Below are 45,638 nucleotides of genomic sequence, written 5' to 3' on the forward strand. Positions count from 1 at the left end.
TTCTTTTTCAACCACTTCCCACATCCATTTCAAATCAAGTAAGTCACCACCTTTGAAGAAGCGTCCATAATGAATGAATTCAGATCGAAGAGAATGATCTAGATAGATTTGTAGGGTGCGACCTTGTTGAGCTGCGAGGTAATTAGCGACATTGGTAGAACCAGATGAAACACCAACACAAAGATTAAATGGATTAAATTGTTGCAGTAAAAATGCATCTAAGACACCGCTGGTAAATGCGCCGCGCATTCCACCACCTTCAACGACCAGTGCTTGACGATTTTGGTGAAGCATTCAATATCTCGAATAGGATGATAGATCCCTGTTTAACACGGATTTATCATCTTCGACAAGAATACTTTAGTGATTGTGTTGCTGATGCTCGCTATGTTGAGCTTCGCCATTTGCTGGAGATTGTGACATTTCAGCTGCTGCCGCTGCTTTTTTTTGATTCATTGGCATATAGTCAGGCTCATTATTTATGGCTAAATAAAAAATCACCATAAAGATAAAGCTTAAAATGCAAGTGATGATCAGTGCTTTCCAACCCCACGGCGAGGTTTCAGGACATAATTTCTCAGACATAAGACAAATTTCCAAACGACAAAAAGTAAAGCAGAATTGGTATATTTATAGCACAATTTGTGATGGATTCGACGTAATTCGGTTTTATATCAATAAATACAAAAAAGCTCATATCAGTTAAAGAAACTGATATGAGCGTAAAGTGAAGAGAGTGAAAAAATTATTGAATAATTTCTTTCTTCTGCGCTTTGTCTTTTAACAATTGTGGTGGATTGAAACGTTCACCATATTTAGCAGCCAATTCTTCTGAACGTTGTAGTGATTTTTCAATCCCATTTTGATTTAGGAATTGAATTGCACCACCAGTCCATGGAGCAAAACCGATTCCAAAAATTGAACCGACATTGGCATCAATTACTGATTCTAGAACACCTTCTTCATAGCAGCGTAAAGTATCCAGCGCTTGAACAAACAAGAAACGATCAATCATATCTTGTTCAGAAACATCGTTGTCTTTTGACCAGCGGCTGAGCCCATCCCACAAATGTTTTTTGCCATTTTCAGGATATTCATAGAAGCCTGCACCCGCTGCCTTACCTTTACGATTCAGCTCGTGAATCATGGTGTGAACCACTTCATCTACAGGAGTTTTTGGTAATTCCTTACCCTCAGCCTGTAGGGCTTTACGGGTTTCACTCGCAACATGTTCAGTCAGAGTTAAAGACACTTCATCCTGAATCGCAAGTGGGCCGACTGGCATACCTGCCTTGAGCGCCGCCATTTCAATTTTGGCTGGATGAACACCTTCAGCAAGTAGGCGCATACCTTCCTGAATGAATGTACCAAAGACACGGCTGGTAAAGAAACCACGGCTATCATTCACCACAATTGGCGTTTTAGCAATTTGTTGTACAAAGTCATAAGCCTTCGCCAATGTTTCAGCAGAAGTTTCTTTGCCTTTGATGATTTCGACCAATTGCATTTTATCTACAGGGCTAAAGAAGTGTAAGCCAATAAAGTTTTTGGTATCTTTACTTGCTGTGGCTAGACCTGTGATTGGCAGGGTAGACGTATTCGATGCAAAGATTCCACCTTCAGCTAAATACTGTTCAGCTTCTTGAGTCACCTTAGCTTTGAGTTCTTGATTTTCAAATACTGCTTCAATAATTAAATCACAGCCTTGTAAATCAGCTGCATCAGCGGTTGCAGTAATCAGTGCTAACACTTGATCGCGTTTTTCCGCTGACATACGACCCTGTGAAACACGTTTATCAAGTAGCTTTTGCGAGTAAGCTTTGCCTTTCTCTGCATTTTCAACAGATACGTCTTTGAGTACGACAGGAATGCCTTTGATTGCGGTTGAGTAGGCAATCCCTGCACCCATCATGCCTGCACCTAAAACACCGACTTTCTTCGCTTGCCATTTAGCAATTTCAGTAGGACGACTCGCACCTGATTTAATTGCATTTAGACCATGCCAAAACGTACCGATCATGTTCTTGGAAATCTGACCTACTGTCAGTTGTGTAAAGTAACGTGACTCGATACGTAAAGCGGTATCCACATCGACTTGCGCACCTTCAACCGCAGCCGCCATGATTGCTTCAGGGGCAGGGTAGCAGCCTTTGGTTTTGTCACGTAGCATTGCAGGAGCAATCGCAAGCACTTGTGCAACCGCAGGAGTGCTTGGACTGCCACCCGGGATTTTGTAGCCTTTCACATCAAATGGTTGCTGTGCTGCTTTTGTAGAAGGTGGATTAGCTTTGACCCAAGCAATGGCTTTGTCTAACAGCTCTTGTTCATTCTCGGCGGTGTCATGTACCAAGCCGAGAGATTTTGCTTTATCGACACCAAATTGCTTACCTTCCATGAGAAAAGGAAATGCATTTTGTAAGCCGAGCAGACGCACCATACGGACGATACCACCACCACCTGGAAGTAAACCTAAAGTCACTTCAGGTAAACCAAATTTAGTTTTTGGATCATTGATCGCAATACGATAATGACAACCTAAAGCGATTTCCCAGCCACCGCCAAGCGCAGTACCGTTTAAAGCTGCAACAACAGGCACACCTAAAGTTTCGATTGTACGTAAGTCACCTTTGAGTTTTTCAATCATCTTGAAAAATTCAGTGGCATGTTCAGGTTGTACCTGAATCAGCTCATCTAAGTCACCACCAGCAAAGAAGGTTTTCTTAGCTGAACGGAAAATAATACCTTTCAGATCAGTTTCAGCTTTCAGTTTTTGACTGACTTCATCTAAAGCATCACGGAACTCTGCATTCATGGTATTTGCAGATTGACCCGATGAATCAAGGGTAAGAATTACAATATTGTCAGCGTTTTTTTCGTATTTAATAGCGCTCATGTTGTTCTCCTTACACCAACTCGATAATGGTAGCGATACCCATACCACCACCGACACATAATGTTGCTAGACCACGTTTTTTACCTTGACGCTCTAATTCATCTAACAAAGTTCCTAGAATCATGGCACCAGTTGCCCCTAATGGATGTCCCATCGCAATCGCACCACCATTGACGTTGACTTTCTCAGCAGGAACTTTCAGTTCTGTAATAAAACGCATTACCACAGCTGCAAAAGCTTCATTCACTTCAAATAAATCAATATCGTTGATGCTCAAGCCTGCTTTTTCTAATGCTTTACGTGCAGCAGGGGCAGGACCAGTCAACATAATGGTTGGATCTGTACCGACTAATGCAGTTGCAAGCACCTTGGCACGAGGTTTTAAACCTTGCTCTTTGACTGCTTTTTCAGAAGCCAATAACACCACCGCAGCACCATCGACGATACCTGATGAGTTACCTGCATGATGGACGTGATTGATTTTTTGTGCTTCAGGATACTTCTGTAATGCAACTGCATCGAAGCCCATTTGTCCCATCATTTCAAAGCTAGCATTCAGTTTTGCTAAACCTTCAACGGTGGTTGTCCCTTTGATAAATTCGTCTTTTTCTAAGATTGTTACACCTGCATGATCTTTCACAGGCACTACGGATTTATCGAAATAACCATTTGCTTGAGCCGCAGCGGCCTTTTGTTGTGAACCCACTGCAAAAGCATCTACATCTGCACGGCTATAACCATCTAAAGTTGCGATTAAGTCTGCACCCACACCTTGTGGTACAAAAGATGATTTTAAATTGGTTTCAGGATCAAGTGCCCATGGTCCACCATCTGAACCCATCGGGATACGTGACATTGATTCTACGCCACCCGCAACCACAACATCTTCCCAGCCTGAACGAACTTTTTGTGCTGCCAAGTTCACCGCTTCTAAACCAGAAGCACAGAAACGGTTGATTTGTACGCCAGCGACATCATCATTCCAACCTGCAGCAATCGCAGCAGTTTTGGCAATATCCCCACCTTGATCACCAATCGGTGTCACACAACCGAGAACGATATCATCGACTTTAGATGTGTCGAGTTGATGGCGTTGTTGTAATTCATTCAATAATGTTGTGAGTAAAGTAATTGGTTTTACTTCATGTAATGAGCCGTCTTTTTTTCCTTTTCCGCGTGGTGTGCGAATGGCATCAATAATATAGGCCTCGCTCATAGGTGTTCCTTGTATTGCCTTAAATTAAAATCATTGTGCTTCGAGTGTACTCAATTTAAGTGTCAGTGCAATGATGATAAACATTGGTAAGTTTGATGTTTTTCGCCAATTCAGTTCACTATTGAATAGTTGAAATATTTAGTAAAATGCATGTCCATAATTCAACATAATTTGCTTGATGAAATTTATTAATATTATTGGTACTACGGGTTCTGGCAAATCTACGCTGGCTCGAAAGTTGGCGGAAAAATTAAAAATACAATATATCGAACTGGATGATTTGCTATGGCTAGATGATTGGCAAGAATCTTCAAATGATGCATTTTTTTGCAAACTTAAACTGAGTATGGATGCAGCATCAACGGGATGGGTGATCGATAATCTTTATTCACGCAGTATTGATATGATTTGGTCTGACGTGGATACGGTCATTTGGCTAGATTATTCTTTTTCTGTTAACTTTTATCGTCTTACTAAACGGACTTTGTGGCGTATTTTAAGTCGTGAGCGATTATGGAAAAACTCGAATAATAGAGAGAACTTGAAAATGGTATTCTCCCAAAAATCGATTTTTTTATGGATGTTTCAGAAATATCCACAAAATAAGAAAAGGTATTTAGCGATGATGAATAACCCTAAATACCAGCACATACGATTTATTCACCTAACTTCGCCTCGGAAGACAGCTGCTTTCTTAAAACAAATAAGTGGTGATTGATAATTAGCATTAAAATCAGGGTATTGGCTATATTTTTTCAAGATAATGTTTTGGCTTTACGGCTGTAATACTTGTAATTAGATTACTTATCAATGAGTTTTTGCAAAAAACCTCTTTAAAAAAGCAGATGAAAATCTGAGATTAAACTATTGATTAGATAAATTTAGATGAAAGAATTGACTATATTCAGATTCATTATATTGAGCAAAGGCTTCACCCTCTACGAAACCAAATTTCTTGTATAGACTAATTGCTGCATCAAAGTGGGAGTCTTTTCCTGTTTCTAAACTCACTTTTTCATAGTTGTTATGTTTAGCAATTTTTAAAAGATAATCGAGTAAGTGTGTCGCTACACCTTGACGTAGATGTTGGGGATGAGTCCGCATCGATTTAAGTTCAGCATGATAGTGGTTAAGCTCTTGAATCGCACCACAACCAAGAAGCTGATCATCACGCCAAAGTGTATAAAATCGAATGGAGTCTTTTTGTAGGCTGCTGAAATCGAGTGCAAAACTATGCTCAATAGGTGTGTTCTGATGCATGCCGTGCAAATGAATGCGTATGAGGTCTTGAACTTGAGGGTCTGAAAAATCGCCTTTTTTGATTATCATTATTTATCGTGATTGTTGAGGAATATAGTGGATTAATACCATATTTTTCAACAAATGTTCAACTTTTTAGGGTTGAACACTTTGTCTGATTTAAGTTAATTGTGATGTCCATGCAACTGGCGATATAAACCTGGGGTAACGCCTGTCCATTTCTTGAAGGCACGGTGAAAAGTGCTGGTTTCACTAAAGCCAACCTGTTGAGCAACATCTTCAAGGGTAAGGTTTGGTGTTAATAATAAATGAATTGCAGCATCACGACGTAAGGCATCTTTGACCCCTTGATAACTTTTACCTTCTGCTGCCAAACGACGACGCAATGTTTGAGGTGATAAATACAACATTGATGCAACATCATTGAGGGTTGGCATTTCTTCACCAATTTGGCTCTTCAATACATCTCGGATACGTGAAGTGAGTGAGTTGGTATTCTTGAATTTTACCAGTAATTGTGCAGGTGCCGCTTTCAAAAACTCTTCTAAGGTTTTGTCATCTTGGCGTATTGGTAAATCTAGATAATCAGCAGCAAATGTGATTTCCGTACGTTGTGCATCGAATTGCATCACAGGCGCAAAGAACAGCGCATCATATTCATCGGCGTGGTTAGGGCGTTCATAGCCAAAATGAACACGTTCCAGTGGCAGGCGGCGTTCGATTAACCATGATGCAAGTCCATGCCAAATCATCAGCATGCTTTCAGTAATAAAATGATCAGGGTCAAGCGCTTTAGGAATGTGAGGCACTAAACGTGCTTCATGCTTGTCACGTTCCAAGCTTACCGACCATTCATCTCCAAACAATTTATAGAACTGGGAGGAGAGTTCCAGTGCCTGTCCAAGTGTTTTCGAATGTATGATTAATTGGCACATAATGGCAAATGTACCTAAACGACGAGGCTGTACATCAAAACCTACGTGTTCATCTTGAGTGACCATCCATAACATTTTGACAAAACGAGTATATTGCTCAGGGGAGATTCGCGCTTTGGGTTGACGCAGCAGTTCTGCCTCAATTCCAACATGTGAAAGTAATGTTTCAACGTCCATGCCAAGGCGTTTAACACCTGTTAAAGCCGCATTCACGAAGTGGATGCTGATCGTATCACGGCTCATATTGAATCCTTCAGTTTCTTTACTATTCACGATAATTGACCTAAATAACCGTCTAAAATATCTAATTGAGCAATTGACAAGAAAAAATTGTTGCTCACTAAGTACATGTTAAATTGCCGAAACTATCAAGGTAAATGGCTGAACATGACATTGTTTTTGTGTTTATCTGAACCTAGTATAAAAGAAAATTTGAACAATATGAGTAAAAATTATTATGCCAACTGCTTTAAAGGGATTGAAAGTTCTAGATTTTTCTACTTTGTTGCCTGGTCCATTCGCAAGTATGTATCTTGCAGACATGGGTGCAGAAGTTATCCATATAGAATCTCCGAGTCGTCCAGATTTGGTTCGAATCATGCCACCTTATGCCAATGGTCAAGCCACTGCGCATAGTTATCTTAATCGAAATAAACAGTCCATTACGCTTGATCTAAAAGATGCTGCAAATATTGAGTTAATTAAAAATAAAATTTCAGAGTTTGACATCCTGCTTGAACAATTTCGACCAGACGTGATGCGTCGATTAGGGTTGGATTATGAAACACTTGCTGAGATCAATCCTCGATTAATCTATTGTTCTATTACAGGTTACGGTCAAACAGGTACATATAAAGACCGTGCAGGGCATGACATTAACTATCTAGCTTTAGCTGGTATTTCGGGTCATAGTGGTCGCCAAGATAGCGGACCACCTCCATTAGGTGTACAGATTGCGGATGTCGCAGGTGGTTCTTTGCATGCGGTTATTGGGATTTTAGCTGCTGTTGTTGAGCGTCAGCGTAGTGGTATGGGGCAATACATAGATATTTCTATGACGGACTGTGTGGCTAGTTTAAATAGTATGGCTGCTTCTGCAAGTTTGGCAGGGCAAACACCGCAAGCACCAGAACAAGGGATGTTAAATGGTGCGAGTTTTTATGATTATTATGAAACCAAAGATGGGCGTTATTTCTCAGTCGGAAGTTTAGAGCCACAATTTATGGCGGGTTTGGCAGCGGCTTTAGAATTGCCATTACTTCTTGCCAAAGGCACATCATTTGATCCTGAAGACCGCCAAGCGGTGAAACAAGCATTACAAGAAAAGTTTAAAAGCCAAGATTTTGTAGTATGGCAGCAACTTTTTAAAACCTTAGATATTTGTGTGGAACCTGTCTTGAGTCTTGATGAAGCATTGGTTTCTCCAATTGCTGAACAACGTGGTTGGGTCGTGGATGTACCATTATCTGAAAATAGTGAACAAACCGAAGCGCAACTGGCATGTCCAATTAAGTTCTCACGTTCACAAATTAAATATGCCTTTATTGGTCAGGGTCTAGGTGAGGGTAAGTGGTAGGTAATATGTGAGATTCATCACTGTATTGTTAAGATGTTGTATAGATCTACTTCGATCTCAATAAAATTCTAGGTTGACAAGATACTGAGGCGCAGTGATGTTCGTTGCAGCAACCCAAGATAATTATCTTTGTGCATTCAATGTTTCAAATGGCGATAAGTTATCGGAAGCACGTTTACCTGCGGGTAGACAGGCGACTCGAATGACCTATGAAATCAATGGCAAGCAATATGTGGTGATTATGGCGGGTGGGCATGGTTCATTTGGAACGAAAAAAGTGATTATTTAGTCGCTTACACATTGCCAGATAAGAACTAATTTCATTTAGAAAATGATTGTAAAAGCTTAGATTTGTCTGAGCTTTTTCTATTTGCGGCAATTAGATAGGCTTATCAATAAAATCGTTATTAAATATGCAAAAAAAGCATTTTGTTGATGAATAAAAGCTCGCTATGCTAGTCACCTTTATAATGAATGACTAGCCATACGCCATGTATTTATATACGGATTTCGATCAACAACTGATTAACCAACGTGTTGCTCAGTTTCGCGATCAAACAGAACGCTATTTAGCAGGAAAATTAACAGAAGACGAATATCGTCCATTACGTTTGCAAAATGGTCTGTACGTGCAACGTTATGCACCTATGCTCCGTATCGCTGTGCCGTATGGCTTGATGAATACTAAACAACTCAGAAAAATTGCTGAAATTGCGACTGAATATGATCGTGGTTATGCCCACGTTTCAACTCGTCAAAATATTCAGTTGAACTGGCCTGCTTTAGAAAATGTACCTGATATTCTTGCTGAGCTAGCAACAGTACAAATGCATGCAGTACAAACCTCAGGTAACTGTATTCGTAATACCACGACTGATCAGTTTGCAGGTGTGGTTGCTGGTGAGATTGCAGACCCACGTCCGACGTGTGAATTGATTCGTCAGTGGAGTACTTTCCATCCTGAATTTGCGTTCTTGCCACGTAAGTTCAAGATTGCAGTTTCTGCTTTAGAAGAAACAGATCGTGCTGCAACGGCGTTCCACGATATCGGTGTATATATCGTGCGTAATGAAGCGGGCGAAATGGGCTATAAAATCATGGTTGGTGGTGGCTTGGGCCGTACCCCAATCATTGGTAGCGTAATCCGTGAGTTCTTACCACGTGAAGATTTGATTGCTTATTTAGAAGCGACCTTACGTGTCTATAACTTGCATGGTCGTCGTGATAACAAATACAAAGCACGTATTAAGATTTTGGTGAAAGCATTAACACCACAGGTATTTGCCGAAAAAGTTGAAGCCGAATTTGAACACACACGTGAAGCATTGAAGATTCAACCTGAAATCTTGAAAAAATTGGATGAAGAATTCACTCCGTTTGATTATCAAGAGTTAGACGATCAAGATTTCACAGCATTGTTTGCTGAATATCCTAAATTCAAACAATGGTTCAACGTGAATACCAATGCACATAAAGTCAAAGGCTATCGTATTGTGACGATTTCTTTGAAACGTGCAGGGGTTGCTCCTGGTGATATCACCACGGAAGAAATGAACTTAATTGCAGACCTAGCGGATAAGTACACTTTTGGTGAATTCCGTACCACACATGAACAAAATATTTCACTTGTGGATGTACCACAAAAAGATTTATTTGAATTATGGCAAACCTTAGAACAGAACAATATGGCACGTGCACATATCGGTTTTATTACCGATATTATTTGCTGTCCGGGCGGTGATTTCTGTTCATTGGCAAATGCGAAATCAATTCCAATTTCAGAAGCGATTAGCCGTCGTTTTGATGATTTAGATACGATCTATAATCTTGGTGAACTTGATTTAAATATCTCAGGCTGTATGAATGCTTGTGGTCATCACCATGTGGGTAACATTGGTATCCTTGGTGTAGATAAAAAAGGTGCAGAATTTTATCAAATCACGCTAGGCGGTAACGCGAATCATGATGCGTCTATCGGTGATATCTTAGGACCATCTTTTGCTGCTGATGCAGTACCTGATGTCATTGAAGAAATCCTAAATACTTACCTTGATCTACGTACTGAAGGTGAGCGTTTCATTGATACGTATCGCCGTGTTGGCATCCAACCATTTAAGGAGCGTGCTTATGCTTAATACATCGCTACAAGTGCTGTTCAAAGATGGCACGATTGCTGATAATACTTATCAAGTGATTGCTGAAGATGGCGTAATTCCACAAGGTGATGTGGTTGTAACAACTGCTCAGTTAGATCAGTTGGCAAATGTACAAGCTAAAAAAGCGTTATACATTACTGTTAATGATTCACCTGAAACTCATCAATTTCCATTAAATGAATTAGATGCGATCTTCATTGAGTTCGCAGGTTTCAATGATGGACGTGGTTATTCATTTGCAGCATTATTACGCCGTCAAGGTTATCAAGGCGAGTTACGTGCTGTCGGTGATATCTTTAAAGATGTTTTAAACTATTTAAAACGTTCTGGCTTTGATAGCTTTGTGGTTAAAGAAGGTAAGGATATTCATGAAGCCGCTGCTGGACTTCAAGATTTCACCAATCCGTATCAAGCTTCAACTGCTGTGCCACAAGCGAGTTACCAAACAGGTGCTTAAGCTCATTTAAGTAAAAAAGCTGAACTCAGGTTCAGCTTTTTTATTGCGTATTATTTAAAATTTATAGATTGAAGAATAACAATGCTGACCTTTATTGCAAAAATAAATCCTGGGGTGATTTGGCTGCTTTTCGCCATCGCAACTGATGTACTCTCAACTTTTTATTCTGCCAAAGCAAATGGATTAGTGAATAAACTCGATCAAGGAATCGCCTTGGTTTTATATCTTGTTTCTTTCACTTGTGCTGCGATTGCATTGAAGTATATGCAAGCTGGGATTTTATATGTGCTTTGGTCTGGGCTAGGTGTTATTGCGACAGCCGCTTTAGCAAAAGTTTTTTTAGGGCAGCATATTGATTTAGCAGGGTGGGTTGGGATTGGATTTATCACTATCGGATTAATGATTATTGCTCAGTATTCTAATATTGATGTTTAGGGGTACTATCAGAAAAGACTATTTTGATAGTACCTGATATGCTGCTTATATATCTTCAAGCTGACAATTGACCATCCACTTGATTCCGAACTGATCTGTGAAAGCACCATACAGTGCGCCCCAAAAGGTTTTTTCTAATTGCATTTCAATATGGCCACGTACAGAAAGCTGGTTGAATAAACGTCGTGCCTCCATTTCATCGTGTTCAATATTGATTGAAATATAATGATTGTTGCCTTGAGTGAAAATACTATTCGGAGAGCAGAACTGATCATTAACATCTGAACCCATGAGTACGGTATATTCATTAATAGGTAAGGAAACATGCAGAATTAAGCATTTATCTGCTTCTGATAACATAACCCCTTCTGTAGGTGGCATATCACCATAGCGACTGATCATTGCGAATTCACCGCCAAAAATAGATTGGTAAAAAATAAATGCTTGTTCAGCTTGTCCTTGAAAATTTAGGTAATGGTTGAGCTGCATGAGGGAACTCCTTGTTGTTTTTTTATACAGCCCATAACTTATCGGGATTTTAATAATTGGTGCATTATTTTTTGTAATTATGAAAATAAAAAATCCTGCACTTGGCAGGATTTTTAGTTAATCGAATTAATGATTAGATCAATTCAATTGCAACTGCTGTTGCTTCACCACCACCAATACAAAGCGCCGCAACACCTTTTTTACCACCAGTGCGTTTAAGTGCATGAATTAATGTAAGAATGATACGTGAACCCGTAGAACCAACTGGATGACCAAGTGCACAAGCACCGCCATTAATATTGACTTTTTCTGTATCTAATTTGAAGTCATCAATTGGGCACATTGTAACCATTGCAAAAGCTTCATTGATTTCCCAAAGATCAACATCTTGTGCATCCCAACCAGCTTTTTTCAAAACTTTTTCAATCGCCCCTACAGGAGCAATCGTAAATTCAGAAGGATGTTGAGAGTTTGATGCGGTTGCAATAATTTTTGCTAAAGGTTGTAAACCACGTTGAGTAGCGACTTCACTAGAGGTTAACACTAAAGCAGAAGCACCATCAGAAATTGAACTCGCATTTGCCGCAGTAATTGTACCGTCTTTTGCAAATGCAGGTTTCAAACTTGGGATTTTGTCAATTTTTGCATTTAATGGTTGTTCATCTTGATCAACAACAACATCACCTTTACGGCTAGATACAGTGACTGGAACGATTTCATCTTTGAAATAACCTTCAGTAATTGCTTTCTGTGCACGTTGTAGAGAACGTATAGCGAAATCATCCATTTGTTCACGTGTATAGCTACGTTTATTTGCCATATCTTGTGCAAATGATCCCATTAAGCGGCCAGTTTCTGCATCTTCTAAACCATCAAGGAACATATGATCCTTAATTTCACCATGACCCATGCGATAACCTGCACGTGCCTTAGGTAAAACATAAGGAGCATTGGTCATTGACTCCATACCACCCGCAACCACGATTTCAGCACTACCAGCTTTGATCATATCTGCAGCTTGCATCACAGCTTTCATGCCAGAACCACAAAGTTTGTTAATGGTTACTGCACCAGTAGAATCTGGCAAACCTGCTTTTCGCATAGCTTGACGAGCTGGACCTTGTTTTAAACCTGCTGGTAACACACAGCCCATGATTACTTCTTCTACATCAGTAGGCTGTAATCCCGAACGAGCAATTGCTTCTTTAATGGTGATTGCACCTAATTCGGGTGCAGTTGCGCTTGATAATGCGCCTTGGAAGCCGCCCATTGCTGTACGAGCGCCATTGACAATTACGATGTCAGTCATTGTGTGTCTCCAGACTTATAATTTGCAGAGAATGTTCAAAACCTATGCAGTATATTAAAAAAAGCATGCGAATAAAGTATTTTACGTCGTTTAGGCTAGACTGAAGAGTTTTTAACACGTGGTAATTTCTTTACTACGTATGTGCCCCATATTGCTGAGAATTAATTGAGTATGATGATTAGAATCATTCATACAATAAAAGAAACTTCCATTTGAGCCTCTTGGTAGCCCTGTATCACCTTGGAAAGTAAGTGAATTTATTCTTAATGTACCCCTCCAATCTAATTTCCCATATTTATAATTAAATGCTGCGGAATACAATAAAGGATCATTTGAATCACGTTGCCGGTTAGCATTTAAATCAAGGAATCCGATTAGTCCACTGTTCCAATCTGAATCGCAGCTAGTTAAGTCTTTACTTGCGCATAAAGTCACATTTTTATGATGAATCTGTGCGTCAGATTTGGATTTTTGTATGTAAATTGTGAGTGTTCTTTTCATATGATTTACTTCATTTGAAATCAATAATTGATTCAAATAAGGTAAACTGAGGTATGCTAGAATCGCACAAATAGCAAGTGTGACCATTAATTCACTCAGAGTGAATCCTCTAACTGTTAACATTTTTTACCTTTTGATAGTTTTGTAATTTTTTTATTAACAAAGTGTTAAGTAATTACTGTATTTATTAAATTAAGTTTAGTATTAGAAAACTAACCATTACTTCATCAAGCAAATACTGCTAAAATTGAAGAAAGCGAACAATAAGCTATTCGAGCTTTAAAGTTGAATTGAAAATTTACTGAACTACAACGGAAATTGTAAGAAATTTTGTCAATAATTTGCGAGGTTAAAGTTATCAAGCACTTGGAAAATTAATCAAGTGTTTGTATGATTCAAAGTGAAGTGAATAGCTTAAAAATAATACTGTAAACATTTTATGTTCGCAGGGCCAAAACTTATAGGCTAAGCTTGAACAACAAACAATTGTTATCTCTGGAGGATATCCATGAAATTGAGTCGTATTGCACTTGCTATGCTTGTTGCTGCTCCTTTAGCTGCTGCTAATGCGGGTGTAACAGTAACTCCATTAATGCTTGGTTACACATTCCAAGACACTAAACATAATAACGGTGATAAGCATTTAACAGATGGTCCTGAGCTTCAGGATGATTTATTTGTTGGTGCAGCACTTGGTGTTGAATTAACACCTTGGTTAGGTTTTGAGGCTGAATATAATCAAGTTAAGGGTGATGTGGACACAGTTAGTCCTAATGCTGAGTACAAACAACAGCAAATCAATGGTAACTTCTATGTTACTTCTGATTTAATCACTAAAAACTATGACAGCAAAATTAAGCCATATGTATTATTAGGTGCTGGTCATTATAAATATACTTTTGATGATGTTAACCGCGGTGTTCGTGGTGACAAAGAAGAAGGTACTTTAGGTAATGCTGGTTTCGGTGCTTTCTGGCGCTTAAATGATGCTTTATCTCTTCGTACAGAAGCTCGTGGTACTTATAATATCGATGAAGACTTCTGGAACTACACAGCTCTTGCTGGTTTAAACGTAGTTCTTGGCGGTCACTTGAAGCCAGCTGCTCCAGTAGTAGAAGTTGCTCCAGTTGAACCAGTACCAGTTCAACCACAACCACAGCCACAGCCACAAGAATTGACTGAAGACCTTAACATGGAACTTCGTGTATTCTTTGATACCAACAAGTCTGACATCAAGCCACAATACAAGTCTGAAATCGCGAAAGTAGCTGAGAAATTAGCTGAATACCCGAATGCGACTGCACGTATTGAAGGTCACACTGATAACACTGGTCCACGTAAGTTAAACGAACGTTTATCTTTAGCTCGTGCTAACTCTGTTAAATCAGCGCTTGTTAACGAATATAACGTTAACGAATCTCGCTTGACGACTCAAGGCTTTGCTTGGGATCAACCGATTGCTGACAACAAGACTAAAGAAGGTCGTGCCATGAACCGTCGCGTATTCGCTGCGATCACTGGTAGCCGTACTGTTCTTGCACAGCCAGGTCAACAAGCTCAATAATTTGAGTTTTTGAACTGAATAAAAAAGCGACTCTGATGGGTCGCTTTTTTATATGGGTTTGCATACAAGTGATTTGAATATATAAACATTTTAATTACTCCTACAAAATAATTTGACTGATGTGTTTGATTAATATTTTCTAGAATTTACCAAACTTCTTTTCTGAGCTGTTGTTTGGTGTTTTGTCTTTCTCGACGGTGCTGAGCTCTAGGTTTTTCTGTTTCATGGATCCCTCCTTTTTGTAGTAAAGGGGAGAGCGCAACAGGATTACGAACTTTGATTTTAGGCATTGCTTTAAGTTTCATCTATTTAACCTTTTATACATAGAACTTGTTTAAGGGTGTGCACGATTTCGATTAAATCTGATTGGTTTGCCATGACTTGATCGATATCTTTATATGCACTTGGTATTTCGTCAATTACACCACTGTCTTTACGACATTCAATACCTTGGGTCTGTTGAATCAAATCCTCTTGACCAAAAAGTAATTTGGCTTTACTACGGCTTATTTTTCGTCCTGTGCCATGTGAACATGAGCAAAATGAATCAGGATTCGCTTTGCCTTTCACAATATAAGAGCGAGCCCCCATAGAACCAGGAATGATGCCTAATTCATCTTGGCCCGCTCGAATTGCCCCCTTACGTGTGATTAAGAGATGCTCACCAAAATGAGTTTCTTGACTGACGTAATTATGGTGGCAATTAATCGCTTCTTTGGTCATTTGAAAAGGTGGTAGCAGTGGGCGGATTGCCTCTAAAATCAGACGCATCATTTCACGTCGGTTTTCAAATGCATATTCTTGTGCCCATTCCACGGCTTCAACATAGTCATTAAAACTATTTGAGCCTTCTGCAAAATAACTCAAGTCCTTATCTGGGACATGTCCAAATCGATGTTGAGCTTCTTTCTTTGCTAGCTCGATAAAATAAGTTCCAATCACATTACCTAAACCACGGCTACCCGAATGGAGCATGACCCAAACGTCCTGATTTTCATCTAAACAGAGTTCGATAAAGTGATTGCCACCGCCTAAGGTACCGAGTTGTTTTTGCCATGTCGCATCAAACTTTCTGAGCATCCGAACTAAGCCAGGGTGCTTTTTAATGATCGGCTGCAAGCGTTTTTCCAGTGGAATAATGCTTGAGGCTTTCGCCTTAATTTGTTTGTGTAATTCAAAGCCTACAGGGACTTTACGTTCAATTGCATGGCGTAAAGGTGCGAGATTATCTGGCAACTGTGATGCTTTGAGATTGAGTCGGATAGCATTCATGCCACAACCGATGTCGACACCGACAGCAGCAGGAATAATTGCATGTTTGGTTGGAATGACGCTGCCAACAGTTGCGCCTTTACCGACATGCACATCAGGCATCACTGCAATATGTGAATACACAAATTGCAGTTGTGCCATTTTCTGTAGTTGTTCAATGCTTTCGCTATCAATATCATTGGTGAATATTTTTACTGGAACACCATATTCAGCATCAGCATTAAGTATTTTTTGTATGCTCATTTTGTTTGCTCGGTTATTTTAATATTGTGTCCGAATAGGCATAAAAAAACCTAGCGAATGCTAGGTTAAGTAGAGCATTCGGACAAGTGATGATTGGATTTGTACACTTGTCCGTGAGTCGACAGTGCCAAATCTTAGAGTGTTGTTCCTTGTAGTGCTGGCATGATGTCGTACTCCTATATAATAGTGCAGCTGAAAATATGAGCTAATGATTTTACTGATATTTAGTTAAGGGTCAAGTGAATTTTTGGCTTTTTATTCGCCTTCTTTCACGTTCATATCTTTATATGCAATCAATTTGGTTTTGTGCTTCAATTTATAGCCCAACCAGATCGCCAAAAATAATGGGATACTGATATAGGTTGAAACTAAGCCTAACCAATCAATTTTACCACCTAGCACAGCTTGATAGTTTTGTCCTAAAATAATGATTGAACACAGAATAAAGGCAAACCATGGTGCAAATGGGAAAAACTTGGCACGGTAAGCCAAATCTTCTAATTTATAACCTTGAGCAATATAACCTTTACGGAAACGATAATGTGAAATTGCAATTCCTAACCAAACGATAAAACCACACATCCCAGACATATTTAACAACCAGTTAAATACCTGTTTTTCGCCGATAAATGTGGTCAAGAAGCACAGAGCAGCAACGGCAGTGGTTGCATAAAGTGCATTCATGGGTACGCCACGACCATCAAGTTTTGAGAACCATTTTGGCGCTCGTCCTTCTTTTGCCATATCGAACAGCATACGTGTAGATGAGTACATCCCAGAGTTACCTGCAGATAAAATCGCACTGAGAATAACCGCATTCATCAAGCTTGCAGCAAAGGCAAAGCCTGCTTTTTCGTACAATAAGGTAAATGGTGAGAGTGCAATATCTTCACTTTGTGCGGCTTTTAATAGGAGTGGGTCATCATAGCTTACCAATGTACCAATGATAAAAATACATAAGATATAAAACAGTAAAATACGCCAGAAGATTTGTTTAATCGCCAAAGGAATCGTTTTCTTTGGATCTTTCGATTCACCTGCGGCAACACCAACCATTTCAGTTCCTTGGAAGGAGAATCCAGCGATCATGGCAACACCAATCAGGGCTTGTAAGCCACCAACAAACGGTGCATCTTTATAATGCCAGTGTTGAAAGGTTGATACATTCGGTGTCATCATAATTTTAGCAATCATCCAGATACCGATGACAATAAACACAATGATTGCAAGCACTTTAATCAAAGAAAATAAGAATTCGCTTTCACCAAAGCCTTTTACCGTCAATGCATTAATCGCAAAAATAATGGTAAGGAAGATTGCACTCCAATAAAACCCAGGAATATCTGGGAACCAGAATTTCATGATGAACTGAACTGCGACCAATTCAAAAGCAACGGTAATTGCCCAGTTATACCAATAGTTCCAGCCTAAGGCGAAACCAAAACCATCTTCGACATAACGACTGCCATAGGTGAAGAATGCACCTGAAGTTGGATTGTGCGTGGCTAATTCACCGAGACTCGTCATCAAGAAATAAATCATGATCCCGATGAGAGCATAGGCCAATAACGCACCACCGGGACCGGCTGTTGCGATTGTTGAACCTGAAGCAAGGAATAAGCCTGTACCAATTGATCCGCCAATGGCAATCATATTCAGGTGGCGTGCTCCGAGCTGACGCTGAAGGTGTTGAGGAGCAGATGTATCGCTCATAAAAATTCCTTAAACTGTTTATTTCGCACAGGCATATAACACTTTGAATCCCTGTTGATCTGCCTTCACAAGACATTGACCAAAGCTCTGCTCTATCAGAGGTGGATAATTTAGAAAACGATTCGCCACGATCCATAGTTCACCTGAATTTTTCAGATGCTTTTTCGCCAATTGGCAGAGCTCTTCACTTGCATCGTAATTGGTATGAATGCCTTGATGAAAAGGTGGATTACTTACGATGGCATCTAGATCTTTAGGCGCATCAACAAAACTTGTGACAGGCTGTAGATGTAGCTGTGCTAAGTTCAGATCATTTTTTTGAAAAGTGAACTCAGTAGACCGTAATGCAAATGCATCAACATCAAGTGCAAAAATGTGCTGGTTTGGATTTATCTTGGCTAAATAAGCACTAATAATTCCAGCACCGCAACCAAAGTCGGCAATCTTACCTGATTTTACTTGGCTCAGGTAAGGGAGTAATACGGCTGTTCCAACATCTAAATGGTCTTGACTAAATACACCCGGCAAAGCACAGATTTCGAGCTGTTCTTGATTGACTTGCACAATATAGTTTTTTAACCAATGGTCAAGTGGTTTGTGTATTTCTCTCTTTTCAATTTTCATGTGCCAAAATTGACAGTGGCGTGCACTATCAATTTTAAAGGCTTTACCATATTGCAGGAGTTGTTTTGCAGCACGTTCAACACCGCCTTTTTTTTCACCCACTAGAAATACGCTTTGACCGAGTGTTAACTCGCTAACCACGACATGAAGAATATAATTCAATAACTCTTTAGATTTTGGAACGAAAATAACAACCTGATCAAAACTTGCTTGTGGAAATTCAACTGAGAAATATGAATTTATACCAGTGCTTTGAAAACCTTGATGATCAGCATAATTCCAAGTCCAGACAGACGCTTGTACTTGGTGAGGTAAATTTTTGGCGAGTTGATCATTGGGCGCATTAATCAGTAAGATTTGCCCATTTAAATAATCTTGTTGTCGTATAACGACTTCACTACGTGGATCCATTTTGATCTCTCATCAAAAACAAAGCCCAGTGGTGAAACTGGACAATTACGATGGTTAAAAGACTATTTTTGAGTTTCAGGTAAAACAATATTTAAAATCAACGCTGCAATACCACCCGTTGCAACACCTGAGCTGAAAATGTTTTTGAATAATTCAGGAAGATGTTCAAGGATTTGTGGAACTTGTGCTACACCTAAACCTAATGCAAGAGAAATCGCAATAATCAGTAAAGCGCGGCGGTCAAGATGAATACTTGAAAGAATGTTAATTCCAGATGCAGCCACCGCACCGAACATCACCATTACCGCACCACCTAGCACTGCTTGGGGAACAGCTTGAATCACGGCAGCTACAGCAGGGAAGAGACCTAAAATGATCAATAAGATTGCAATCCAGATCCCGACATAGCGACTTGCCACACCAGTGAGTTGAATCACGCCATTGTTTTGTGCAAACACTGAACTTGGGAAGGTGTTGAAGATACCTGCTAAAAATGAGTTGGCACCATTCACAAGTACACCACCTTTAATGCGTTGCATCCAAATGGGGCCGTCTACAGGTTGGTTTGAGATTTTGCTTGTCGCTGTCACATCGCCAATGGCTTCAAGTGAAGTAACGAGATAGATGAATGCCATTGGAATGAACAAGCTCCAAGAGAAGCTTAGACCAAAATGCATAGGGGTAGGAATCTGAATTAATGGTGCATCTTGCAATACTGAAAAGTTTAAATGACCCATAAAGCCAGCAAGTACATAACCGATGACTAAAGCGATCAAAATTGCTGAACTTTTCACCCAAATAATTTGAACACGATTCAATAAAATAATGACCGCCAGTACTGTACAGGACATGATCAGATTATCTGTATTGGCAAAAGTATGATCTTGCATGGCCATATAACCGCCTCCCATGCTAATCAGACCTTCTTTAATCAGTGTCAAACCAATTAAGAGAACAACGATACCTGTAACTAAAGGGGTAATTAATTGTTTTACCCAAGGTAGAATCCGAGACACGCCCATTTCAATAAATGAACCTGCAATTACCACACCGAAAATAGCAGCCATCATTTGCTCAACAGGCGTACCTGCAGCAACCATGGCGCTACCAATACCAATAATTGGGCCAATAAAGTTAAAACTTGTCCCTTGAACAATCAATAGTCCTGCACCGAAAGGACCGACCTTTTTACACTGTAAAAAGGTTGCAATTCCTGAGATGATCAGAGACATTGAAAGGATCATATTGGTGTCTTCACGAGATACACCAAGTGCTAAGCAAATTAATAATCCTGGAGTGACAATCGGGACTAAAATTGCTAAAAGATGTTGTAAAGCCGCTAAAAATGCGATGAACGGTTTTGGACGATCATTGAGTCCGTAGACGAGATCAAGTGGCTGTTCGGGTTGAGAATTTGACATGGGAGTATAAGAAAAGCGATAAGCAATAGTGGAATATTCTAATAGAGTTAGCCTACTTTACCAACGATTCTGAAACAGTTCGTCCGAAAAAAAGTTTCATGTCAACAAACTGTCACTACTAAAGTTTAGGATTTTTCTATATAATCTGCCCTCAAATTTTAAGCGTATCGAATTCTATGTCTGATATTAAGAATCTCCGCAATATTGCAATTATTGCGCACGTCGACCACGGTAAAACCACGCTTGTCGATAAATTACTTCAACAATCTGGTGCTTTAGGTGACCGTGCAGGCGAGATTGAGCGTGTCATGGACTCGAATGCGCTTGAAAGTGAACGTGGTATTACTATTCTTGCAAAAAATACGTCAATTACGTGGTTAGATCAACGTACGGACACAACTTACCGTATCAATATCGTAGACACCCCAGGACATGCGGACTTCGGCGGTGAAGTTGAACGTGTAATGTCGATGGTTGACTGTGTATTGCTTCTTGTTGACTCTCAAGAAGGTCCAATGCCACAAACTCGCTTTGTAACGCAAAAAGCGTTCGCGCGTGGTTTGAAGCCAATCGTAATTATCAACAAAGTTGATAAGCCAAGTGCACGTTGTGACTGGGTAATCGATCAAGTATTTGACTTGTTTGATAACTTGGGTGCAACTGATGAGCAGTTAGATTTCCCAATCGTTTACGCTTCTGGTTTACGTGGTGTAGCTGGTCCTTCTCCTGAGGAATTAGCGGAAGATATGACACCATTGTTCCAAACTATCGTTGATATCGTTGAACCACCAGCAGTTGATGTTGATGGTCCATTCCAAATGCAGATTTCTTCACTCGACTATAACAGCTTCGTTGGTGTTATCGGTGTTGGTCGTATTCAGCGTGGTGGTGTAAAAACGAATACTCCTGTGACTGTGATTGACAAAGAAGGCAATACACGTAACGGTCGTATCTTAAAAATCATGGGTTACCACGGTTTAGAGCGTATTGATGTTGAAGAAGCATCAGCAGGTGATATCGTTTGTATCACTGGTATTGATGCACTCAATATTTCTGACACCATTTGTGATCCTAAAAATGTAGAAGCTTTGCCACCATTGTCTGTAGATGAACCTACGGTTTCGATGACATTCCAAGTCAACAACTCACCGTTTGCTGGTAAAGAAGGTAAATTTGTAACTTCACGTAATATTCGTGAACGTCTTGATCGTGAATTGATTCACAACGTCGCATTACGCGTTGAAGATACTGACAGTCCAGACCGTTTTAAAGTTTCTGGTCGTGGTGAACTTCACCTTTCAGTATTGATTGAAAATATGCGCCGTGAAGGCTTTGAAATGGGCGTATCACGTCCACAAGTGATCATGAAAGAAGTCGATGGCGAAAGACAAGAGCCATACGAAAACGTAACGTTTGATGTTGAAGAGCAACATCAAGGTTCAGTAATGGAACAAATGGGTCACCGTAAAGGCGAAATGACCAATATGGAAGTTGACGGAAAAGGTCGTATCCGTATTGAAGCAACTGTACCTTCACGTGGTTTAATTGGATTCCGTTCTGAGTTCTTAACCATGACTTCTGGTACAGGGATCATGACATCAAGCTTCTCGCACTACGGTCCTGTTAAGCAAGGTACTGTTGCGAAGCGTCAAAACGGTGTATTGATTTCTATGGTTCAAGGTACTTGCTTGGGCTATGCATTATTCAGCTTACAAGACCGTGGTCGTTTATTCGCTAAACCTCAGTTAGAAGTTTATGAAGGTATGATCGTGGGTATTAACTCACGTTCGGACGATATGGTTGTTAACCCAACTAAAGCAAAACAATTAACCAACGTTCGTGCGTCTGGTACGGATGATGCTTTAACTTTAACGCCTGCAATTGAATATACGCTTGAACAAGCACTTGAATTCATTGAAGATGATGAGTTAGTTGAAGTAACACCAAAATCGATCCGTATTCGTAAACGTTACTTAACTGAAAACGAACGTAAGCGTAACCGTGATAAATAATTTTTCTTCACTGAAAAATGACAAAACCGCTAAATTTATTTAGCGGTTTTTTATTGCATAAATTTTAGGGTAGGAACATGCTTAAACATATATTTTTATTAAAATAAAAAAATGTTGTTAAAGTGTGAAATAGCTTTCTTTTTTTGATAAAAATATTAAATTATGAGCATTATGTGGATAGCCGCACCTGTGTAATAAACAATGCAAAATGGGTTGCGATTAAGTTCAATTCTGGAGAGTTATACATGAGTATTATTCAAGAATTTAAAGAATTTGCCATCAAAGGCAATATGATGGATCTTGCCATTGGTGTCATCATTGGTGGTGCATTTGGTAAAATTATTGATTCATTGGTGAAAGATATCATCATGCCACTTATTTCGGTTATTACTGGTGGGGGTGTTGATTTTACACAGAAGTTTATTGTGCTCGGAGACAATCCAAATAATTTACAGTCTTTAGATCAATTAACGAAAGCAGGTGTCAATGTTTTAACCTATGGTAATTTCTTAACCATCTTTATTAATTTCATTATTTTGGCATGGGTTGTGTTTCTTATGGTGAAAGTAATGAATCGTATGCGTAAACAAAAAGAAGCAGCGCCAGCAGCACCAGCGCCTACACCTGAAGATATTCAATTATTACGTGAAATTAGAGACTCTTTGAAAAAATAAGTACTTATTATTTTCCTAAAAAACGGCATTTAAAAATGCCGTTTTTTTATTGGAAATAGATAATTCCATATTTGGAACGCAAGCTTTTACATGGAAAATTGCAAGATTTGACTTTAAAATATCTGCATATTTGAATGGAACAGCAATCATGAACCAACTATTTGTCTATGGCACACTTTGCCCAAATCGGGAAAATGCACATATTTTGGGTGGAATCGGTGGAGATTGGCAAAAAGCATCGGTACACGGCACAATTCATATTTTAGATTGGGGACCAGACAAAGGTTTACCTGCCTTAGTTTTAGCTGAACAAGATCCATTAATCATGGGATATTTATTCAGCACGGAAAAATTAGAACAAAACTGGCAAATGTTAGATGAGTTTGAAGGATTCCAATATGAGCGAGTCGTTGCTGAGGTTATCTTGGAATCTGGTGAAAAAATAGATGCATGGACTTATGTGATGAAACCGCAAGAATTAAAATAACTGAGAAGAGGAGAGAGCTTAAAATAATTAAGCTCAAACCATTATCTTAAGCCATCCATGCGAAATTTCACTTCAATTAAGTGAAAACCAAATTGGCTTTTGATCGGACCGTGTAAGATTCGTTCTGCTGCTGTAAAAACTAATTTATCAATGACAGGGACCAATTGCCCCTTTTTCACTTCACCGAGTTCGCCTCCACGTTTAGCTGAGTTGCAAGTGGAGTATTGTTTGGCGATTTTGCTAAAATCAGCACCAGACTGAATTCGTTTTTTTAGCTGTTCTGCTAAGTCTTTATCTTTGACGAGAATGTGTCGAACAATTGCAGTTTGCATAAGGTTGTTCTCCTTGATTGCATCTTAAATGGTCTATATTTTACTTAGTTTCAAAGGTTGGCATTGTGGACAAAATACACTAGCACGTTGACCTAACTTTAAGTTTTCTAATGTAGTTTCACAATTAACACACATTTCACCTGCGCGACCATAAGCTAAAAGTGTCTGCTGAAAGTAACCATTTTCACCCATAGCATTACTATAGTCACGCAAAGTTGATCCACCTAAATCAATTGCTTGTTTTAAGATGCGTTTTACTTCGATGACTAACTTTTCCACTTGTGCTTTGCTCAGCGTCGAAGCAGGTTGCGCAGGATGAACCCCAATGTTGAATAAACTTTCAGTTGCATAAATATTGCCCACACCAACCACTATATGGTTATCCATTAAAGCAATTTTAATGCCGACATTTTTTTTAGCTAATTTTTCATGCAAATATGTTGGATTAAAATTTTCAGTTAATGGTTCTGGCCCTAGCGTATCAATCAATTTACTTTGATTAGTTTCATCTAACCATAGAATACACCCAAAGCGCCGTGGGTCATGGTAGCGGAGTTGCTGATCTTCAAATTCGATCACAAGATGGTCATGCTTTTTTAATTCATCACTGGATTGACATAGGCGAAAGCTTCCTGACATACCTAAGTGCCAAAGCATTTGATCTTGTTCAAATTCAGCCAAAATATATTTGGAACGACGTTTGAGTTGAGTTAAACGTTGACCAATTAATTTTTCAAGATCATCAGGAATAGGCCAGCGCAAACTAGGATTGTGTACTCTTACAGCTTGTACACGTTGCTCTAAAAGCGGCAGTAAACTGGTTTTTGTGGTTTCAACTTCAGGAAGTTCGGGCATAGTGAGCTCAAGTTGTTTCAACAACAATACAATGAGGGTAAATGTTCAACTTACAATTATGACGATATTTAATTTGATTGGCTAATCATCATTAAAATTGATTTTTGGTTTTTTAGCTAAGGTTAAAGATCTAATCTAATTATAAAATAATGAAATACTTACTTTAAAAAGCTTGCCCCTTAAATTCTGTGAAACAAGGAATTTTCATACCTTTAGTAAAAACAAATTTTTTATATGGTTGTGTTGCAATAAGCATGGGTTTGAATGGTTCTTTTGCTTTGGCTGCTGAATCAGAAGTCGATCGGCCCATACAACTTCCGACAATAAAGGTCGGAGCAACTCGTACTGACACAGCTTATATTGAAACACCAGCATCAATCTTTAGGGTAGATATGCCTAAAAATGATCAGAGCTTAGAAGTTGATTTAACTGAGCTTGTGAAAGGGATACCGAGTGTTCAACTGCGCAATCGAGAGAATTATGCCCAAGATTTGCAACTTTCTATGCGTGGTTTTGGTGCACGTCCCACATTTGAAGTTCGTGGAATTCTTTTATATAGCGATGCTATTCCTGCCACAATGCCTGATTTACAAAGGCAAACCTCAAATATTGATTTAAGGAGTTTAAGTCATCTTGAAGTATTAACAGGTCCATTTTCTTCGTTATATGGAAATTCTTCAGGAGGTACGATTTTAGTAAAAACAAAGGAAGGACAGGGTAAAGATGCGATAGAGATGAGTTATGCGGGCGGTAGTAATCACAAAAATCATGCTGGTTTAGTTTTACAAGACGGTTTAAAAAATCAAAATGAACCAAGTTATATGATTAACTCATCCTATTTTGATACAGATGGTTATCGCGATCATAGCAGTACAGAAAGTATCAAACCAATTCTGAAAAGAATACATGTTTACTTTTAATGATAACTTAAACAATTGCATCGCCTTATACAGGATATATATTTTGCTATACGGATTGGAGTTTAAATGGATTTACCCCTATAGATAATTTATTTAATAAACAATATATCGGTTCAGTGATTGTGAACGAAGGAAATAATCGCTTTTTTGAACCTACAGATGGGCGCAATTGGAGTGCTTGGATTAAGTTAAGCAAACAATTTTAAATAAAAAGCAGCACTCTTTAGAGGTGGAGTGCTGCTGAATTGATTATTAGTTCTTTGTTTTTACTGAAGTTGCTTTTTTTGCAGCAATTGCTTCTTCAACTTTAGCCAATGATTCCTTCGCATTTGGATAGTTAGCTGCTGCTAAGCGAGTAAAAATATTTTTTGCCTGCTCTAAATCTTGGTCAACAATACCTCCATTTGCTAACATATTGCCGAGAACCATTAAAGATGGTGCATAACCTTTTTTAGCTAAATCTTTAAGGCTATCAATCGCTTGTGCTTGCATAATAGGGTTTTTATTTTTAACACCAACACTCAAATCGTAGATTGTTTTGAGATGTTTTGCTGGATAATAATCTTTCCGTAGCAATGGTAATAGTTTCTGAACAGCGATCTGATCGTATTCAGGTTTACCTTGCTCAAATAAAATTTTTGCAGTTTCAACAATGGCTTCATCAGAGCCTTGTTTAGAAGCTTTATCTAAATATTCTTTGTATTTTTGATTATTCTTAGTGATGCCCAAATCACCTTTATGATAAGCCTGTGCTAATGTATAACTGGCTTGAGCAAAGCCTTTATTTGAAGCATCTTGATAATACTGTGCAGCTTTCTTTTCATCCTTTACTGTGCCTTGACCAACTTGAGTCATATAACCTAGGTTATAAATTGCTTGGGCATTCCCTGTATCAGCGAGACGCTGCATTTCTTGAAACGCGGCAGGGTAGTTTTTTGCTTCGTATAGTTTAGTTGCTTGAGCAAATGTATCTGGTTTTGCAGTTACTTTACTATCAGCCGCAAATGTTGAATGACTTGTAGCAAGAATTAAGCTGGCAATCAGCAACTTTTTCATTTTATTTATTCCTTTCACAGATATCTGCTTTAATCCATTACATGGCAGTTTTGAATGCCTTCATCATAAAAGTTTGCTGTGAAATGTAAATATGGATTTTGTATAAATCTTGCTTAATTAATTTATTTTAATTTTTATATTATTTAATATAAATCAGAATCTTATGTTGTAAGTGGTGGCTTGCCAGTCAACTGAAAAGCCACCACCTAATTAGATACTATTTTTTAGTTTGTGCTTCTAATAGAAGTTGTTCAATTTGTTGAGCATTTTGTGGTAAACCCGCGACTCTAGTGCCATTTTCAAGGAAGATTGTAGGTGTCCCACTAATTTCTAGATTTTGTCCTAAAGCAATATTTTTCTGTACAGGTGTTTCACATGTACCTGAATTTTGGGCTAACTTACGATGTAGCATGTAATCTTCCCAAGCCTCATATTGGTTTTTTGCACACCAAATTTTATTTGCTGCAGTTTCAGCTTGTGGATGCAATTTCTTAAGTGGGAATAAAAAAATGTAGACCGTTACATTGTCGATAGAGGTCATATATTGTTCAAGTTTTTGACAATATGGGCAATCGGGATCGGTAAAGACATATAAAGTACGTTCGCCTTTACCTTTGATGTGCTTAATGGCTTGTTTGAGAGGAAGTTGTTTTACATCAATTTTACTCAGTTCAGAAATACGATCTTCTGTTAGGTTTTTCTGATTTTTTACATCGAGTAAATTGCCAAAAAAAAGATATTTAGCACTTTCATCTGTATAGATAATCTTACCAGACACATAGACTTCATAAATTCCACTTAGTGGAGATGGGGTGACTGAAGTAACGGGAATATCTGGATAATTTTGTTTAAAGTTTTGTTCTAAGGTTCTGCTATCAGCATGTACTATTTGTAAGCTTAATAGACTCAGTGATAAGGCTGATAGCCAAGTTTTGATGGTTATTTTCATTTGAGAGAGATATTGTTGAGAATAGGTGAACAATAACCTTCATTTCGATTCTCGACAAGAATGATCATTAAACTTTATTTCAAATAAGGCTGCATTGCCAATTGCATTAATTCAATCAGTTCGGGATCCATCTCTATATCGACCAGAAGCATCTATCCATATAGAGCCTCTGATGTTTGAAAGAGTCTAAAGATCTGGAATAGGTGTTTTATCTGTAAATTCTGGTTTTAATTCATTAGGAAGGCTTTGGATTCTTTGATTAATTTTTTCTGTGTTAGCAAAACTAGATTGCATATTAAATAAAGCGGTAGCCATCATAATCATAAAAAGTAATGTAGACTTGAGTACAGCTAATTCCGATAAATTGAATAAAATAAAAAAGTATTTGTTTTAAATAAGAGTATATGCTTAATTTTAATTAAAGGATCTTATTTATAATTAAAAAGCCCTATTAAAAGGGCTTTTGTTTAAAATGATTATTGTGGTCGTGCTACATCACCATTTAATACTTCTGGTAAATCCAAAACCTTTACACCAAGTTCTTCTAAAGCAACTGGTTTTGCAATTACAAGTGCGATATAGCCATCTTCACATGCAGCACTATTCACAACCTCAACATCTTTACTTAGCTGGCTAGCAGGAGAAGGCACAGTATCTTTGGCTTGGATTAAATGTAACCAATGTTTGGGTTTTGCTTTAAACCATAGACGTGCCACAATTTCCTGACCTAAATAACAACCTTTGTCAAAATGTACACCATCACGTTGATGCAAACGTAGTTCTTGTGGTTGAAACAAATGTTCTGTACTTTGACTAATCCATGCTTGACCTGACTGAATCGCTTGAATTTGCCAAGCATCGATGTCTGTCTCCACAGAAGAAAACTCAGTTTGAATGCCATTTAATAAAGGAAAAACAGATCCTATTTCTTCTAATTTCATTTTTGAAAAAGCACCAAACTTTTTAATATGTTTGGAAAACTCTTCGGCTTGATCTTGGGTGGTTACAAGTTCAAAACTTTCTGGATTTAATCTTTTAATCCATAGCCCAAAATGAATACGTCCTTTTAAGTCACAAATAGCGGTATAGCGACTTTCATTTTCAGGGAGACGTTCTACATGAACAGTCACTTGACCCTGTAGAAATTTTTGCGCATCTACACCATTCAAGCTAAAAGCAGTAAAAGCAAGCTGACTCATAGATTAATCCCAAAGCTGCGTTCTTATCACTAAATATGGAGTGCTATTTTGCGCCATTTTTTACAAAAAAGCAGCTTTAGATTCTAGATATTCGGGTTCAATTGAGCGATTGAAGGAATAGTATTTCATGACTAAATCGGTATGATAGAGGCACGAATTAAAAATAACTTAGTCTGAGAATAATAATGAGTGGAACAGTACAACTACATCGTGTATTTAATGCACCACCAGTTCGTGTTTTTAAAGCCTTTCTCGATCCAGATGCCTTGGTAAAGTGGATGCCACCTCATGGTTTTACTGCCAAAATCCATCACTTAGACCCACAAGAGGGTGGAACATACAAAATGTCATTTACTAACTTTTCAACTGGACAAATTCATTCATTTGGAGGGACTTACATTGAGCTTATCCCGAATGAATTATTACGCTATACCGATAAGTTCGATGATCCTAATTTACTAGGTGAAATTCAGGTCACAATAAAATTAAAATCGGTGTCAGTAGGAACCGAAGTGCATATTACTCAAGAGGGAATACCTGATGTTATTCCTGTTGAAGCGTGTTATTTAGGTTGGCAGGAATCTCTGTATTTATTGGGGTTACTGATTCAAGCTGAAATTCCAAATGAATAACAACTCCTTAGCTTAATTCAAACTAGCTAAATTTTTAATATTTAATCATATTGGGGAATATTATGTCTGAACAAATTCTTGAACACAGAGAACAATTGGCTCGTGTTGCCATGCGCGAAGCTTTAGAAAATCAACAAGCAGAAGATAGTGTGGAGTTATTTATTCAACATCATCTTGAAGAAGTTGAACCTGAATATTGGGAAAAATATTTTGACACATCAAAACCTAATTTATTACAAATTTTAGAGTTACTGGTATTAGATTCACGTTGGGATGAGGGGGATCTGGAAAGTTATGAAATTTTAGATTTCACCTTACCAGATGAGATCACAAATTACGTTATCTGCGTTAGTTTTGATTCAAAAGGGCAAGTTGTTAATATTTCAATGGAAAGCTGAAAAAATTGTGAGATGTGGGGTAGTCTGATGTGAGAATTGAGATTAAACGTATTTATTGATCCTGTTGAGCTGACTTATGGACAGCGTGTACTCGTAGATCGGTTATGGCAAAGGGGAATATCGAAATAGCAGGCACATTTAGATTTATGGCTTAAAGATATTGCACCCTCAACTGAATTGAGAAAAGCGTTTTGTCATAAGGTTGAACATTGGCTGAGTTTTCAGGAAGAATATTATGAAGAGCTTAAAGAAAACCCTTATGTAAATCAGCTTAAAGACATGGCACAGCAACAGCAAGTAACGCTCATTTACGCAGCTAAAGATCTTAAGCTTAGTCATGCCCTAGTACTTAAAAATTATTTAATTGGACAAGCGATTCAAGCTTAAATTTTGAAAAAATGCGTCTATCGATCATAATAGTGCTTTTGAGATGTTTTTATGTCTTTTCCACACTGCCCAAAATGCCAATCAGAATATACTTACCAAGATGGCGACTTATTGATTTGCCCTGAATGTTCACATGAATGGAAAGAAGGGGAGGCATCTGCTTCAGAACAACAAGAGATCATTAAAGATGCCAACGGTAATATTTTAGTTGATGGTGATAGCGTGACTGTCATAAAGGATTTAAAAATCAAAGGTTCATCATCTGTAGTTAAAGTCGGGACGAAAGTGAAAAGTATTCGTTTATTAATCGATGCGAATGATGGACATAATATTGATTGTAAAATCGATGGGATTGGTGCAATGAAATTGAAATCTGAATTTGTAAAAAAGATCTAATCCAAATCATTTAAGGGGGCATGTCAGTGCCCCTTTGATATTCAAAAACTTACCAAAAGTGAACAATAAATCATTTTCTATTGGTATAAAAAATAATCTATAAATAAAGCTATAATAATCAAAGATCTGACAGCTTAAGTTTTCAATAAAAAAGTCGTTTATTATTAAACGGCTTTTTTATTGCTAGGATGAAGATTAGCCTATAAGTTTAGCTAAGAGTTCTTCTTTACCTAAATTGCTTGCTTCAAGATCGCGACGACCTTTGTACTCAAAAGTTTCTGCATCAAGACCTTTCTCACCAATAACAATACGATGAGGAATACCCATTAATTCAAGATCAGAGAATTTCACACCAGGGCGTTCATTACGATCATCAAGCAATACATCATAGCCTTGAGCTTGTAATTCAGCATAAAGCGCTTCAGCTGCTTCAAGGGTACGAGGTGATTTATGCGCATTCATTGGCACAATCGCAATGTCGAATGGAGCAATCGCTTGAGGCCAAATAATTCCTTTGTCATCAAAGTTTTGTTCAATTGCCGCTGCAACCACACGTGTTACACCTATTCCATAACATCCCATTGTAACAGTGAATGGTTTGCCATCTTCACCGAGTACTTTACACCCTAAAGCTTCTGAGTATTTTGTACCGAGTTGGAAGATATGACCGACTTCAATACCACGTTTGATTTGAAGTGTACCTTTACCATCTGGAGAAGGGTCGCCTTCAACAACATTACGTAAATCATAAACTTCGGTGAATTTTGCATCACGCTCCCAGTTCACACCTGTCGCATGTTTATCGACTTCATTTGCACCCGCAACAAAGTCAGATAATACGGATGCAGCACGATCCACAATCACGGTTAAGCCTTTTTCAACTAAACCTTGTGGACCGCAGAAACCTGCTGTTAAACCATGTTGTTCTAATTGTACTTCAGTTGCAAATGCCAAAGGTGCAGCAATTAAAGGGTGCTTTTCAGCTTTAATATCATTCAATTCGTGGTCGCCACGTAAAAATAGAGCAACAACGGGTGTATTGCCATTTTCATCTGTTTGACCTTGTACAAGTAAAGCTTTTACAGATTGTTTTGCATCACTGTTTAAAAATTGGCAAACATCGGCAATTGTTTTCTGATTAGGTGTATCGACTAAGGTCATTGTTTGAGCTGGCGCAGCACGCTCACCGACTAACAATGCTTCTGCCATTTCAACGTTAGCGGCGTAATCAGATTCAGTAGAAAATGCGATATCATCTTCGCCACTTGCAGCAAGTACATGGAATTCATGTGATGCAGAGCCACCGATTGAACCTGTGTCTGCCTGTACTGGACGAAAATCTAGCCCAAGGCGTGTAAAAATACGGCTGTAGGTGTCATACATGACATCATAGGTTTCTTGTAGCGATGTTTGAGTTGCATGGAAAGAATAAGCATCTTTCATGATAAATTCACGAGATCGCATCACACCGAAACGTGGACGAATTTCATCACGGAATTTAGTTTGGATTTGATAGAAATTTACTGGTAATTGCTTATAACTTTTCAGCTCATTACGTGCCAAATCTGTAATGACCTCTTCATGAGTAGGACCAAGCACGAATGGATTATCATGACGATCTTTGAAACGAAGTAATTCTGGACCGTATTGTTCAAAACGACCAGATTCTTCCCAAAGCGCAGCAGGTTGAGTGACAGGCATAAATACTTCTAATGCGCCTGAACGGTTCATTTCTTCGCGAACAATCGCATCTACTTTCTTTAAAACACGTGTTCCCATGGGCAACCAAGAGTATAAACCAGAAGCTAATTTACGAATCATCCCCGCACGTAACATGAGCTGGTGCGAAATGACTTCAGCATCATTTGGGGTTTCTCTTAACGTTGCAAATAAAAAGCGGCTTGCGCGCATGGAAACTGTCCTAAAGTTAAGTGTTATTTAGAAATACTCAAACGAGCAAAATTATCTACTCGGTTTTAAGCAATTGGCATTATGACATGAATCATTGAATTTCGTGTAATCTAAAGCAAGCTCAATGAATTAAAACTATGAAAAGTTAGAATTAATATTTTTGAGAGACCATGCAAGAAAAATTCTAAGTCTATTGTGTTTCTTGTTCAATATTTTTTAAACGGTTAATAATATCAGCATAATCTGTTTCAGTTTTATGATATGCATTACGTAAACTTTCTACTGTTGTTTTTACATTTTCAATATTCTTGGCATTATTGTCTAAATTATTTTTGAGTTGAGCGGGGGGCGTTTCTCCCTTACGATGATATTCCATCTCTTGTCGCTTAAATCCAATTTTGTCTTGTTGAAGCTGTTGTAATTGTTGTTGTTGATAATTAAGTTGCTTTTTCAAACTAGCCAAAATTTGATCTCTTTTTGTTGCCGCTATTTTTGTATTTCCATAAGCACGCTTTAATCTCATATCTTGTTCGCGTTGACGTGCAATAGATTCGCGACGAGAAGATTGTTGTACATCTACTGTTGCGTTATAAGCACGGTTGCGTTTGATCACTTGCATATTACGATCAAGTGCTTCATAACCATAACGAATATGTTCGGGCGTAACTGATGTACTCACATTAGCAACACCATTTTTATCATAATAACGATACCATACAGCTCTGGGTTGCTCTGTGGCTGCAAAACTTGAACTGCAAAAAATCAATAAAAAAAACGCGCAAATGTAATTACGAGCAATCGTTGTAAAGTGGCTAATGCCGAAACTGCACTTTAACGAACCAGTCATTACATTCCCCGGAAAAAGTTAACTAAATCACTTATTTTTAAATAATAATCAGTTGTATATTAGTAGCTATTTAGATAATTAAAAATAGTGAGTATACAAAAAATTTAGGAATTTGACGAAAAGTGTGAGCAATTTGTTATTGTTGTTGAAAAATGATAGGTTGGTTCAAAAAACTTCATTGATAATGCAAGTAAAGATATGTTAAAAATATCAACTGATGTGTATAAAACAAATTAAACCAACCATAATTTGTATTGAGTGAATGGGGCAGGACAATTAAATGGAAGATAAATTTCAAAATTTGAAAGTAATGGTGATTGATGATTCAAAAACGATTCGTCGTACAGCTGAAACGCTTTTACAACGAGAAGGTTGTGAGGTGATCACCGCTGTTGATGGTTTTGAAGCATTATCAAAAATTGCAGAAGCAAATCCTGATATCGTGTTCGTCGATATCATGATGCCTCGTTTAGATGGTTATCAAACCTGTGCACTGATTAAAAATTCTTTAAATTACCAAAATATCCCAGTGATTATGTTGTCAAGCAAAGACGGTTTGTTTGATCAGGCTAAAGGGCGTGTTGTGGGTTCTGATGAATATTTAACTAAGCCATTTAGTAAAGATGAGCTGTTAAATGCGATTCGTAATCACGTTAGCGCATAAAATTTAAATTGAGGAAAAAATGGCTCGTATACTTATTGTAGATGATTCACCTACTGAAACATTTCGCTTTAGAGAAATTTTGACTAAACACGGTTATGAAGTTTTAGAAGCAACCAATGGCGCTGACGGTGTCACAATGGCGCAAGCAGAACTACCAGATCTCGTATTAATGGATGTGGTAATGCCAGGAATGAATGGTTTCCAAGCGACACGCCAAATTAGCAAAGGTAAAGACACGCAGCATATTCCTGTTGTGATCGTAAGTACCAAAGATCAGGCAACAGATCGTGTTTGGGGTAAGCGTCAAGGTGCTTGTGATTATTTGACCAAGCCGATTGATGAGCAACAGCTCATTAATGTGATTAAACAATTATTAAGTTAATTCGTACGAGCCTTTTCATTACTCAATACGGGATAGGGTATGGCAGCAAATGGATTTATCGAATTGCTTCGCTTATCCAAGCGAGGCAACAAACAATATGCTTCAACTCAAAATGAAGTCAGCCGTTGGTCTGGTATCGCATTTGAGATGTTAGGGCAATATTTCGTTGCACCATTAGGGGAGATTTCGGAGGTGATTTATCCTCCAAAATATACCCCTGTTCCTAATACTCAGGCATGGGTACGTGGTTTGGCAAATATTCGTGGTCGATTGCTTTCAGTTTCTGATTTAACACATTTTATTTCAGGACAACGGAGTCAGTTTTCACCAACACAAAAAGTAATATGCATTAGCCATCAAGACCATTATGTGGGTTTGGTTGTCGACCAAGTTCTTGGGATTCAGCACTTTAATAAAAAGAGTTTCTTTTCACAAAGTGCTGATCTAGATGATAAATTGAAAGATTATTGTCAGGGATACTTCCATCAACATAATCAGCAATGGCATGTGTTTTTACTGAGTCGGTTGTTGCAAAATCCTCAATATATGAATGCATCAATAAAATTTATAAACTAATTTGATACGCTACGGAAAATAAACGCGTATTCAGGGGAGAAGCTGACATGGGCTTTAAACTTAAAAAGAAAAATGGTAGTAGTGGTGATAGTACCGGTCTTAAGAGTGGTGGTGCATTTTTAGAGAATGCTCGAACGCAAATTGATCAGTTTTCTCGCTTATTTGGTGAAACTGAAAAGTCGAAACCAATTCTATACCGTGCGATTGGTGCTTTAGTTCTTGCAGTTATCCTCTTAATTTATTTATTCGTGAGTGTTCCTCGTCATAACCAGTTAACCCGTAGTTTGGGTGAGTTACGCTTGTTATCTCAGATGATTTCTCGTCAGGCAACTGAGGCGACGGCATCTGGTACACCTGAAGCAATGAAAGGTTTAGTTGAATCTAAAAAGCGTTTTGCTGAGAATTTAGAGACGGTTGAAAGTGTATATGGTACTGGTTCAGAAGAGTATAAAAAAGCAAACGCACTTTGGACGAGTGTTTCTAAGAATATTGAGTTAATTGCTTCACAACAAAAAGTCATCAATCAATTATACGATACAAATATCTCGATCAGTGAAACGATTCCTGAAATTCAGGCTGAATATAACTTGATGGTTGATCAGATGGTTCGTGAAAATATGCCAAGTAGTCAGGTAATTATCACGAAAAACCAAGTGTTTATTGCTGAACGTATTTTACGTTCGATTAACTCTGTTTTAGTCGGTACCGATAATTCAAACGTTTCAGCTAATGACTTTGGAGCGGATATCGATACCTTTGGTGTTTATTTAAATGCACAATTAAATGGTAGTACAGAACTTGGTGTAGATCGTATTGTATCTCCTGATTTACGTGAGTCTTTAGATAGTATTAAATCTGATTATGATGCAGTATTGAAATCAGCTGCAGCAACAGTATTACAAAACGCAAACCAAATTGTTCGCGTACGCCAAGCATCTTCGCAAATCTTTTCTCAATCTGATGCCTTATTAACGTCATTAAACGATTTATCTAACAAAGCAGAGGGTGGTTGGGGTAACGTTATTGCAGGTGTTGTATTAATTGGTGCGTTAGGTCTATTGATTTTCTCTGCACTACAATTACTTACTCTACGTAGTAATACAGATAAAGAGCGTGTAACTCGTCTACAAGATGAATATGACCGTAACCAAAATGCAATTTTACGTTTACTAGATGAAATTGCCGACTTAGCAGATGGTGATTTACGTTCATATGCAACAGTATCAGAAGATTTTACTGGTGCGATTGCCGACTCGATTAACTTCGCAATCGATCAATTACGTGACCTTGTATCTCGAATCACTGAAACATCTCAAGAAGTTGCTCGTTATACTCAAGATACTCAAGATATTACCAACCAATTAGCAGAAGCTTCTGAACATCAGGCGCAAGAAATTGCAGGTGCATCAGCAGCGATGAACGAAATGGCATTGTCGATTGACCAAGTATCTTCGAATGCATCCGAGTCTGCTGAAGTAGCACAACGATCTGTACAAATTGCATCGAATGGGGCAGAAGTTGTAAACCGCTCGATCGAAGGTATGGATCACATTCGTGAACAAATTCAAGAAACTTCAAAGCGTATTAAGCGTTTGGGTGAATCATCTCAAGAGATTGGTAACATCGTATCCCTAATTAACGATATTGCCGACCAAACTAACATCTTGGCATTAAACGCAGCGATTCAGGCATCTATGGCTGGTGAAGCAGGTCGTGGTTTCGCAGTCGTAGCCGACGAGGTACAGCGTCTTGCAGAACGTTCTGCATCAGCAACGAAACAGATTGAAAGCTTAGTAAAAACCATTCAAACAGATACGAACGAAGCTGTTATTTCAATGGAACAAACGACGTCAGAAGTTGTTCGTGGTGCGAACTTGGCAAAAGATGCGGGTATTGCACTTGATGAGATTCAAACGGTATCTGGTGATTTGGCTAAATTAATTGCGAGCATTTCTGATGCAGCAAAACTTCAGTCTGCATCAGCAAGTCACATTGCAACAACGATGAATGTTGTACAAGAAATTACGTCACAAACGACTACAGCAACGTTTGATACAGCTCGTTCGGTTTCTGAATTGGCAAATATGGCTGAATCATTACGTGAATCTGTAACTGACTTTAAGCTACCTGAATAAGCAGCAAAGGGGAGGCAGAGCATATCTGTCCTTTCCCTTTTTTGAAGAGATGTAGAATATCTCTACAAGATGATGACTAACATGGAGCTACATCTTGTGTGATAGATACACGTAATTTTTAGCCACAATTAGTGGATAAAAACGAAAGAAGCCGCTATGAAAGAAATATTAAAAACGTTAGTTGAAACGATGACGCTTCCTGAAGATAGTTATCTTGAGCAAGATGCAGAAATTCTTGAAATTTTTATTGAAGAATTAGATGAAATCTTTGTTGAATTAGAGCCATTAATCGGTCAATGGATTGAACAGCCAAATCAACAAGATGTGCTCACAGATATTCGCCGACATTTCCATACCTTAAAAGGTTCTGGAAGGATGGTTGGCGCCAAATCTTCAGGTGAATTGGCGTGGACGGTTGAAGATACTTTAAATCGAGTACTTGCAGGTACAGTGTTGTTGAATTCAGATATTCAACATTATGTAAAAGCGGTTTTTAATATCTACCGCTTTAAACTTGTACATGATTTTAAATTGGTTCAAAAACATCAGATAGATTTAAAACCTTTGGTTTTATTAGGTCAGCAACTACAGCAGCAACTTAGTATAGAACCAGCGCTAGCTGAGTTATTACAATTATCGAATATGCTGAATGATAACGCTGAAACTGGTCTCGAATTGATATCCGTAAATGTGGATACTGTCGTAGAAGAGAAGACTGTTGATGTCGCAGATTCAGAATCTGTATTTATAGGTCATCCACTAGATGATGAAGCGTTAATCAAAGAAACATTATCGATTTTCTTGGAAGAAGCAGAAGATCATTTGACTACGATCGATCAATTTTTACTAAATGATCGTCCGACAAATGATAATTATAATACGCTAATTCGAGCGCTTCATACTCTACGTGGCAGTTCTGCTATGGCGCATGTTGAGCATGTGTTTGAAGCAAGTTCGAAAGTTGAGAATTTATTCAAAACATTATTGCAAGAAGAGCTTGATTCAAGTTCTGATGAAACGGCACTTTTGACACACTATGCACAGTTTGTTCGTGACTATTTGCACACGTTGAAACACCAAGGTTCGCAACAGAAATTTGAAGAAATTTATAATACTTTTAATGTTGCATGGGATAGCTACGATTTCCAATTAGAAGAAAAACAAGGCGAATCTTTACGTCCACAGGGTTTAGTTTCACAATTACTAGAATTGAATATCAATGACCTTCTTGACGTTGAGTTTGATTTTGAGAAACGTGCGCGTACTGAATTTCCTCAATATATCCAACTGTTAAGTCAGCAAACTGAAACTTTATTAGAACATACTCATCATCATGCGACGATTGGTATGTATCAATATACAAGTTTGTTACGTTCTAGTTATCAAGATCTGTTATTTAAGCCAGATTTACTGAATCTTGATTATGCTTTTGAACTGTATTATCAAGTACATCAACAGTTCATTCAATTGTTTGATACCTTGGCTGCAGGGCAGCGTGTGACTTTGACAAAGGTACATGAACTTGTATTAAATGAATTGAGTTCATTTACGCAGCAAAATATTGAGTTCTTGGAAGCTCCTGTAACTGAGCAAAAAGCAGGTTTAGTTGAAGCACCGATTGCTGAATTTGAGCCGTCTAGTAATAAAGTTGATGTGAGTGTTTTAGCTGCACAATTCGCTTTAGATAAACAAAGCTTGCAATCAAGTGATTCAAATCGTGACTTTGATCCAGACTTGTTAGATATCTTCCTTGAAGAAGCTGATGAATTATTGGTTGGTATTGATGCTGATCTAAATACATGGACAGCTGATCAACAAAATGTAGGTGCATTGAAAAACTTGATGAGATATTTGCACACCTTAAAAGGTGGTTCAAATATGATTCAAGCAGGTCATATTGGTTTAATTGCACATGAATTGGAAACAATTTATGAGAAATTAATCAATCAGCAGTTACAACCGAACCCACAATTAATCGCAGTCATTCGTGCAGTACAAGATGATATTGCAGATCGAATTCAAACTGTTCGTGATAAACAAGTCGATTATCCAGCTACACACGTACTTCAGTTGCTTCAGCAAGCAAATCAATCTATTGATTTTACTTCGTCATCACCTGTTACTTTTGAGCCTGTAGCCGAAAATCATGTTGCCGCTGTGATCGAAACGGATGATCTCACGGACTTATCAATTGATGAATTCTCATTGGTCGAAGCTCAAGAAGTTCTAGAAGATACTTCAAATGCTGAAATTGTTCATGAAGTTGCCCTTGATGATGATGTTCGTTCTCTTGTTGAGCAAACATTCTTAGAAGAAGCAGAAGAACTACTTGAACAAGCCAAAGGTCTATTAAGACAATGGTTTGATCAACGTGGTAATCGTAGTTTGCTCTTACAGTTACAACGTAATGCCCACAGTTTAAAAGGTGGTGCACGTATGGCTGAGTTAGATGCAATTGCGATTGTTGCTTATCATCTCGAGAATGCATTTGAACAGTTTGGTGTACATCATTTCAATTCAAATGTTTACGATAATCTTCTCAATACAGCACTGGCTTGGTTGAGTGATGCGATTTCCAAACGTCAGTATGCAAACTTTGACGGCTTAAAACAAAGTTTAGAGAATATGGAGTTTGTTGATGTTTCAGCACAACTTCCACAAAAGCTCTCAGCTAAAGATATTTTCACTCCAGAATATACAATGGAGTTTGTTCAAGGTGATGGTACAGAACCTCCATCAATGTTAGGTGAGTGGGAAACGACCGAACGTATTGAACAAAATAATGAGATGATTCGTGTCTCCGCTGACGTCATTGAGAAAATGATTGACTTGTCAGGTGAGAATGCGATTAACCGTTCGCGTATCGAAATGGACCTTGGTCAATTGGGCGGTACATTAACGGAGATGGAGCTTGCGATCAAACGTTTGGCAGATCAGTTACGCCGAATGGAAGGTGAGTTAGAAAGTCAAATTATCGCACGTCATGGTGGTGAGAACTCTCGCTATGCAGATTTTGACCCATTAGAGATGGACCAATATTCATCTTTAAATCAGTTGTCAAAATCTCTTGCGGAATCCGCGTCGGACTTGGTTGACTTTAAGACCACACTTTCTGAGAAGATCCGTGATACGGAAGGTTTGTTATTACAACAATCTCGTATTCAAGCAGAAATTCAAGAAAGTTTGATGCGTACCCGATTGGTACCTTTCTCTCGATTATTACCACGTTTACAACGTATTGTTCGTCAAACAGCATCGACTTTAAACCGACCAACAGAATTAATTGTTAACAATACTGAGGGTGAATTAGACCGTAGTATTTTGGAAAAATTGGTTGCGCCATTTGAACATATGTTGCGTAACGCAATTGACCACGGTATTGAAGACAGAGAGCAACGTTTACAAGCGAAGAAACCAGAAACTGGACATATCGCTTTAGATATTGGTCGTCAGGGTACTGATATTGTTGTGACATTTAGTGACGATGGTAAAGGTATCGATGTGAATCGCATTAAAGATAAAGCGATTCAAACAGGTTTAATGACTAAAGAGCAGAAACTTGACCATGAAGAAATTCTGCAATTTATCTTCCATCCAGGTTTTAGTACGGCTGCACAAGTTACACAAATTTCTGGGCGTGGTGTTGGTCTAGATGTTGTTCAGAGCGATATTAAAGCGCTTGGCGGTCATGTGAGCGTTAACTCTGTTTTAGGTAAAGGAACAACATTTACCATTCGAGTACCGACCACAGTAGCTGTAAGTGATGCCTTGATGGTAAAAGCAGGCGATCAACAGTTTGCCTTCCCACTTGCACAAATTGACCGTATTGTTCGTATTTCACCTGCGGCATTAGAACAATACTTTGAAAGTAAAGACGATTATTTCAAGATCGATCAAGAAAGTTATCGTTTACGTTATTTATCTGAATTTGTTGCTGGGCAGCCGATTCCTCGTTTAAATGGCGTTGTTCATTCATTGCCTGTATTGTTGGTTAAAGGTGCGCAGGGGCAAACAACAGCATTACTTGTTGATCAGTTAATTGGTTCTCGTGGACAAATTGTTGTAAAACCTATTGGACAACAGTTCTCAAGTATCGGGGTGATTGCTGGTGCGACGATTATGGGTGATGGTCAGGTATGTTTGATCTTAGATGGTCAAAATATTGCTCGACAAGCACAGTCTACAGCACGTAGTAAACAGGCTGATGAAACTTATACCAAGCAGCGCTATGATGAACGTCGCTTGATTATGATCGTCGATGACTCGGTAACTGTACGTAAGGTAACTTCGCGCCTATTAGAGCGTCAAGGTTATGATGTTGTAACTGCGAAAGATGGTGTGGATGCGATTGAGCAGCTTGAAACCATTAAGCCAGACTTGATGTTACTTGATATTGAAATGCCGCGTATGGATGGTTTCGAAGTGACAAACCTTGTTCGACATCATGAATTACATCGCGATTTACCAATTATCATGATTACATCACGTACGGGTGAAAAGCATCGTGAACGTGCTCTATCACTTGGTGTAAATCAATATATGGGTAAACCATTCCAAGAAGAAACACTCTTGGAAAATATTGAAAGTTTACTAACAGTGCGCTCATGAGGTAAAAATTAATGGTAAAAAAAAGCGCAAACTCAGGTTTGGGGCAAATTGACCAACAAGAGTTACAACATTTAATTACGGTATCAACAGGGTTTATTGACGCTTATATTATTAAATGTCATGAAAAAGTTCCAATGCTGCTACCGCAGAATATCGTGTTATCAGCGATGGATACACAAACCAATATTGATCATGTTGAATGGCATGATCTCAAACTTCCTATTTATGCTGTAAATGATCCAGCAAATAAAAATGGGGTAGCGTTGGTGGTTGAAGGTGATGACGTTTCAGAACGATTTGCTTTGGTTTGTAATGAAATGCCTGAATCCATTCGTTTACGTATTTCTGAAATTGTAGATGAAGAAAAAGACATTGATGACAATAACGTATTTAAATATGTCAAGATTGGGGAAAAACAGTTTTATGTCCCTCATCTACAAAATATTCAAACCCAACTAGGGTTATAAATAAAAAAGGAACTCAAAAGAGTTCCTTTTTTATTGCCTCAACTTGTATGTTAAGCAAGTAATTCAACTAAAATTTGCTCATAAATCTCAGCAAGTGGCTCTAAATCATCGACATTTACATGTTCATTGATTTGGTGAATTGTTGCATTTAATACGCCTAATTCTAGAACTTGAGCGCCCGTAGGTGCAATAAAGCGGCCATCTGAAGTTCCTCCACTTGTCGATAGAACAGTTTCAACACCAGTCACATTTTTGATCGCTGTTTTTGCAGCATTCACTAATTCACCAACAGGGGTGAGGAAAGGTAAACCTGATAGTGTCCACTGAATATCATAAGTTAAATTATATTTATCCAAAGTCTCAAGTACGCGTTGTTTGAGAATTTCAGCTGTCACTTCAGTTGAGTAGCGAAAGTTAAAAGTAACTTTTAGTGTGCCTGGGATTACGTTGGTTGCACCTGTTCCAGCTTGTATATTTGAAATTTGGAAAGAGGTCGCAGGGAAATATTCATTGCCATTATCCCAAACAGTATCGCACAGTTCAGTTAAAGCCTTCGATGCTGAATGAATAGGATTTTCTGCTAAATGAGGGTAGGCCACATGTCCTTGTTTGCCATGAACAGTCAAAATCGCATTCAAAGAGCCACGACGACCATTTTTGACGATATCGCCTAATTGATGTGTGCTCGATGGTTCGCCTACCAAGCACCAGTTCATTTTTTCGTTACGTGCTTCTAAAGTTTCAATGACCTTCACTGTCCCGTTGATTGAAGGACCTTCTTCATCAGATGTAATCAAAAATGCAATAGAACCTTTATGGTTCGGATGCTTCGCCACAAAACGTTCAGATGCAACCACCATTGCAGCCAGTGCTGTTTTCATATCTGCTGAACCACGACCATATAATTTACCGTCACGAATACTTGGTAAAAATGGATCTGAATTCCAAGCATCTAAATGGCCTGTAGGAACGACATCTGTATGACCTGCAAAACAAAAAACAGGTGCTGTAGTGCCTCTGCGTGCCCATAAGTTATCAACATCTTCAAAACGCATGTTTTCGATATTAAAGCCAATTTTTGCTAAACGCTCGGCCATAATATTTTGACAATCATGGTCAACAGGGGTGATAGAAGGTTGGCGTAGGAGCTGTAAACTAAGTTCAAGAGTATCGGAATGGTTCATGCGAGATGTGGTTAAATCTGGTGAAATCTGAACCGATATAATAGGGGAATATGATAGAGAAAGGTATGCAAAAATAAACCTTATCTATATTTAGATAAGGTTTTGCGAAGGGTGTTCACTAAAATTACATTTTATCCTGAGTTTTTTCAGCAGTTTGAGTAACTTTGTCACCCGCTTTAGATACATCCTGCCCAAAACCCTTAAATGTATTACAACCAGTTAAAACAAAAGCAGTCATGATTGAAGCAACTAAGATTTTTTTCATCATCTTCTCCGTTTAAATGTAATTATGATGTTCTTAGAGGCTAAGAAAAAAAGCAGAAAATAAACATAATGGTTTGATAGTAGAAGTGTTATAAAATGTTACTTTATAAAAAATAATCTGATGAAGAAGATCTAATGAATAATAAAGACGGTTGGCGAAACATATAAAATGAGGGGCTAGGTGTTTCATGATAATAAAGACCATTTGTCCACCATGTTGCATTTTTTGAGGATGGTTGCTGATTAGGACATAACCATTCATGACGTTGTAATCGATAGTAATCTGTTGTGGGAATATTAGTTCCCCATAATCCCAAACGTCGGGATGAGTTGACCCAGTTGGGGAGTGCAAACTGATTCAAATCAGTCGGTAAATATAATTGCCCTTTCATAATCGCAAATCTTCGTTGAATCTGATGATGATTTGCATCCGCAAACTGAAATTGACGTTGAGTGAAATGCTTCAATTTTCTTTGTAATGTGTCTTCTCGATTTAGCCCATACCATTGCGCTAAGTCTAAGTTACTTTCACCTAGGTAATACTTTAGCGCAACTTCCCAGTGTTCAATTTCTTGCGTGTCTTTATTTAAAATGACGAAATCTAGTTCACCTAGCGTAACCGATCCTACAATTTTTTGAATGCTATGGCCTAAAAGTTGATAGTGATGATACTTATCATCTAATAACCAAAACCAAAGTAAGTTCTCGAATCGTAGCCCAAGGCGAGTACTTTTGAGTTGAGCAAGAAAATCAATGAGGGCTTGTGGATGTTGATCAAGTTGCTTTAAGCGTTCTTCATAGCGTTCATAATGAGTTTGCCAGATTTGATCAGAATGGAGCTCAAAAGTATGCTTTATCACTAAATCTGGCGGGATTCGAGCTAAAATATTTGGACTCGCGATGCAAAAAGCCAAGTGACGTACTATAGGATTCTTAAACTGCAACCAAGGTTCAAAAAAAAGGGTCGTACTCATTAGGCTCGACATGCTGTTACTCAATCATGGAAATAATAAGTTAAGTTTAAGAAAGAGCAATAAAAACAATTTATACTAGCATGGTTGTAAACATGTGTTGGTTAATTACTCAATGAAAACATTGTTCTGGCGTAGTTTAGTTGTGATTTTTATTATTTTAGGAATCATTGGAGCAATTTTACCAGGCATGCCAACCACTGTGTTTTTAATCCTTGCAGCATGGGCTGCATCGAAAGGATGGCTTGAAATGGATGCTTGGCTCTTAAATCATCCTAAATACGGACCGACCTTACGCAATTGGCGTGAAAATGGGACAGTACCGCGTAAAGCAAAATGGATAGCCAGTATTATGATGCTAATGAGTGGTATTTTAATGCTGTTTACCAACGCACCATTCCTTGTCAAAATTTTTACAGATCTCACTATGTTTATTGTTGCTGTGTGGTTGTGGTTAAGACCCGAGCCTGAGCGAGGATAAACAAAGCAACGCTTTGTCCGAGCGCAAGACGAGCAGCTATGCTGCGAGTGGCGAGTTAAGAAAAGCAACGCTTTGTCCGAGCGCAAGACGAGCGGCTATGCCGCGAGTGACGAGGATAAACAAACTTAAAGCTTTTCCTTAATGGCAAGACCTCGCACCAAATATGACCCATATGCCGTGAGTTACGTTGTTAAGAAAAGCAATCCTTAGCGCTGAGAATTGATTAAAACACTACTTTTGCTGATCTAAAACAGCATGTTTGATCTTACTATGCTGTTTTGTTTTTTATATTTAATAGGACTTACGCACTATTATTTATAGATTCTCTGTGGTAGCAGATGATTTTTATCGAGAATAAAGTCATCAATGAAGTTTT

The 45,638-nt window shown here is 38.4% G+C and carries 43 protein-coding genes and 4 pseudogenes (1 of these 47 only partly in view); 22 read left to right on the plus strand and 25 right to left on the minus strand.

What is annotated here, in order from left to right:
• The 4 genes from M5121_RS07950 to M5121_RS07965 all read right to left on the minus strand — a co-directional run.
• On the minus strand, positions 1-294 hold the start of the coding sequence (locus tag M5121_RS07950; RefSeq protein ID WP_249570857.1) for a patatin-like phospholipase family protein. 561 nt of this gene lie to the left of the window's left edge; 294 of the gene's 855 nt are visible here — the first part of the coding sequence; the start codon lies at positions 292-294; the stop codon falls past the left edge of the window.
• Positions 295-360: 66 nt separating this feature from the next.
• Entirely contained in the window at positions 361-585 is a 225-nt protein-coding gene (locus M5121_RS07955; RefSeq protein ID WP_004908835.1) for a hypothetical protein, read from the minus strand.
• A 160-nt stretch (positions 586-745) separates the two neighbouring features.
• Positions 746-2,893, minus strand: coding sequence for a 3-hydroxyacyl-CoA dehydrogenase NAD-binding domain-containing protein (locus tag M5121_RS07960; RefSeq protein WP_249570858.1), 2,148 nt, complete (start codon positions 2,891-2,893; stop codon positions 746-748).
• Between the two features lie 10 nt (positions 2,894-2,903).
• Positions 2,904-4,109, minus strand: a complete 1,206-nt coding sequence (locus M5121_RS07965; protein WP_249570859.1) for an acetyl-CoA C-acetyltransferase — start codon at positions 4,107-4,109, stop codon at positions 2,904-2,906.
• Between the two features lie 178 nt (positions 4,110-4,287).
• Here M5121_RS07965 and M5121_RS07970 point away from each other — a divergent pair, with 178 nt between their 5' ends.
• Entirely contained in the window at positions 4,288-4,827 is a 540-nt protein-coding gene (locus M5121_RS07970) for an AAA family ATPase (protein WP_249570860.1), read from the plus strand.
• A gap of 146 nt (positions 4,828-4,973) precedes the next feature.
• On the opposite strand, the gene M5121_RS07975 is transcribed toward M5121_RS07970, so the two are convergent.
• Positions 4,974-5,438 (minus strand): GNAT family N-acetyltransferase, encoded by a 465-nt coding sequence (locus tag M5121_RS07975; protein WP_249570861.1) that lies wholly within the window; start codon positions 5,436-5,438, stop codon positions 4,974-4,976.
• Positions 5,439-5,533: 95 nt separating this feature from the next.
• Positions 5,534-6,547: an AraC family transcriptional regulator gene (locus M5121_RS07980; protein ID WP_249570862.1), complete on the minus strand. Its 1,014-nt coding sequence runs from the start codon at positions 6,545-6,547 to the stop codon at positions 5,534-5,536.
• Between the two features lie 214 nt (positions 6,548-6,761).
• Between M5121_RS07980 and M5121_RS07985 the strand changes: the two genes are divergently transcribed.
• The 5 genes and pseudogenes from M5121_RS07985 to M5121_RS08005 all read left to right on the plus strand — a co-directional run bounded on the left by M5121_RS07985 (position 6,762) and on the right by M5121_RS08005 (position 10,928).
• Positions 6,762-7,880 carry a CaiB/BaiF CoA transferase family protein gene (locus M5121_RS07985; RefSeq protein ID WP_249570863.1) on the plus strand — a complete coding sequence of 373 codons (1,119 nt, stop codon included), beginning with the start codon at positions 6,762-6,764 and terminating at the stop codon, positions 7,878-7,880.
• Between the two features lie 88 nt (positions 7,881-7,968).
• Positions 7,969-8,198, plus strand: a pseudogene (locus tag M5121_RS07990) (hypothetical protein); the annotation flags it as partial.
• 173 nt (positions 8,199-8,371) lie between these two features.
• The gene (locus M5121_RS07995) at positions 8,372-10,015 is read left to right on the plus strand and encodes a nitrite/sulfite reductase (RefSeq protein ID WP_249570864.1); all 1,644 of its coding nucleotides are present in this window, start codon (positions 8,372-8,374) and stop codon (positions 10,013-10,015) included.
• Complete coding sequence (locus M5121_RS08000; protein WP_050041452.1) at positions 10,008-10,493, plus strand: DUF934 domain-containing protein; 486 nt, start codon at positions 10,008-10,010, stop codon at positions 10,491-10,493. Before M5121_RS07995 ends, M5121_RS08000 begins: the two co-directional genes overlap by 8 nt.
• An 81-nt stretch (positions 10,494-10,574) precedes the next feature.
• A complete protein-coding gene (locus M5121_RS08005; protein ID WP_087543165.1) occupies positions 10,575-10,928 on the plus strand; it encodes a DMT family transporter in 354 nt (117 codons plus the stop codon).
• A gap of 45 nt (positions 10,929-10,973) precedes the next feature.
• On the opposite strand, the gene M5121_RS08010 is transcribed toward M5121_RS08005, so the two are convergent.
• The 3 genes from M5121_RS08010 to M5121_RS08020 all read right to left on the minus strand — a co-directional run bounded on the left by M5121_RS08010 (position 10,974) and on the right by M5121_RS08020 (position 13,350).
• Entirely contained in the window at positions 10,974-11,417 is a 444-nt protein-coding gene (locus tag M5121_RS08010) for a VOC family protein (protein WP_249570865.1), read from the minus strand.
• A gap of 133 nt (positions 11,418-11,550) precedes the next feature.
• Positions 11,551-12,726 carry a thiolase family protein gene (locus tag M5121_RS08015; RefSeq protein ID WP_005162073.1) on the minus strand — a complete coding sequence of 392 codons (1,176 nt, stop codon included), beginning with the start codon at positions 12,724-12,726 and terminating at the stop codon, positions 11,551-11,553.
• A gap of 111 nt (positions 12,727-12,837) precedes the next feature.
• Complete coding sequence (locus tag M5121_RS08020; RefSeq protein WP_249570866.1) at positions 12,838-13,350, minus strand: GspH/FimT family pseudopilin; 513 nt, start codon at positions 13,348-13,350, stop codon at positions 12,838-12,840.
• Between the two features lie 385 nt (positions 13,351-13,735).
• On the opposite strand from M5121_RS08020, the gene omp38 reads away from it, so the two are divergent.
• The gene (gene omp38, locus M5121_RS08025) at positions 13,736-14,791 is read left to right on the plus strand and encodes an outer membrane protein Omp38 (protein ID WP_249570867.1); all 1,056 of its coding nucleotides are present in this window, start codon (positions 13,736-13,738) and stop codon (positions 14,789-14,791) included.
• Between the two features lie 146 nt (positions 14,792-14,937).
• On the opposite strand, the gene M5121_RS08030 is transcribed toward omp38, so the two are convergent.
• The 5 genes from M5121_RS08030 to M5121_RS08050 form a co-directional block, all read right to left on the minus strand.
• Positions 14,938-15,096 (minus strand): hypothetical protein, encoded by a 159-nt coding sequence (locus M5121_RS08030; protein WP_005162067.1) that lies wholly within the window; start codon positions 15,094-15,096, stop codon positions 14,938-14,940.
• A 4-nt stretch (positions 15,097-15,100) separates the two neighbouring features.
• The gene (locus M5121_RS08035; RefSeq protein ID WP_249570868.1) at positions 15,101-16,306 is read right to left on the minus strand and encodes an RtcB family protein; all 1,206 of its coding nucleotides are present in this window, start codon (positions 16,304-16,306) and stop codon (positions 15,101-15,103) included.
• 255 nt (positions 16,307-16,561) lie between these two features.
• Positions 16,562-18,019 (minus strand): amino acid permease, encoded by a 1,458-nt coding sequence (locus M5121_RS08040; RefSeq protein WP_249570869.1) that lies wholly within the window; start codon positions 18,017-18,019, stop codon positions 16,562-16,564.
• Positions 18,020-18,037: 18 nt separating this feature from the next.
• Positions 18,038-19,054 carry a methyltransferase gene (locus M5121_RS08045; protein WP_249570870.1) on the minus strand — a complete coding sequence of 339 codons (1,017 nt, stop codon included), beginning with the start codon at positions 19,052-19,054 and terminating at the stop codon, positions 18,038-18,040.
• A gap of 62 nt (positions 19,055-19,116) precedes the next feature.
• Positions 19,117-20,475 carry a uracil-xanthine permease family protein gene (locus M5121_RS08050; RefSeq protein ID WP_249570871.1) on the minus strand — a complete coding sequence of 453 codons (1,359 nt, stop codon included), beginning with the start codon at positions 20,473-20,475 and terminating at the stop codon, positions 19,117-19,119.
• Between the two features lie 176 nt (positions 20,476-20,651).
• On the opposite strand from M5121_RS08050, the gene typA reads away from it, so the two are divergent.
• The 3 genes from typA (at position 20,652) to M5121_RS08065 (ending at position 23,648) form a co-directional block, all read left to right on the plus strand.
• On the plus strand, positions 20,652-22,487 hold the full coding sequence (gene typA / locus M5121_RS08055; protein ID WP_249570872.1) for a translational GTPase TypA: 1,836 nt from the start codon (positions 20,652-20,654) through the stop codon (positions 22,485-22,487).
• A gap of 245 nt (positions 22,488-22,732) precedes the next feature.
• Positions 22,733-23,161 carry a large conductance mechanosensitive channel protein MscL gene (mscL, locus tag M5121_RS08060; RefSeq protein ID WP_005162040.1) on the plus strand — a complete coding sequence of 143 codons (429 nt, stop codon included), beginning with the start codon at positions 22,733-22,735 and terminating at the stop codon, positions 23,159-23,161.
• Positions 23,162-23,309: 148 nt separating this feature from the next.
• Positions 23,310-23,648, plus strand: a complete 339-nt coding sequence (locus M5121_RS08065; protein ID WP_087543182.1) for a gamma-glutamylcyclotransferase family protein — start codon at positions 23,310-23,312, stop codon at positions 23,646-23,648.
• A gap of 41 nt (positions 23,649-23,689) precedes the next feature.
• On the opposite strand, the gene M5121_RS08070 is transcribed toward M5121_RS08065, so the two are convergent.
• Together M5121_RS08070 and mutM are read right to left on the minus strand one after the other, a co-directional pair.
• Complete coding sequence (locus tag M5121_RS08070) at positions 23,690-23,980, minus strand: peptidylprolyl isomerase (protein WP_004664683.1); 291 nt, start codon at positions 23,978-23,980, stop codon at positions 23,690-23,692.
• Positions 23,981-24,013: 33 nt separating this feature from the next.
• Positions 24,014-24,835, minus strand: a complete 822-nt coding sequence (gene mutM, locus M5121_RS08075; RefSeq protein ID WP_249570873.1) for a bifunctional DNA-formamidopyrimidine glycosylase/DNA-(apurinic or apyrimidinic site) lyase — start codon at positions 24,833-24,835, stop codon at positions 24,014-24,016.
• A 206-nt stretch (positions 24,836-25,041) separates the two neighbouring features.
• On the opposite strand from mutM, the pseudogene M5121_RS08080 reads away from it, so the two are divergent.
• Positions 25,042-25,719: pseudogene (locus M5121_RS08080) on the plus strand (TonB-dependent receptor plug domain-containing protein); the annotation flags it as partial.
• Positions 25,720-26,007: 288 nt separating this feature from the next.
• Here M5121_RS08080 and M5121_RS08085 read toward each other — a convergent pair.
• The 4 genes and pseudogenes from M5121_RS08085 to ygfZ all read right to left on the minus strand — a co-directional run bounded on the left by M5121_RS08085 (position 26,008) and on the right by ygfZ (position 28,959).
• The gene (locus M5121_RS08085) at positions 26,008-26,811 is read right to left on the minus strand and encodes a tetratricopeptide repeat protein (RefSeq protein WP_249570874.1); all 804 of its coding nucleotides are present in this window, start codon (positions 26,809-26,811) and stop codon (positions 26,008-26,010) included.
• Between the two features lie 217 nt (positions 26,812-27,028).
• Positions 27,029-27,760 (minus strand): DsbC family protein, encoded by a 732-nt coding sequence (locus tag M5121_RS08090; protein WP_249570875.1) that lies wholly within the window; start codon positions 27,758-27,760, stop codon positions 27,029-27,031.
• Positions 27,761-27,949: 189 nt separating this feature from the next.
• Positions 27,950-28,084, minus strand: a pseudogene (locus M5121_RS08095) (DsbC family protein); the annotation flags it as partial.
• Positions 28,085-28,236: 152 nt separating this feature from the next.
• The gene (gene ygfZ, locus M5121_RS08100) at positions 28,237-28,959 is read right to left on the minus strand and encodes a CAF17-like 4Fe-4S cluster assembly/insertion protein YgfZ (protein WP_249570876.1); all 723 of its coding nucleotides are present in this window, start codon (positions 28,957-28,959) and stop codon (positions 28,237-28,239) included.
• Between the two features lie 179 nt (positions 28,960-29,138).
• On the opposite strand from ygfZ, the gene M5121_RS08105 reads away from it, so the two are divergent.
• The 4 genes and pseudogenes from M5121_RS08105 to M5121_RS08120 all read left to right on the plus strand — a co-directional run bounded on the left by M5121_RS08105 (position 29,139) and on the right by M5121_RS08120 (position 30,772).
• Positions 29,139-29,591 (plus strand): SRPBCC family protein, encoded by a 453-nt coding sequence (locus M5121_RS08105; RefSeq protein ID WP_502798273.1) that lies wholly within the window; start codon positions 29,139-29,141, stop codon positions 29,589-29,591.
• A gap of 62 nt (positions 29,592-29,653) precedes the next feature.
• Positions 29,654-29,989, plus strand: coding sequence for a DUF2004 domain-containing protein (locus tag M5121_RS08110; protein ID WP_087535721.1), 336 nt, complete (start codon positions 29,654-29,656; stop codon positions 29,987-29,989).
• Positions 29,990-30,018: 29 nt separating this feature from the next.
• Positions 30,019-30,376 (plus strand): annotated as a pseudogene (locus M5121_RS08115) (DUF488 domain-containing protein).
• Between the two features lie 51 nt (positions 30,377-30,427).
• Positions 30,428-30,772 carry a zinc ribbon domain-containing protein YjdM gene (locus M5121_RS08120; protein WP_005162025.1) on the plus strand — a complete coding sequence of 115 codons (345 nt, stop codon included), beginning with the start codon at positions 30,428-30,430 and terminating at the stop codon, positions 30,770-30,772.
• Positions 30,773-30,967: 195 nt separating this feature from the next.
• On the opposite strand, the gene M5121_RS08125 is transcribed toward M5121_RS08120, so the two are convergent.
• Both M5121_RS08125 and M5121_RS08130 read right to left on the minus strand, forming a co-directional pair.
• Positions 30,968-32,683, minus strand: a complete 1,716-nt coding sequence (locus M5121_RS08125) for a proline--tRNA ligase (protein ID WP_249570878.1) — start codon at positions 32,681-32,683, stop codon at positions 30,968-30,970.
• 190 nt (positions 32,684-32,873) lie between these two features.
• Positions 32,874-33,530: a hypothetical protein gene (locus M5121_RS08130; RefSeq protein ID WP_249570879.1), complete on the minus strand. Its 657-nt coding sequence runs from the start codon at positions 33,528-33,530 to the stop codon at positions 32,874-32,876.
• 280 nt (positions 33,531-33,810) lie between these two features.
• On the opposite strand from M5121_RS08130, the gene pilG reads away from it, so the two are divergent.
• From pilG to M5121_RS08160, 6 genes are all read left to right on the plus strand, one after another.
• Positions 33,811-34,194: a twitching motility response regulator PilG gene (gene pilG, locus M5121_RS08135; protein ID WP_004652356.1), complete on the plus strand. Its 384-nt coding sequence runs from the start codon at positions 33,811-33,813 to the stop codon at positions 34,192-34,194.
• Positions 34,195-34,213: 19 nt separating this feature from the next.
• Entirely contained in the window at positions 34,214-34,576 is a 363-nt protein-coding gene (locus M5121_RS08140; protein WP_249570880.1) for a response regulator, read from the plus strand.
• Between the two features lie 39 nt (positions 34,577-34,615).
• Positions 34,616-35,152 (plus strand): chemotaxis protein CheW, encoded by a 537-nt coding sequence (locus M5121_RS08145; RefSeq protein ID WP_005162018.1) that lies wholly within the window; start codon positions 34,616-34,618, stop codon positions 35,150-35,152.
• Positions 35,153-35,199: 47 nt separating this feature from the next.
• Positions 35,200-37,287: a methyl-accepting chemotaxis protein gene (locus M5121_RS08150; RefSeq protein ID WP_241307107.1), complete on the plus strand. Its 2,088-nt coding sequence runs from the start codon at positions 35,200-35,202 to the stop codon at positions 37,285-37,287.
• A 156-nt stretch (positions 37,288-37,443) separates the two neighbouring features.
• Positions 37,444-41,895 carry a hybrid sensor histidine kinase/response regulator gene (locus tag M5121_RS08155; RefSeq protein ID WP_249570881.1) on the plus strand — a complete coding sequence of 1,484 codons (4,452 nt, stop codon included), beginning with the start codon at positions 37,444-37,446 and terminating at the stop codon, positions 41,893-41,895.
• A gap of 11 nt (positions 41,896-41,906) precedes the next feature.
• Positions 41,907-42,362, plus strand: coding sequence for a hypothetical protein (locus M5121_RS08160; RefSeq protein ID WP_004664651.1), 456 nt, complete (start codon positions 41,907-41,909; stop codon positions 42,360-42,362).
• Between the two features lie 50 nt (positions 42,363-42,412).
• Here M5121_RS08160 and dapE read toward each other — a convergent pair whose 3' ends face one another.
• The 3 genes from dapE to M5121_RS08175 all read right to left on the minus strand — a co-directional run bounded on the left by dapE (position 42,413) and on the right by M5121_RS08175 (position 44,796).
• The gene (gene dapE, locus M5121_RS08165; protein ID WP_249570882.1) at positions 42,413-43,546 is read right to left on the minus strand and encodes a succinyl-diaminopimelate desuccinylase; all 1,134 of its coding nucleotides are present in this window, start codon (positions 43,544-43,546) and stop codon (positions 42,413-42,415) included.
• Between the two features lie 124 nt (positions 43,547-43,670).
• Positions 43,671-43,814: an entericidin A/B family lipoprotein gene (locus M5121_RS08170; protein ID WP_017196706.1), complete on the minus strand. Its 144-nt coding sequence runs from the start codon at positions 43,812-43,814 to the stop codon at positions 43,671-43,673.
• A 100-nt stretch (positions 43,815-43,914) separates the two neighbouring features.
• On the minus strand, positions 43,915-44,796 hold the full coding sequence (locus tag M5121_RS08175; RefSeq protein WP_249570883.1) for a DUF1853 family protein: 882 nt from the start codon (positions 44,794-44,796) through the stop codon (positions 43,915-43,917).
• Positions 44,797-44,896: 100 nt separating this feature from the next.
• Between M5121_RS08175 and M5121_RS08180 the strand changes: the two genes are divergently transcribed.
• The gene (locus M5121_RS08180; protein WP_249570884.1) at positions 44,897-45,262 is read left to right on the plus strand and encodes a YbaN family protein; all 366 of its coding nucleotides are present in this window, start codon (positions 44,897-44,899) and stop codon (positions 45,260-45,262) included.
• Positions 45,263-45,638: the final 376 nt, after the last annotated feature.

The sequence above is a fragment of the Acinetobacter sp. ANC5681 genome, assembly GCF_023488045.1.
Taxonomy (GTDB): Bacteria; Pseudomonadota; Gammaproteobacteria; order Pseudomonadales; family Moraxellaceae; genus Acinetobacter.

What these genes read in the sequence shown, in the direction of transcription:
- M5121_RS07955 (WP_004908835.1), bottom strand. Translation starts at nt 585, where the DNA reads ATGTCTGAGAAATTATGTCCTGAAACCTCGCCGTGGGGTTGGAAAGCA.
- M5121_RS07960 (WP_249570858.1), bottom strand. Translation starts at nt 2,893, where the DNA reads ATGAGCGCTATTAAATACGAAAAAAACGCTGACAATATTGTAATTCTT.
- M5121_RS07965 (WP_249570859.1), bottom strand. Translation starts at nt 4,109, where the DNA reads ATGAGCGAGGCCTATATTATTGATGCCATTCGCACACCACGCGGAAAA.
- M5121_RS07970 (WP_249570860.1), top strand. Translation starts at nt 4,288, where the DNA reads ATGAAATTTATTAATATTATTGGTACTACGGGTTCTGGCAAATCTACG.
- M5121_RS07975 (WP_249570861.1), bottom strand. Translation starts at nt 5,438, where the DNA reads ATGATAATCAAAAAAGGCGATTTTTCAGACCCTCAAGTTCAAGACCTC.
- M5121_RS07980 (WP_249570862.1), bottom strand. Translation starts at nt 6,547, where the DNA reads ATGAGCCGTGATACGATCAGCATCCACTTCGTGAATGCGGCTTTAACA.
- M5121_RS07985 (WP_249570863.1), top strand. Translation starts at nt 6,762, where the DNA reads ATGCCAACTGCTTTAAAGGGATTGAAAGTTCTAGATTTTTCTACTTTG.
- M5121_RS07995 (WP_249570864.1), top strand. Translation starts at nt 8,372, where the DNA reads ATGTATTTATATACGGATTTCGATCAACAACTGATTAACCAACGTGTT.
- M5121_RS08000 (WP_050041452.1), top strand. Translation starts at nt 10,008, where the DNA reads ATGCTTAATACATCGCTACAAGTGCTGTTCAAAGATGGCACGATTGCT.
- M5121_RS08005 (WP_087543165.1), top strand. Translation starts at nt 10,575, where the DNA reads ATGCTGACCTTTATTGCAAAAATAAATCCTGGGGTGATTTGGCTGCTT.
- M5121_RS08010 (WP_249570865.1), bottom strand. Translation starts at nt 11,417, where the DNA reads ATGCAGCTCAACCATTACCTAAATTTTCAAGGACAAGCTGAACAAGCA.
- M5121_RS08015 (WP_005162073.1), bottom strand. Translation starts at nt 12,726, where the DNA reads ATGACTGACATCGTAATTGTCAATGGCGCTCGTACAGCAATGGGCGGC.
- M5121_RS08020 (WP_249570866.1), bottom strand. Translation starts at nt 13,350, where the DNA reads ATGTTAACAGTTAGAGGATTCACTCTGAGTGAATTAATGGTCACACTT.
- omp38 (WP_249570867.1), top strand. Translation starts at nt 13,736, where the DNA reads ATGAAATTGAGTCGTATTGCACTTGCTATGCTTGTTGCTGCTCCTTTA.
- M5121_RS08030 (WP_005162067.1), bottom strand. Translation starts at nt 15,096, where the DNA reads ATGAAACTTAAAGCAATGCCTAAAATCAAAGTTCGTAATCCTGTTGCG.
- M5121_RS08035 (WP_249570868.1), bottom strand. Translation starts at nt 16,306, where the DNA reads ATGAGCATACAAAAAATACTTAATGCTGATGCTGAATATGGTGTTCCA.
- M5121_RS08040 (WP_249570869.1), bottom strand. Translation starts at nt 18,019, where the DNA reads ATGAGCGATACATCTGCTCCTCAACACCTTCAGCGTCAGCTCGGAGCA.
- M5121_RS08045 (WP_249570870.1), bottom strand. Translation starts at nt 19,054, where the DNA reads ATGGATCCACGTAGTGAAGTCGTTATACGACAACAAGATTATTTAAAT.
- M5121_RS08050 (WP_249570871.1), bottom strand. Translation starts at nt 20,475, where the DNA reads ATGTCAAATTCTCAACCCGAACAGCCACTTGATCTCGTCTACGGACTC.
- typA (WP_249570872.1), top strand. Translation starts at nt 20,652, where the DNA reads ATGTCTGATATTAAGAATCTCCGCAATATTGCAATTATTGCGCACGTC.
- mscL (WP_005162040.1), top strand. Translation starts at nt 22,733, where the DNA reads ATGAGTATTATTCAAGAATTTAAAGAATTTGCCATCAAAGGCAATATG.
- M5121_RS08065 (WP_087543182.1), top strand. Translation starts at nt 23,310, where the DNA reads ATGAACCAACTATTTGTCTATGGCACACTTTGCCCAAATCGGGAAAAT.
- M5121_RS08070 (WP_004664683.1), bottom strand. Translation starts at nt 23,980, where the DNA reads ATGCAAACTGCAATTGTTCGACACATTCTCGTCAAAGATAAAGACTTA.
- mutM (WP_249570873.1), bottom strand. Translation starts at nt 24,835, where the DNA reads ATGCCCGAACTTCCTGAAGTTGAAACCACAAAAACCAGTTTACTGCCG.
- M5121_RS08085 (WP_249570874.1), bottom strand. Translation starts at nt 26,811, where the DNA reads ATGAAAAAGTTGCTGATTGCCAGCTTAATTCTTGCTACAAGTCATTCA.
- M5121_RS08090 (WP_249570875.1), bottom strand. Translation starts at nt 27,760, where the DNA reads ATGAAAATAACCATCAAAACTTGGCTATCAGCCTTATCACTGAGTCTA.
- ygfZ (WP_249570876.1), bottom strand. Translation starts at nt 28,959, where the DNA reads ATGAGTCAGCTTGCTTTTACTGCTTTTAGCTTGAATGGTGTAGATGCG.
- M5121_RS08110 (WP_087535721.1), top strand. Translation starts at nt 29,654, where the DNA reads ATGTCTGAACAAATTCTTGAACACAGAGAACAATTGGCTCGTGTTGCC.
- M5121_RS08120 (WP_005162025.1), top strand. Translation starts at nt 30,428, where the DNA reads ATGTCTTTTCCACACTGCCCAAAATGCCAATCAGAATATACTTACCAA.
- M5121_RS08125 (WP_249570878.1), bottom strand. Translation starts at nt 32,683, where the DNA reads ATGCGCGCAAGCCGCTTTTTATTTGCAACGTTAAGAGAAACCCCAAAT.
- M5121_RS08130 (WP_249570879.1), bottom strand. Translation starts at nt 33,530, where the DNA reads ATGACTGGTTCGTTAAAGTGCAGTTTCGGCATTAGCCACTTTACAACG.
- pilG (WP_004652356.1), top strand. Translation starts at nt 33,811, where the DNA reads ATGGAAGATAAATTTCAAAATTTGAAAGTAATGGTGATTGATGATTCA.
- M5121_RS08140 (WP_249570880.1), top strand. Translation starts at nt 34,214, where the DNA reads ATGGCTCGTATACTTATTGTAGATGATTCACCTACTGAAACATTTCGC.
- M5121_RS08145 (WP_005162018.1), top strand. Translation starts at nt 34,616, where the DNA reads ATGGCAGCAAATGGATTTATCGAATTGCTTCGCTTATCCAAGCGAGGC.
- M5121_RS08150 (WP_241307107.1), top strand. Translation starts at nt 35,200, where the DNA reads ATGGGCTTTAAACTTAAAAAGAAAAATGGTAGTAGTGGTGATAGTACC.
- M5121_RS08155 (WP_249570881.1), top strand. Translation starts at nt 37,444, where the DNA reads ATGAAAGAAATATTAAAAACGTTAGTTGAAACGATGACGCTTCCTGAA.
- M5121_RS08160 (WP_004664651.1), top strand. Translation starts at nt 41,907, where the DNA reads ATGGTAAAAAAAAGCGCAAACTCAGGTTTGGGGCAAATTGACCAACAA.
- dapE (WP_249570882.1), bottom strand. Translation starts at nt 43,546, where the DNA reads ATGAACCATTCCGATACTCTTGAACTTAGTTTACAGCTCCTACGCCAA.
- M5121_RS08170 (WP_017196706.1), bottom strand. Translation starts at nt 43,814, where the DNA reads ATGATGAAAAAAATCTTAGTTGCTTCAATCATGACTGCTTTTGTTTTA.
- M5121_RS08175 (WP_249570883.1), bottom strand. Translation starts at nt 44,796, where the DNA reads ATGTCGAGCCTAATGAGTACGACCCTTTTTTTTGAACCTTGGTTGCAG.
- M5121_RS08180 (WP_249570884.1), top strand. Translation starts at nt 44,897, where the DNA reads ATGAAAACATTGTTCTGGCGTAGTTTAGTTGTGATTTTTATTATTTTA.